This is a genomic window from Pseudanabaena sp. BC1403 (assembly GCF_002914585.1).
In the GTDB taxonomy this organism is placed as follows: domain Bacteria; phylum Cyanobacteriota; class Cyanobacteriia; order Pseudanabaenales; family Pseudanabaenaceae; genus Pseudanabaena.
In genome coordinates, this window is record NZ_PDDM01000008.1 from 1 (window position 1) to 57,671 (window position 57,671).

The 57,671-nt window shown below is 42.1% G+C and carries 41 protein-coding genes; 9 read left to right on the forward strand and 32 right to left on the reverse strand.

All coding sequences use genetic code 11. The features are described from left to right. Window positions 1-26 precede the first annotated feature (26 nt). The 11 genes from CQ839_RS09020 to CQ839_RS09070 form a co-directional block, all read right to left on the reverse strand. Window positions 27-1,331 (reverse strand): tetratricopeptide repeat protein, encoded by a 1,305-nt coding sequence (locus CQ839_RS09020; RefSeq protein ID WP_181016152.1) that lies wholly within the window; start codon window positions 1,329-1,331, stop codon window positions 27-29. A gap of 433 nt (window positions 1,332-1,764) precedes the next feature. Next, entirely contained in the window at window positions 1,765-2,664 is a 900-nt protein-coding gene (locus CQ839_RS09025) for an Rpn family recombination-promoting nuclease/putative transposase (protein ID WP_103667953.1), read from the reverse strand. Window positions 2,665-2,765: 101 nt separating this feature from the next. Beyond that, complete coding sequence (locus tag CQ839_RS09030) at window positions 2,766-5,531, reverse strand: tetratricopeptide repeat protein (RefSeq protein WP_146048713.1); 2,766 nt, start codon at window positions 5,529-5,531, stop codon at window positions 2,766-2,768. Between the two features lie 209 nt (window positions 5,532-5,740). Continuing rightward, window positions 5,741-8,746 (reverse strand): tetratricopeptide repeat protein, encoded by a 3,006-nt coding sequence (locus CQ839_RS09035; protein WP_146048714.1) that lies wholly within the window; start codon window positions 8,744-8,746, stop codon window positions 5,741-5,743. Window positions 8,747-9,068: 322 nt separating this feature from the next. Beyond that, window positions 9,069-11,303, reverse strand: a complete 2,235-nt coding sequence (locus CQ839_RS09040) for a PAS domain S-box protein (protein ID WP_103667956.1) — start codon at window positions 11,301-11,303, stop codon at window positions 9,069-9,071. A gap of 274 nt (window positions 11,304-11,577) precedes the next feature. Beyond that, on the reverse strand, window positions 11,578-12,954 hold the full coding sequence (locus tag CQ839_RS09045; protein ID WP_258040674.1) for a DEAD/DEAH box helicase: 1,377 nt from the start codon (window positions 12,952-12,954) through the stop codon (window positions 11,578-11,580). A gap of 415 nt (window positions 12,955-13,369) precedes the next feature. Then, a complete protein-coding gene (locus tag CQ839_RS09050) occupies window positions 13,370-15,457 on the reverse strand; it encodes an ATP-binding protein (RefSeq protein ID WP_103667957.1) in 2,088 nt (695 codons plus the stop codon). Between the two features lie 85 nt (window positions 15,458-15,542). Further along, window positions 15,543-16,292, reverse strand: a complete 750-nt coding sequence (locus tag CQ839_RS09055) for a DUF928 domain-containing protein (protein ID WP_103667958.1) — start codon at window positions 16,290-16,292, stop codon at window positions 15,543-15,545. Between the two features lie 458 nt (window positions 16,293-16,750). Beyond that, on the reverse strand, window positions 16,751-19,363 hold the full coding sequence (locus CQ839_RS09060) for a CHAT domain-containing protein (protein WP_181016153.1): 2,613 nt from the start codon (window positions 19,361-19,363) through the stop codon (window positions 16,751-16,753). A gap of 46 nt (window positions 19,364-19,409) precedes the next feature. Further along, complete coding sequence (locus tag CQ839_RS09065) at window positions 19,410-19,991, reverse strand: Uma2 family endonuclease (RefSeq protein ID WP_103667959.1); 582 nt, start codon at window positions 19,989-19,991, stop codon at window positions 19,410-19,412. A gap of 95 nt (window positions 19,992-20,086) precedes the next feature. Then, complete coding sequence (locus CQ839_RS09070) at window positions 20,087-23,902, reverse strand: filamentous hemagglutinin N-terminal domain-containing protein (protein ID WP_103667960.1); 3,816 nt, start codon at window positions 23,900-23,902, stop codon at window positions 20,087-20,089. Window positions 23,903-24,198: 296 nt separating this feature from the next. Here CQ839_RS09070 and CQ839_RS09075 point away from each other — a divergent pair, with 296 nt between their 5' ends. Next, entirely contained in the window at window positions 24,199-26,622 is a 2,424-nt protein-coding gene (locus CQ839_RS09075) for a CHASE2 domain-containing protein (protein WP_103667961.1), read from the forward strand. Window positions 26,623-26,900: 278 nt separating this feature from the next. On the opposite strand, the gene CQ839_RS09080 is transcribed toward CQ839_RS09075, so the two are convergent. Beyond that, on the reverse strand, window positions 26,901-27,455 hold the full coding sequence (locus CQ839_RS09080; protein ID WP_103667962.1) for an ankyrin repeat domain-containing protein: 555 nt from the start codon (window positions 27,453-27,455) through the stop codon (window positions 26,901-26,903). A 383-nt stretch (window positions 27,456-27,838) separates the two neighbouring features. Here CQ839_RS09080 and CQ839_RS09085 point away from each other — a divergent pair, with 383 nt between their 5' ends. Next, on the forward strand, window positions 27,839-29,308 hold the full coding sequence (locus CQ839_RS09085; RefSeq protein WP_103667963.1) for a BCD family MFS transporter: 1,470 nt from the start codon (window positions 27,839-27,841) through the stop codon (window positions 29,306-29,308). A 32-nt stretch (window positions 29,309-29,340) separates the two neighbouring features. Here CQ839_RS09085 and CQ839_RS09090 read toward each other — a convergent pair whose 3' ends face one another. The 8 genes from CQ839_RS09090 to CQ839_RS09120 all read right to left on the reverse strand — a co-directional run bounded on the left by CQ839_RS09090 (window position 29,341) and on the right by CQ839_RS09120 (window position 35,903). Then, entirely contained in the window at window positions 29,341-30,114 is a 774-nt protein-coding gene (locus CQ839_RS09090) for a hypothetical protein (protein ID WP_103668107.1), read from the reverse strand. A gap of 218 nt (window positions 30,115-30,332) precedes the next feature. Next, window positions 30,333-30,494 carry a hypothetical protein gene (locus CQ839_RS25090; RefSeq protein ID WP_181016154.1) on the reverse strand — a complete coding sequence of 54 codons (162 nt, stop codon included), beginning with the start codon at window positions 30,492-30,494 and terminating at the stop codon, window positions 30,333-30,335. A 33-nt stretch (window positions 30,495-30,527) separates the two neighbouring features. After that, window positions 30,528-31,580: an isochorismatase gene (locus tag CQ839_RS09095; protein ID WP_103667964.1), complete on the reverse strand. Its 1,053-nt coding sequence runs from the start codon at window positions 31,578-31,580 to the stop codon at window positions 30,528-30,530. Between the two features lie 23 nt (window positions 31,581-31,603). Further along, entirely contained in the window at window positions 31,604-32,020 is a 417-nt protein-coding gene (locus CQ839_RS09100; protein ID WP_103667965.1) for a type II toxin-antitoxin system VapC family toxin, read from the reverse strand. Continuing rightward, window positions 32,017-32,310: a hypothetical protein gene (locus tag CQ839_RS09105; protein WP_103667966.1), complete on the reverse strand. Its 294-nt coding sequence runs from the start codon at window positions 32,308-32,310 to the stop codon at window positions 32,017-32,019. The genes CQ839_RS09100 and CQ839_RS09105 overlap by 4 nt, the downstream gene beginning before the upstream one ends. Window positions 32,311-32,328: 18 nt before the next feature. Then, window positions 32,329-34,194: a hypothetical protein gene (locus CQ839_RS09110; RefSeq protein ID WP_103667967.1), complete on the reverse strand. Its 1,866-nt coding sequence runs from the start codon at window positions 34,192-34,194 to the stop codon at window positions 32,329-32,331. Beyond that, a complete protein-coding gene (locus CQ839_RS09115; protein ID WP_103667968.1) occupies window positions 34,163-34,945 on the reverse strand; it encodes an ADP-ribosylglycohydrolase family protein in 783 nt (260 codons plus the stop codon). The genes CQ839_RS09110 and CQ839_RS09115 overlap by 32 nt, the downstream gene beginning before the upstream one ends. Window positions 34,946-35,024: 79 nt before the next feature. Next, window positions 35,025-35,903 carry a protein phosphatase 2C domain-containing protein gene (locus CQ839_RS09120; protein ID WP_103667969.1) on the reverse strand — a complete coding sequence of 293 codons (879 nt, stop codon included), beginning with the start codon at window positions 35,901-35,903 and terminating at the stop codon, window positions 35,025-35,027. Between the two features lie 142 nt (window positions 35,904-36,045). On the opposite strand from CQ839_RS09120, the gene CQ839_RS09125 reads away from it, so the two are divergent. The 4 genes from CQ839_RS09125 to CQ839_RS09140 all read left to right on the forward strand — a co-directional run bounded on the left by CQ839_RS09125 (window position 36,046) and on the right by CQ839_RS09140 (window position 38,893). After that, the gene (locus CQ839_RS09125) at window positions 36,046-36,735 is read left to right on the forward strand and encodes an NUDIX domain-containing protein (protein WP_103667970.1); all 690 of its coding nucleotides are present in this window, start codon (window positions 36,046-36,048) and stop codon (window positions 36,733-36,735) included. Window positions 36,736-36,952: 217 nt separating this feature from the next. Next, the gene (locus CQ839_RS09130) at window positions 36,953-37,666 is read left to right on the forward strand and encodes a ribonuclease H-like domain-containing protein (protein WP_103667971.1); all 714 of its coding nucleotides are present in this window, start codon (window positions 36,953-36,955) and stop codon (window positions 37,664-37,666) included. Window positions 37,667-37,821: 155 nt separating this feature from the next. Next, entirely contained in the window at window positions 37,822-38,106 is a 285-nt protein-coding gene (locus CQ839_RS09135) for a BolA family transcriptional regulator (RefSeq protein WP_103667972.1), read from the forward strand. Between the two features lie 190 nt (window positions 38,107-38,296). Continuing rightward, the gene (locus CQ839_RS09140) at window positions 38,297-38,893 is read left to right on the forward strand and encodes a 1-acyl-sn-glycerol-3-phosphate acyltransferase (RefSeq protein ID WP_258040685.1); all 597 of its coding nucleotides are present in this window, start codon (window positions 38,297-38,299) and stop codon (window positions 38,891-38,893) included. Between the two features lie 28 nt (window positions 38,894-38,921). Here CQ839_RS09140 and CQ839_RS09145 read toward each other — a convergent pair whose 3' ends face one another. Continuing rightward, window positions 38,922-39,923 (reverse strand): photosynthesis system II assembly factor Ycf48, encoded by a 1,002-nt coding sequence (locus tag CQ839_RS09145; RefSeq protein WP_103667973.1) that lies wholly within the window; start codon window positions 39,921-39,923, stop codon window positions 38,922-38,924. Between the two features lie 48 nt (window positions 39,924-39,971). Further along, window positions 39,972-40,373, reverse strand: a complete 402-nt coding sequence (locus tag CQ839_RS09150) for a rubredoxin (protein WP_103667974.1) — start codon at window positions 40,371-40,373, stop codon at window positions 39,972-39,974. A 257-nt stretch (window positions 40,374-40,630) separates the two neighbouring features. On the opposite strand from CQ839_RS09150, the gene CQ839_RS09155 reads away from it, so the two are divergent. Continuing rightward, entirely contained in the window at window positions 40,631-40,954 is a 324-nt protein-coding gene (locus CQ839_RS09155; protein ID WP_103667975.1) for a hypothetical protein, read from the forward strand. Window positions 40,955-40,973: 19 nt separating this feature from the next. Here the strand turns inward: CQ839_RS09155 and CQ839_RS09160 are convergent, their stop codons facing one another. Together CQ839_RS09160 and CQ839_RS09165 are read right to left on the reverse strand one after the other, a co-directional pair. Then, entirely contained in the window at window positions 40,974-41,861 is an 888-nt protein-coding gene (locus CQ839_RS09160) for a CHAT domain-containing protein (protein WP_181016156.1), read from the reverse strand. A gap of 80 nt (window positions 41,862-41,941) precedes the next feature. After that, entirely contained in the window at window positions 41,942-43,618 is a 1,677-nt protein-coding gene (locus CQ839_RS09165; RefSeq protein ID WP_103667977.1) for a tetratricopeptide repeat protein, read from the reverse strand. Window positions 43,619-43,776: 158 nt separating this feature from the next. Here CQ839_RS09165 and CQ839_RS09170 point away from each other — a divergent pair, with 158 nt between their 5' ends. After that, window positions 43,777-44,775 (forward strand): formamidase, encoded by a 999-nt coding sequence (locus CQ839_RS09170; RefSeq protein ID WP_103667978.1) that lies wholly within the window; start codon window positions 43,777-43,779, stop codon window positions 44,773-44,775. A gap of 115 nt (window positions 44,776-44,890) precedes the next feature. Here CQ839_RS09170 and CQ839_RS09175 read toward each other — a convergent pair whose 3' ends face one another. From CQ839_RS09175 to CQ839_RS09190, 4 genes are all read right to left on the reverse strand, one after another. Then, complete coding sequence (locus CQ839_RS09175; RefSeq protein ID WP_103667979.1) at window positions 44,891-46,870, reverse strand: transglutaminase-like domain-containing protein; 1,980 nt, start codon at window positions 46,868-46,870, stop codon at window positions 44,891-44,893. Then, window positions 46,867-48,210: a DUF58 domain-containing protein gene (locus tag CQ839_RS09180; RefSeq protein WP_103667980.1), complete on the reverse strand. Its 1,344-nt coding sequence runs from the start codon at window positions 48,208-48,210 to the stop codon at window positions 46,867-46,869. Before CQ839_RS09180 ends, CQ839_RS09175 begins: the two co-directional genes overlap by 4 nt. 11 nt (window positions 48,211-48,221) lie before the next feature. After that, the gene (locus tag CQ839_RS09185) at window positions 48,222-49,163 is read right to left on the reverse strand and encodes a MoxR family ATPase (RefSeq protein ID WP_103667981.1); all 942 of its coding nucleotides are present in this window, start codon (window positions 49,161-49,163) and stop codon (window positions 48,222-48,224) included. Window positions 49,164-49,247: 84 nt separating this feature from the next. Continuing rightward, a complete protein-coding gene (locus CQ839_RS09190) occupies window positions 49,248-51,911 on the reverse strand; it encodes a tetratricopeptide repeat protein (protein WP_103667982.1) in 2,664 nt (887 codons plus the stop codon). 313 nt (window positions 51,912-52,224) lie between these two features. On the opposite strand from CQ839_RS09190, the gene CQ839_RS09195 reads away from it, so the two are divergent. Next, window positions 52,225-54,282: an NACHT domain-containing NTPase gene (locus CQ839_RS09195; protein WP_103667983.1), complete on the forward strand. Its 2,058-nt coding sequence runs from the start codon at window positions 52,225-52,227 to the stop codon at window positions 54,280-54,282. Window positions 54,283-54,404: 122 nt separating this feature from the next. Here the strand turns inward: CQ839_RS09195 and CQ839_RS09200 are convergent, their stop codons facing one another. From CQ839_RS09200 to CQ839_RS09215, 4 genes are all read right to left on the reverse strand, one after another. After that, entirely contained in the window at window positions 54,405-54,965 is a 561-nt protein-coding gene (locus CQ839_RS09200; protein ID WP_103667984.1) for a Uma2 family endonuclease, read from the reverse strand. Between the two features lie 20 nt (window positions 54,966-54,985). Beyond that, on the reverse strand, window positions 54,986-55,873 hold the full coding sequence (locus CQ839_RS09205; RefSeq protein WP_103667985.1) for an Rpn family recombination-promoting nuclease/putative transposase: 888 nt from the start codon (window positions 55,871-55,873) through the stop codon (window positions 54,986-54,988). A gap of 132 nt (window positions 55,874-56,005) precedes the next feature. Next, window positions 56,006-56,716, reverse strand: coding sequence for a Uma2 family endonuclease (locus tag CQ839_RS09210; protein ID WP_103667986.1), 711 nt, complete (start codon window positions 56,714-56,716; stop codon window positions 56,006-56,008). Between the two features lie 50 nt (window positions 56,717-56,766). Then, the gene (locus CQ839_RS09215) at window positions 56,767-57,312 is read right to left on the reverse strand and encodes an NYN domain-containing protein (protein ID WP_103667987.1); all 546 of its coding nucleotides are present in this window, start codon (window positions 57,310-57,312) and stop codon (window positions 56,767-56,769) included. Window positions 57,313-57,671 lie beyond the last annotated feature (359 nt).

Genomic DNA, 57,671 nt, shown 5'->3' on the forward strand with positions numbered 1-57,671 from the left:
AAGCGAATATGCTGCCATATTTTATTTCAATTTGGTGATGCTTCTAGTTTACTCTTCTTGTGGCGGGTTTGATCGGAATTTGCTGTAGGAAGTTGCTGGATTTGATTGGCAAGTTCACTATTAAGATCCTTGCTATTGTCAAAGCTAACCGCCAACAGCTTATTGCTAATCGCTTTCTCTGGTTCTAAAATCTTCACTCCTTGCGCCGATCTATCACTACCTTTGATGTTTTTGAGATAGTCTTCGAGTTCTTGGACTTTAAGGAGATCAAGGACTTGCAGCGCTTCCATGATGCGATCTTGCTTAATCAGGAGGTCAGCAAGATGTTTGTAGCTGCTAGAGATAGTTCCTAAATAGGATTGTTGAATGTCTTTATCGAGTTTGCGGATATCTTTGCGAATCGCTTCACGGACGTTGATCGACTGCTTGTAAAAGAGAATGGCGAGTTCGGATTGCTTAAGGTTTTTAAAAGAATCTCCTAGATTATTGAGCGAAACTCCTTCACCTTGACGGTTTTTGATTTCCTGTGCGATCGCTAAATATTGCAGATGGAAATCGATCGCTTTGTCATACTTGCCAAGGGAATCGTAAGAGGCTCCGATATTTCCCAGCGCTATTCCCTCTCCTTGTCGGTCTTTGATTTCTCGTGCGATCGCTAAATATTGCAGATGGAAATCGATCGCTTTGTCATACTTGCCAAGGGAATCGTAAGCAATTCCCAGATTTGCTAGTGCTATTCCCTCTCCTCGTCGGTCTTTGTTCTCTCGAAAGATTGATAAAGATAGTAGATGGAACTCGATTGCTTTGTCATATTTGCCGAGGGAATGGTAAGCTATTCCCAGATTTCCCAGAGATCTTCCCTCACCGAGACGGTCTTTAGTTTCCCGCTTGATCGCTAAGCTTTGTAGATAGAACTCCATCGCTTTGTCATATTTGCCGAGAAGAAGGTAAGTGCTAGCCAGATTTGCCAGTGTAATGCCCTCACCGTGTCTGTCTTTGATTTCCCGTGCGATTATTAATCTTTGCAGATAGGAATCGAGCGCTTTGCCATATTGCCCTAAATCGGAGTATGCAAGTCCTAATCCGTTATGAGCACGAGCCTCACATTCGCGATCTTTTATTTCGCGACAAATATCAAGTGACATAAGAGTAAACTCTATTGCCTTTTGATATTGACTGTCCCGTATCGCTCTAATGCCTAAGTTATACCGCCAATCTGCTTCTGATGCGCGGGCTTCAGTTGTTTGTGCTTGGACGCTTTTACTCATCACGATCTGCCCTTGACCGCAAACCAAAAAAGTCAACACCGCTATACAGATCGCCTTATTCATCGCCCACATCCTCACATTTACATCAAAACCAGCAGTAGCACACCAGCCAGCATAAAGCGATATCCCCCAAAACAGGTATTCGTTACAAAAAACACAACCAAATATTCACAATCATCTATTCCCCATAGTTCAGATCCCGACTTTTTCTGCACATTCACCAATTAGTTTTGCTAATCACAAAAAAAGTCGGGGATCTATGCCCTGCAACAAAGAAACACAAAATCTCGTAGGGGCGAAGCATTACCGCCACCATTTATACATTTCGCCACAACCTCCAAACGGTAATGCTTCGCCCACCCCCCACAACGCAGCCACAATTTATCTGTGCATAGCCAACAAGAGGGTCAAGTATTTGCAGATCGAGGTTTTTGCGAAGAGTTTAAAAATTGCCGCGCAAATACTTGACCCCTAAAAATTTTTTCCTTTTGCCTTTCTACTTTTTACTTGTCAACCACGCCTCCAAATCCACAACCTTCTCAAAATCCAACACCGCCTCCGCCAACTCCTCCAACTGCTCCGCCGATAGCTTGTCTAAGCGCTTCACCACTTTCACAGTCACCTTACCAAACTTTCGCGTCAACAACTTTACAGCAAACTGCTTTAGCCCCTGCTGCCGACCCAAAATTTGACCGCGCTGTGTCCCGATCTTTTCACCCTCAAGCTTACCCTCAAGCTTGCCTTCAAGCTTACCTTCAAGCTTGCCCTCAAGCTTTGCCTCACGATATACCCTTGTTTTTTTTAGATCACCTAACGTAAACATTGCCTCAACCTCCTCTCGACTCATTTGGGGAAACTTGTACAGCAAAACTGTCTCAATAAATTCTATCATCCTCTCGCGATCGCCTTGCCCCACCTGCCCAGCTAACCTTTGAGCTAAAGCTACCGCTTCTCTCTTCGGCGCAACAATCAACCTCACAAGTCCCAAAGTCAATGACTCATTCTCTGGCAACTCATCCAGATAGATTTGCACAATATGCCCACCTGCAAATATTGTCCTAAATTGTTTCGGAATTTCTGGCTCAATACTCCGCTTCGCAAAAATAGCGACGGCTTGCCAATCATGTTCTGGCTTGTATTGACTCAAATAGAGAAATATTTCTCCAATAAATTCCCAATAAAATTCGGCACGTTTTTGAAATTGCACCTCCACAAACCAAATATTTTTATCCAACGCTTCAGGCATAAAAATACCATCAAAGCGAAAGGCTTTCTCCTTGATTTCCAAAGAAGTAAAGCAATATCCTGATGCTGTTTCGGGTGGTAATCCCACCAATTCAAACAACAAGCTATCAAAGGTTTGAAATAGCTGAAAGAAGATCGTGTCAGTTCGCATTGGATTATTTTAGCGAATTTCATACGCAGGAGGGCAAGAATAACGCCACCATTTACGCAGATCATAGCGATCGCCAATTCTTTGCCCTACAACGCAGGTACTTACAAACCATTACCGATCGCAAAAAATGCTGACCAATAATTGGGATGGTTGTATTTCGGTGATTTGATTAGAGCAACTTGAGCTCTATGTAAAGCTTCAGTGGATGTGACATCGCCTTTTTTGAGTTCGCGATAAAAAGCTTCCATTAGAGCTTGAGTGCCTTCATCATTGACTGACCAAAGTGAGGCGATCGCATTTTTTGCACCAGCTTTCTGGACTTGATAGCCAAATCCTAAAATTTCCACACCATCGCCAAGCTTGCCAACTCCAGTCTGACAAGCACTCAAGATAATCAAATCGATATTTGGTATCTGCCAATCAGCGATTTCGCCAAGACGGATTTTGTCACCGTTGCCGAAAATGATGAAGGAGTTATCAGGTGAACCAGTATTAAACTCAGCATGGGTAGCAAGATGGAGAATGTTGTGATTTTTGAATTTAGACTCGATCGCTTGGCGGCTAAAACCGTCTTCGGAGAGAGTTACTGAGTTTGGGAAAGAACTTGCGATCGCTTGAACTTCAGTAAGTGTGGCAGGTAATGCATTTTGTCCAAACTTTTTCGTGCCTGTGTTGCCTCCAAAGGCTCCCGCGAGAATATTGGGTTGATTTTTTGGCTGTGGAGAAAAGTCGGAGAGACTGTAGGCGATCAGGTTACTAACTTTATATTTTTCTGCAAGCCATTGTTTGCCGTCATAGAGAGCGGAAAGGGGAACATAGCGTAATATGCCATCAGGAGCATAAAGAATTGTCTCCGCTTTGGCTGTAATCAGTTCGCCTTCAATCGGTTTAATCAGTACATCATAGAGAGCTTTAGAAGCATCCTTGACATCCTCAGAACCAGCATCAAGCAACCCAGATCTATATTCAGTGATCAATGATTCAAGCTTAGACTTGGAGATCTTAATGGTGCGACTGATGGGGAGACTGTTGGGCGCGAAGAAAATTATTTCGAGTCTGTCACCTAAAATCAATGGATAGAGTAATACTGTTCCCTGTGGAATTTGTTTGAGATAGTCTGGGACTTTATTGATCTCTGACTTAGGAAGTTGCTGGATTTGATTGGCAAGTTCACTATTAAGATCCTTGCTATTGTCAAAGCTAACCGCTAACAGCTTATTGCTAATCGCTTTCTCTGGTTCTAAAATCTTCACTCCTTGCGCCGATCTGTCACTACCTTTGATGTTTTTGAGATAGTCTTCGAGTTCTTGGACTTTGAGGAGATCGAGAACTTGCAGAGTTTCCATGATGCGACCTTGATTGAGCAGTAATCCAGCAAGTCTTTTATAGCTGGTAGAGACAGTTTCTAAATAAGATCTTTGTTCGTCTTTGGTGAGTTTGCGAATATTTTTGCGAATTGATTCAGTAACATTAATTGACTGTTTGTAAAATAGAATTGCGAGTTCAGGTTGACTGAGTTGGGAAAAGGTAAACCCAAGATTGTTAAGTGAAATCCCTTCTCCACTAAGATTTTTGATTTCTCTCGTGATCGCTAAACCGAGCAATTGGAACTCGATTGCTTTGTCATATTTGCCGAGGGAAGAGTAAGCACTCCCCAGATTTCCCAACGACTGTCCCTCACCCTGACGGTCTTTGATTTCCCTTGCGATTTCTAAACTTTGCAATTGGGAATCAATTGCTTTGTCATATTTTCCGAGATTTCGGTATGCGTTTCCCAGACTTCCCAGAGTCTGTCCCTCACCGCGACGATCTTTGATTTCCCGCGTGATCGCTAAGTCTTGCAGATAGAACTCAATCGCTTTGTCATATTTTCCGAGGGAAGAGTACGCGATCCCTAGATTTCCGAGGGAAACTCCCTCGCCGCGACGGTCTTTGATTTCCCGCGCAAACGATAGGTATTGCTGATATAATTTGATCGCTTTGTCATATTTGCCGAGAGAATAGTAAGCATTTCCTAGATTTCCTAGCGACTGTCCTTCCCCTCGACGATCTTTGATTTCTCGCGAGACTGCTAGTACCTGCTGTAGGTAATTGATTGCCTTGTCATATTTGCCGAGGTTTCGGTAAATACTTCCTAAATTTCCCAGAGAATTTCCCACACCTTGACGGTCTTTGATTTCCTGCGCGATCGCTAAGCTTTGCAGGTGGAACTCGATCGCTTTGTCATATTTGCCAATGTTGCGGTAAGCATTGCCCAAATTTCCCAGCGACTGTCCCTCACCACGACGGTCTTTGATTTCCTGCGCGATCGCTAAGTCTTGCAGGTAAAACTCGATCGCTTTTTCATATTTGCCAAGGGAATCGTAAGCATTGCCCAAATTTCCCAGTGACTGTCCCTCACCACGACGGTCTTTGATTTCACGGGTGATCGCTAATCTTTGCAAATGGAAATTGATCGCCTCGTCATATTTGCCGAGGGACTCGTAAGCGATTCCCAGATTTCCCAGCGCATTTCCCTCTCCGCGACGATCTTTGATTTCACGGGCGATAGCTAATCTTTGCAGATGGAAATCGATTGCTTTGTCATATTTGCCGAGGGACTCGTAAGCGATTCCCAGATTTCCCAGCGCTGCGCCCTCACCCTGACGGCTTTTGATTTCCCGATAGATAGTCAATGCTTGCTGCCATGACTGAAAAGCCGCCTCAAACTGGCTAGTTTGAAATTGCTGATTTCCTTGCTGTAATAGTTGATCTGCTTCTCCTTTGCTCGCCTGTGTTGTTTCTGCTTGGATGCTTTCACTCGTCACTATTTGCACTTGCCCACAAGCCAAAAAAGTCAACATCGCGATCGCAATCACCTTATTCACAGCCAAAATCCTCACATTTACATCAAAACCCGCAGGGACCTATTAGCTAGCGTATAACGATATTTCTCGAAACAGGTACTCGTTACAAAAAACACAACCAAAAAACACCAAAACCTATTAGGAGCATAGTATTACTGCCCCCATTAACGGATATCACTAAGATTAGCGAAGAAAAAGGAAAAAAATTTCCTTTTTCCTTTTTCCTTTTTTTACAGCCCATTACCGATCGCAAAAAATGCCGACCAATAATTGGGATGGTTATATTTTGGTGATTTAATCAGAGCAACTTGAGCCCTATGTAAAGCCTCAGTGGATGTGACATCACCTTTTTTGAGTTCATTATAAAAAGCTTCCATTAGAGCTTGAGTGCCTTCATCATTGACTGCCCAAAGTGAGGCGATCGCATTTTTTGCACCAGCTTTCTGGACTTGATAGCCAAATCCTAAAATTTCCACACCATCGCCAAGCTTGCCAACGCCAGTCTGACAGGCACTCAAGATAATCAAATCGATATTTGGTATCTGCCAATCAGCGATTTCGCCAAGACGGATTTTGTCACCGTTGCCGAAAATGATGAAGGAGTTATCAGGTGAACCAGTATTAAACTCAGCATGGGTAGCAAGATGGAGAATGTTGTGATTTTTGAATTTAGACTCGATCGCTTGGCGGCTAAAACCGTCTTCGGAGAGAGTTACTGAGTTTGGGAAAGAACTTGCGATCGCTTTGACTTCAGTAAGTGTGGCAGGTAATGCATTTTGTCCAAACTTTTTCGTGCCTGTATTGCCTCCAAATGCTCCCGCGAGAATATTGGGTTGATTTTTTGGCTGTGGAGAAAAGTTGGAGAGACTGTAGGCGATCAGGTTACTAACTTTATATTTTTCTGCAAGCCATTGTTTGCCGTCATAGAGAGCGGACAGGGGAACATAGCGTAATATGCCATCAGGAGCATAAAGAATCGTTTCCGCTTTGGCTGTAATCAGTTCGCCTTCAATCGGTTTAATCAGCACATCATAGAGAGATTTTGAAGCCTCCTTGACATCCTCAGATCCAGCATCAAGCAGTCCTGCTCTATAATCAGAGATCAATGATTCGAGCTTAGTTTTGGAGATTTTGACAGTGCGACTGATGGGAAGACTGTTGGGAGAGAAGAAAATTATTTCTAGTTGATCACCTAAAATCAATGGATAAAGTAATACTGTTCCCTGTGGAATTTGCTTGAGATAGTCAGGGACTTTGTTAATTTCTGATTTGGGAAGTTGTTGGATCTGTCCTGCAAGATTCCGATTAAGCTCAGCACCTTTTTCATGGCTAATCGAAACTAGCTGAGAGCTGATTGCTTTCTCTGGTTCTAAAATCCTCACACCTTGCGTAGTTCTATCGCTACCTTTGACATTTTTAAGATAGTCTTCGAGTTCTTGGACTTTGAGGAGATCGAGGACTTGGAGAGCTTCCATGACTCGACCTTGATTGAGCAATAAGCCAGACAGCTTTTTATAGCTACTAGAGACAGTTCCCAAATAGGATCTTTGATCTTCCTTATTGAGCTTACGAATATCCTTGCGGATCGCTTCGCGCACATTGATTGACAGTTTGTAATAAAGAATTGCAAGTTCAGTTTGCTTTGATTCAGAAAATACTTGTCCAATGCTTCCGAGAGCATAACCTTCGAGACTGCGATCGCCAATCTCTTTGGAGATTATTAATGCTTGCTGAAAAGAATTCATCGCTTCTTGACTACGCTTGAGAGCATTATATGCATACCCTAGGGTATGCTGCCCATGCATTTCACCACTGCGATCTTTGATTTCCCTTGCAATCGCTAAATATTGCAGGTTGTACTCAATCGCTTTGTCATATTTGCCGAGTTCGTAGTAAGGAGCACCCATATTCCCTAGCGCTGCTCCTTCACTGTGTCTGTCTTTGATCTCTCTGGCGATCGCTAGACTTTGGAGTTGGTACTCAATTGCTTTGTCATATTTACCAGAAGAATGGTAAGAATTGCCCAGATTCCCCAATATTCCACCTTCTCCACGTCGATCTTTGATTTCCTTGGCGATCGCTAAACTTTGGAGTTGGTACTCAATCGCTTTGCCATAGTTCCCAAGGTGTCGGTAAGCGATACCCAGATTTGCGAGCGATGCTCCCTCACCGCGCCGATCTTTGATTTCTCGCTTGATTTCTAAGCTTTGGAGTTGGTAATCAATTGCTTTGTCATACCTACCAAGAGAAACGTACGTGATTCCTAAATTTCCGAGTACCTCTCCTTCACCCTTTCGATCTTTAATTTCCCTTACGATCGCTAAGTATTGCAGTTGATAATCAATGGCTTGGTCATATTTACCAAGATTTTTGTAGGTGACACCCAAATTTCCTAGCGCTACTCCCTCGCCGCGCCGATCTTTGATTTCTCTGGTGATTGCTAAGTATTGCTGAAAGTACTCAATCGCTTGGTCATATTTGCCGAAAGCATTGTAAGTAGCACCCAGATTACCCAGTGACTGTGCCTCACTTAGTCGATTTTTGACTTCCCTTGTGATCGCTAAGGTTTGCTGTTGATAATCAATCGCCTTGTCATATTTGCCGAGCGCATAGTACGCTGCTCCCAAATTCCCCAGAGCTTTTCCTTCTCCAAGGCGATCTTTGACTGCTCTAGTAATATCTAAAGCTAGCAATTGGGTCTCAATCGCCTTGTCATATTGACCAAGATTTTGGTAAACGATGCCCAAATTTCCTAGAGTTGCACCCTCGATCTGTCGATCTTTAAGTTCTCTAGCGATCGCTAAGCATTGGACAAAATACTCAGCAGCTTTTTCTGATTTACCCAAAGAAAGGTACGCATTTCCTAGATTGCCAAAGGAATTTGCCTGACCTTGACGATCTCCCATCACTTTGGCAAGTTCGACGCTTTGCAATTGATACTCGATCGCTTTTTCGTATTTGCCAAGAGCAAGGTAGGCGAGACCCAGATTTCCTAAGGCTGCTTGCTCCCTCGGACGAGATTGGATTTCCCGATAGATGGTCAATGCTTGCTGCCATGACTGAAAAGCCGCATCAAACTGGCTAAGTTGAAATTGCTGATTTCCTTGATTAAATAGAAGATCTCCTTCATTTTGGCGTGCTTGGTTTGTCTGAGCTTGGACACTTTCGCTCATCATTATTTGCACTTGCCCACAAGCCAAAAAAGTCAACATCGCGATCGCAATCACCTTATTCACAGCCAAAATCCTCACATTTACATCAAAATTAGCAATCTCCTACTAGACAACATAAAGCTACATCCTGCAAAACAATTGGTCGTTACAAAAAATGTAACTATAGCAATGTAATACCAAAAGACAAAATGGCTACGCCATTTTGTCTTTTTAAAACCCTTACTGGGTTTGGTTTTTAATTCACAGAAGTGTTGTCACACTTTTGTGAATTGGTATAAAACCAGAAGATGAGTGGCGGCGCTTCGCGCCGCCACTCATCTTCTGGTAAGCAAACCTTGGTTTGCTATAACAAGTACGAATCACAAAAATCCCCAATTCCCTGCATCTACAGGTCATTACCATTTAAAAGAGCGCCTTGTAAATCACTACCATCAAGAATTGAACCTGTTGTATTCGCATCTCGCAAATCTGCGCCCCGCAGATCAGCACCACGCAAATCCACCTGTTGTAAATCCGCAAATTGGAAGTTTACACCCCGCAGATCAGCACCACGCAAATTTGCAGATTGGAAATTTGCATAGCTACAATTGCTGCCATTGAGCACCACACCACTGAAATCAGCGTGCCGTAAATCAGCCTCTACCAAATAAGCCCCACGCAAATTCAAACCCGCAAAATTGCGTTGACCGATTTTGTATTGATTGAGCAGCGTATTAGCATTAAGGGTCACAAAATTGGCAATCGCCTCAGTGCCAGAGTGAATGAGCGATGCTCTCTCGACTTGCTCAATTTGAAGATTATGATCTGTTTTAAGAGAACTGCGATCGCCTACATCATCAATAATCCGTAATATCCCAACAATTTTGCCATGAGGATCATGAACGAGAACAGTTGATACACTCACATTAGTCCAACTGCCATCACGAAGTTGAAAAGTCATCGGGAAACTATTAATCTGTCTACCTGCTAGGGTATCGAGGATTACTGCTTGTAGTTCCAATGCTTGAGACTCAGGAATACTTGGTACAGGATGACCGACAATAGTGGAAGTATTCCAAGCAAATAGTTTTTCTGCCGCAGCATTCCACAATAAAACTTTTCCTTCAGGGCTGACAATATCAATCGCCACAGGCACAGCCTTGATCACTGCTCGCAATAGTTCATTTGTCCTTTGTAGACTAGATTCAGCTTCACCTCTTTCACTAATGTCGATACATACTCCATCAGCAAATATCGCTTCCGAATCGGTACGATAATAACGGGCAATATTCTGTACCCATTTCACTTCACCAGAGATCGTAATAACGCGAAATTCATGACGGAAAGTGGCAAGATTATCAAAACCAGCTCTAATGAGAGCTTTAAATTGATCAACATCTTCAGGATGGATTAGATCCAATACTTGGTATGGAGAAGAGATTGCATATCTTGGCGAGAGACCGACTAGATCGATTAGACCATCGCTGATAAAAGCAATAGAAATTTTTCCTTCAGAATTGGTAGCTAAACGATAGAGGGTCGCAGGCATACTTGATGCGATCGCTGCTAGTCTAAGTTCGCTATCTTGCAACGCTGTTTCTGTGCGCTTACGCTCTGTAATATCACGGGAATTGATTACTAAGCCCTGAACATTTACATCCTGTAAAAGATTGCAGCAAACTGATTCTAAATAAACCCAATTTCCATTGATATGCCGATGACGCATCACTATCGGTGTTGATACGGACAAAGCATCAACAGATTGAGTTAGAAAATTTTGAAAAATTGGTAGGTCTTCAGAATGAATAAAGCTAATAAACTTACTGCCTATCACATCTTCAGGCATATAGCCTAAAGTTCTAAAGATCGCGGGACTACAATAGTTAATAGTAGTGTCGATATCCAGAATATTTACGATATCTGAAGAATGCTGCATCATAGCTCGCAATTTGGCTTCATTATGGGCAAGATTGCGAGAAATACGTCTCTGTTCTTCTCTTTCTACACGAACTTGACGATCCATCAGGTTGAGTTTGGCGTTCATTTCGGCAACTCTAATCTCTAAACGCTGATGAGACTGTTGCAATTTATCAGCTTCTTGTTTTCGTTGGGTAATATCTTGAATCCACCACCTTAGTCCAGTTACCCGCCCATCTAAGGGGGCGCGAATACTAATAATTGTAAAACTTGCATCAAAAGGTTGTCCTGTAGGAAACTGCATTCGCAAGTCCAAACTCTTGATATTTTGTCCTCTTTGTAGCTGACCTAATAATCTTTGAAATTGATCTTTGTAGGAGGGATAAACAAAGTTTTCTAAGTTTTTTCCGATCGGTAGCGAACCAAACATGAGCGTAGATGCTCGGTTAGCTTCTGAGATATCGCCATTGGCATCGGTAACAAAGTAGCCATCAGGAGCAAAGTCAAAAAGCTCACGATATCGCTCTAATTCTCCTGAAAGCGATTGCTGATAAACTTCTAGTTCTATTAAGCTAGCTCGCAAAACATTTGTAGCATCTTCTAGATTTAGATTTCTTGTCTCGATTTCGATAGAAGATGATGTAGGTGATTCTGCAATATGTTTAAGCTCTTGCAGTTGCTGAATCGAGGTTGCGATCAATTCGAGACAAAGGCGCATTCCCATAAAGCATCCATGTTTTAATCATTCTTACGAAGACTTATATAGTATAACAATGAAAGTGAAATGGGCGCAAAGCGCCCTCCTTTTCAGTAATTTTATGGTGAAACCGATTTTGTTTTTTTTAGTTCCTACAGTGCTAAAAAAAACAAAATCGGTTTTTATAATAAAAATTCCAGATCCTTTTCACTTTTTGTTTTTGTATAGCAAGTCAAGAAACCCAAAAGATAAGAGGCGGCGCTTCGCGCCACCTCTTATCTTTTGGGTCTTGACTTGCTATCTAACGATTACGGCTCTGATGCGAGTCTCCGTATTCAGTTTTCACATTTTGAGCGGGAGATTTTAGGATGACTCTACCAGATTGATTTTTGGGCTGTGGTTTTGCCGATGATTTGCTAGGAGATGGTAAAGATGTGGAATTCCCACTCGAAGAATGTCGATCGCTATTTCCACCACGTCGAGGCTGATGCTTAGATTGCCGTCCCACTTGGATTGGCTCAGGCTTAGCACGAGGATCAGGCTCGAAACCAGCAATGATTTCTTGGGGCAGCGATCGCTTGATTAATTTCTCAATATCTGACAAGAACTTACGCTCATCCACGCATACCAGTGAGATTGCCTCACCTGTTGAGCCAGCGCGTCCAGTGCGTCCGATCCGATGTACATAATCTTCGGGGACATTCGGTAACTCGTAGTTAACTACATGGGGCAGCTCACTAATATCTAGGCCTCGCGCCGCGATATCTGTGGCTACCAATACTTGCAAACTGCCATCTTTAAACTTACCGAGGGCGCGAGTACGGGCTGCTTGGCTCTTGTTGCCATGAATTGCCATCGCCACAATGTCATCTTGATGTAGTTGTTTGACTAGGCGATCAGCACCATGCTTGGTACGGGTAAATACCAATACCTGATACCAGCTATTAGTCTTGATCAGATGGGTGAGCAATTCTCGCTTGCGATCGCGATCTACAGGGAAAATTCTCTGAGTCACAAGATCCGCAGTCGCATTCTGAGCAGCAACTTCGACTAATACGGGCTGATTGAGTAAAGTACTGGCAAAGGATTTGATCTCATTGGAAAAAGTTGCCGAAAACAAGAGATTTTGACGTTCTTTTGGTAATAGGGTAAGAATTCGCCGAATATCACGAATAAAGCCCATGTCCAACATGCGATCGGCTTCATCTAATACCAAGATTTCTACCTTGGATAGATCCAATCTGCCCTGTTGCACATGATCTAGCAACCGTCCAGGAGTTGCCACCAAAATCTCTACGCCACCTCTGAGTCGGTTGATTTGGGGATTAATGTTAACGCCGCCATAGATCACCATTGATTGCAGAGGTAAATGTCTGCCATACATGCGTACGCTTTCTTCGACTTGAGCGGCGAGTTCACGGGTGGGTGTGAGGATCAGCGCGCGAATTGGGATTTTTCCCGTTGGCGATCGCTTTACGACTTTATTAGATAGTAAATGTAAAATCGGTAATGTAAATCCTGCGGTTTTGCCAGTACCTGTTTGAGCACCAGCTAATAAATCTTGGCCTGAAAGAACAACGGGGATCGCCCGTGACTGAATCGGTGTAGGCTCAGTATAGCCGCGTGCAGTGACAGCACGAACGATTTGATCGGACAAACCAAGGGCTGAAAAAGACATAGAACTCCAAATTGTGTGTCGGTTTTTTTATCGGTCTGTCGCTGTTAATGTTGCCATTTTTATTCGTGCCAATTCATTCATACCAATTCTTAGAGGGTTGCGACATTTCTAAGAATCTAAAACCTTACCCAGAGGGATTTTAAAGCTTCAAATATGGCTAAGCCATTTTTGAAATTGGTGTCAGATGGAGCAGAGACAGGATGATTTAACGAGTTTGCAGTATCAATAACTGGGAGCAGATACTGTAGGTTTAGATTCTAGCAGAGGTTGGCGATTTATAGTGAAATCGATGATTGGGGCAGCAATTCTCATTATGAACCCGATTTTGGTGTTTCAAGCGCCAAAGGCGCTTGAAACACCATTTTTTATATTTTCAGCGCCACTGGCGCTGAAAATATAAAAAATGGGTTTGGGCTCAGTAAGTCTCCAGCAGTTTTTTGAGGTAATTTAAAATATTACGAAGTTGAAAGCCTCTTGCCAATTCTAGGATTTCCCTAGTAAATGCTTTTAGTCCATAGTTGGACTTTTCTAAATCCTTTACACGCTTTTGTAGAGATTCTAAATCGACTTTCTCAGCTAGTTCTATTAGCTCTAAAATGATTTGTCGAGAAGGTAGCAAGATGTTATTTGCGATCGCTTGATTTGCTAAAGATGATTGAGGAGAAGCCTCAGAGGGAGTAAAATAACAGTACTCCCATTCTAACGCCAAATTTGCTTGAATGATATCCGTTAACTGTTTCATGGCAATGGGTTTAGCCAGAAGATCATCGCAACCAGCTTCGATACATTTCTGGCGATCTCCTTCAAGTATCTCTTCCGATAACATAATTATGACAATGTCCTTAAGCATAGGAGTCTGTCGGATCTTACGAAGAATATCCCAACTAGCATCATTTAAATTTTTCAAGCCTAGTAGAAGTAAGTCAGGACTATGTGCTGATATTTTATCAAAGCTATCAATACCGCCTTCGGCTGCGATGATATCAAAGTCAATTTTAGAGAGCATATCTACTACTAAGTCTCTGGTTAATTGTTCTGAATCCGCCACGACGACTTTACGTTTTTTGCCCTTATAACCGATGATTTCAACATTTTGTTGGATTTGATCTGTCGTTTTCGGATTTACGTAAGTAGGTAAATCAATTTCGATCCAGAAAGTACTACCTTGCCCCAGAATACTTGTTACATTTAACTCTCCTCCCATCACCTCGATGAGGCGCTTGCTAATTGTCAACCCCAAGCCAGTTCCTGATTGCATTTTGACAGGATCGCCGACTTGTTCAAATGATTGAAATATTTTGGGTACATCCTCTGGTGCGATCCCTACACCACTATCAATGACATCAAAACGAATTTTGCCGTTACTAGGGCTTTGCACAGTCAGAGTCACAATTCCTTTGTCTGTAAACTTAATCGCATTACCAACTAGATTAAACAAAACTTGGCGCAGCCGTCTGGCATCACCATAAACAAGCTTAGGAATTTGTCCAATTATCTTATAGATAATCTCTATGCCTTGACTGTCTGCCTGAGCCCTAAATGTATCGATTAGACCCTTGAGAAGTTCATCTAAATGGAACATGTCACGATCAATCGCTAATTTCCCAGCTTCAATTTTGGACAGATCGAGAATGTCATTAATCAATGTCAGCAAATGCTCACCGCTACGCTGGATAACATTTAATCCATCTTTATGTTTAACTGGGTCATCGCTCAGTTTTAGAAGTTGAGCATAACCAAGAATTCCATTAAGAGGAGTTCTTAACTCATGACTCATGTTGGTAAGAAACTGGCTTTTAGCTTTGTTAGCACTATCTGCGGCTTCTTTGGCAATTTCGAGCTCAATGGTACGCTCTTGTACAATCTTTTCTAAATTCTGATTAAATTGATAGAGTTGTTTATTTGAGATAGCCAACTTTTGACGGCTTTCTGCAAGATTTACAATGCTGCTGTATGCTCTGAGACTAGAAATTAGCGCTGTAAATAATTTCTGCTCGGTCAGATCAGTTTTGGCCTTGTAGTCATTGATGTCATAGTTCAAAATCACTGAAGACTCAGGAAAATCCCCTGGCTGGCCTGTACGGAGGATAATCCGTACAAGTTGATTTTGCAAAACTTCACGGATATATTTGATAGCCTGTAAGCCCGCATCATTGGTTTCCATGATCACATCTTGCAATATCACAGCGATATTAGGATTTTGCGCGATAATTTTGCTTTCTTCAGCACCAGAGAAGGCAGAGATTATCTCTAATTTTTTACCTGCAAACTTAAATCCTTCTAGGGCAAGTTTGGTAATTGCATGGACAGAATCATCATCATCACAGATCAAGATCTGCCATTTTGCTCTGCTCAGTAATGACGTAAATTCAAATATTTCTTGAGATTCGTTATTGCAATCTTCTAGAATAGAAAAATTCTTTTTCTCCGCATCAGCAAAGGGACTGTCCTCATCCTCTTCTATAAAAATTAGCTCGTCGGAATCTTTGGAATCTATAGGCATTTTTCTATTTCATGAATGATTTGATGGTGATGATAAGGATGGTCGGCACGAAGCGCTGCTAATCCTTATCCAATCATTTGGTGGATTAGTTTGTGAGAGGTGTATGTGCTATGGATTCTAAGCTGGAGGATGTGAGCAAATTTAGCCAACTAGTCTTTAGTTCAGGGCTATTGGGCTGAGCCAGAAGTAAATTTGCAAGATCTGCGATCGCTTCATGCCAAATCCCAAACTTTGCATATAGAGATACCCGTTCGATCACGGTCGCTTTCTCTAATTTGCTGAGCAAAGTTGATTCAGGTATGATACGGCGGATGATCCCTTCGGAGAAAATATCTTCAGGATCGCCAGTTTCGCAGATGACGGAGACCAGCCATTTGTAATCTTTTCCAACTTCTAGGGGATTTTTGTCAAATTGAACATTGACGATGCTGGGTGTAGTAGTGAGAGCGACAGTCTTGCGGGCGATACCCTTGCCTTGCTGATTTTCAAGGGTGAACTCCACCGCGATCGCAGAGGTTTTGGGGATGTATGCAAAAAATGTCGGATTTGCTGAAACTGTAAGCCCAAATTTGTTTGGCGGGAGTAGGGGTGTAAGCTGTTGTTCTAAAGATTTTTTAGTTTTGTCCTCTCTAGGTTGAATATCTCGATTTTTCAGGCACAGCCCATCATTGCTCCGCCTTCCACCGCCAATGGTTGTTTTTGGGGCTGGGCTACTTGTAGGGGGCTCAAATGTTAGGGCGTGAGCATCTTCTGAAAAAATGGAAAATGTGTTGATTTCCCAGAGTATTGCGATCGCAAGGAGAACAACGTATCGATGAAAATATTTAGTTAGCATAGCCTTATACCTAGAAACAGTGACTGATAGATGAAAATTTTACTAGTGGTCTACAGTAGAAGCAGTGTAATGAAAAGGCTTAATTCATATTATGTACTGATGTACTATGTTATGTAGAACAAAAATGGTTTTGGTGTCTAAATGTCATATTCAAATAGGGTTTAGAGCCAAAATTGCTGCATTTGTTGTATTAGGAGTGGCTTGGTTCCAAATCAATAACACATAGCTTTCCATAATATTAAGTTAAGTAATATTTTACTCATTTTTTCCGAGGATAGCTGTTGATCGATTGTAATACCAATTCACAAAAGTATGACGAGACTTTTGTGAATTAAAAGCAAAACCCATTAAGGATTTTAAATCACAAAATGACTTAGCCATTTTGTGATTTGGTATAAAATATAAAAAATATCAGAAATCAGAAAGAATGAGCTTTGTTCATTCTTTCTGATTTCTGATTACAGCCAATTTCCAACTAAAACGAATGGAGCCCAATAGAAGGGGTGAGTAAACTGAGGATTTTTTAGAAGGCTTAGTTGCGCTTTTCGTAGAGCCTTGGCCTTGGTTGTGTCGAGAGTTGCTAGTTCTTTATAAAAGTCTTCCATAAATGTCGCTGTGGCATTATCCTCAACTGACCACAAACTAGCGATCGTGCTCCGTGCGCCCGAGCGCACAGCCATTCCTGCTAATCCTAATGTGGCTCGATTATCTCCCTTTGCGGTTTTGCAAGCACTGAGTACTAATAACTCGATGGGAATTTGGCTGTCTTGTTCCCTAGATTGCAGCAATTCTCCTAATTGTTTAACTCCAAGCCGATTATTCCACGTTAAGATAAAAGTTTTTTCGGCATCAGAACTAAATTCACCATGAGTAGCTAAATGAACTACTCTATAGGAGCTTTTACTAATTTGTTTTTGAATAGACTCACTGATAAACGCTTCATTGAGTAATGGTGTTTGAGCTGACACCAGCAAAGCAATTTGCTGAAGCTCTCTTTCAACATTTGGTAAGGCATTAAAATTTTGGGTTTCCTTACTCAACCCTCCGACAAATACAGTTAGTTGTTGGCGCTTTAGTGGGCGAGGATCAATGAGTTGTAACCCAGGCGTGATTGCCAGATTATATTTTTCCATCAAGTACTGTTGCCCATCATAAAGGACTGACATGGGCAAATTTCTCAGAGAACCATCCAGAACAAATGCTAAGGTCTTAATTTTATTCACAGCTAATATAGATTCTGTTTCTTTACCGATTAATATGTTGTAAATTTTTTCTGACGCTGCTTGAATATCGGTCTCAAGCGATGTTCGACGTAGCGATCGCCTTAATTTGCTCAAGAGACTTTCTAGTTTATCTTGAGGTATTTTGGTTGTACGGTGAAGCAAGGAACGGTTTGGCAGTGAAATAATAACTTCTAGACTCTCAGGCAAAATGATCGGGTAGATAACAGCAGCTTGTGAATCGACTTCATCAACTTGGGTAGCCAGCCCTGTAAGACAAGCTTCTTTGAAAAAGTTATCCAATTCGGCAAGTTGTAAAGATTCGATTACTTTGCGAGCGTCTCTGAGATTTTCTTGACTAACTTGTTTGCCATGTTCTGGAGTAAGGAGTAAGGCGACAAGCTGACGGTAGACTGGTTCGACCCTATCACGAAAGGAAAACTGAATATCCGCATTGCTAGAGACAAGATCGCCTCGAATTGAATCAAGTGTATTTACAGCTTCGCTATAGGCGATGATCGCCTTGGCATTTTCGCCTTGAGATTTAAGTACTCGTCCGAGTTGCCACTGCCAGCGATAGGCAATATCTGAGGCATTATTGGTTTGGGAGAGAATGAGCGCTTTCTCGGTAAGAATTTGGGCTTCTGAAAACTGTTGAGTTTGTTCATAGAGGTTGCCCAGATATCCGATCGCATAGGATTCGGCTCTCGGATCTCCCATCTCTTTTGCTTGTTGAGCAGCTGTGGCGAGGAACTGGGCGGAGGTTTGGCGATCGCTTGATGTGGGATTAAGCTTAACTAGACTTTGAGCAAAGCTTACTTTTGCGTATACTGAGGCTCGGCTCGGTGGGAGGCTTGATAGTTGCGATCGCAGATCTGTTAATAATAGTTGTGCCGATTCAGGCTGTTTCGCTTCAATCTGAAGCCGCAGTTGATTTAATTTTGCTTGGACTTTTTGGATCGGAGTGGTAGCGGTACTAGCTACTTGCTGATAGTAACTGATCGCTTCGGCGGGTTGTTGTGCGCTATAGGTGGTATTTCCTAAACTCAGGAGAGCGTCGGCAATAATCGAAGGGGCATTGAGTTTTTTAGCGATCGCCAGACTTTCTTGCAATGCCAGTTTGGAACCTCGGAGATCACCACACAGCCGCAAGGTTTCACCGAGATTGAGCAGAATAGCCGCCTTGAGTGAGGAGTCGGGACGTTCTTTGAGTTCTAATTGGACTTGCTGAAGAATATCTTTAGCTTTGGGATATAAACCTAGTGATCGCATGGATTGACTCTGATTAATCTTGCTACGAATGGCTCCGTCTTTTTCTCCTGACTGCTCGTAGGTTGCTGTCGCTTTTTGCCAAGTTGTTAATGATTCTTGAGCCTTGCCCTGTGCGAGTTGGATGTTGCCTTGAATATTCAGAGCCTGTGCTAGTAAGTTGAGTTGTTGCGGCTCGGATTGGAGGATTTCTATGCTAAGTGCGATCGTCTGATCGGATTCTTTCCATTGACCAAGTTGTTGATATGCTAAGGCAAGATTTTGCAAAACTACAGCGTGATTGAGGCGATCGCCTTGTTTTGCATAAATATCAGAAGCTTGTTGCCAAGTTGCGATCGCATTAACATATTGACTTGATTGGAAATACTGTTTGCCTCTCTGGACAAGAGTTGCAGGGTTATCACTTCCAGATTGAGTAAGAACTATTTCAGTTGAGGCTTTTGGAGGATGATTAGCAATACTAGGTTGAGCATTCCATCCTAAGATCAGAGCAAGTATAGTTGCTAAAATTCCAAGGCTGACATAGCGAAGGAATTTACTGTTTTTGGGTTTTAGATTCGAGATGGATTCCCACAAAAACATGAATATTTCCTGTGATATTTATTTAGGATTAGATTTAGGATTGGATTTACGCTGACCAGATATTTTCTAAACTCAGCACAAATCCGATTAAAACTTCTTCCCCAGACAAACTTGGTGGAGCTTCGAGAATCTCGACGGATTTACCCAGACGATAAATAGCAACGCGCTTACTTTCAGGATCGATCAGCCAACCCAAACGACAGCCGTTGTCTTGGTATTCCTGCATTTTTGCTAAGCCTTTAATCCATGAATCAGTTGGCGATAATAGTTCGATTACAAAATCTGGACATAATGGCAAAAATCTCTTGCGCTGTTCAGGTGTCATCGCATTCCACTTAGCGATCGGTATCCATGCAGCATCAGGAGAGCGATCAGAACCTTTAGGAAGGGCAAATCCAGTTGATGAGTCAAATGCTTTCCCTAGGGTACTTTGGCGATTCCAAAGTGTTAAATCAGTTGTAATATCAGAATTCCAAGCACCTGTTTCACCACCAGTGGGGGACATAATTACGAGTTCTCCATGAGGGTTTCGTTCTAGTTTAAGTTCTGGGTTTGCCGCGCATAATTCATAAAACTGCTCTCTGGTCAGTTTCATAATTGGATCGAGATTGACTGTATAGGCGGTCATAGATTTCACTCCGAGAAGCAATATTCATATTTTAGCACTCAAACCCAAACCAATAAATTTTTGGAAAGTGTCGCCAAGAGACACTTTCCAAAAATTTATTGGTTCGCACAAGCAAGCTGAGGAATGGCGGGACTGAGTGGATTAGAAGCAGCAACTAACTGCAATCTGCCATTATTATCTCTAGCGACCGCATTTGCCTCGACAATAAATTGTGGAGATTCGTTCTTTACTTCTTGTTTCTGCTCTATCGTTGAGATTTGATTTATTCTACTTGGTACGAGTTCAGCCAGTTCTACCAGAGATTGAGTAATGGATATCTCATCACTAGGACTCTTTGGCAAGCCACCTCTACCCGCGATCGTAAAGCGATTCTCGCGATTGGATAATTTTCCTCCTACCGCACAGCTTTGACTAATCTGTTTCGACGAATCAACAAGATTGAGCGGTAAAGAAGTTAAGCCACGACCTGGATCGATATCAGGAGTGGTAACGATAACATTTCCTTGCACACCAAACTGAGAACTAGCTGCAATGTCACTAAAACCTGTTAATTGAGGACGAAACTCTAGTCCATAAATGCCATTAGTGGTGATATCAACTTTGCCACCATTGCCAGTAAATGCATTAGCAAAAATATCGCTATTTTCGCCTTTCACTCCAACGATAAAACCTGCTTTGATGTTGATATTGCCACCATTGCCTCCTGCATTTGCTGTACCTGCGGTGGTGGTGATATTGCTGCCGTAGCGTAAAAGCAATATAGATGGAACATTTAAATTTATATTGCCTCCATTGGTGCTAGCAGTTGAGGCGGTGATAGAGGAACCATTCAAAAGGGAGAGGTAATTGGCAAATATAGTGATGTTGCCACCCAGTCCTGAGCCAAGACTACCGACAGCGATTGTCGCTCCATCTTGAAGGGTGACATACTGCGGATCGATCGCAATATTGCCGCCATCTCCTGTAGAACCTAATGTGGTATTGGCAAATAAGCCAGTACCCGCTGTAAAGAGGATCGAGTTTCCTGCAATCAGTCCAATGTTGCCAGCTTTTCCACTGCTACTAGTTTGAGCAATAATTTGACTATTGTCTTTGAAGGTGATGCTCTCTCCTGCGACAACATTGATATTTCCAGCGTTACCGAGGCTATTGGTATTACTAAGGACTTGGCTGTTATTTTGGAAGGCGATCGCCGCAGGACTAGTGATCAAAATATTTCCAGCAGGGGCAATTCCTTGGGTCGTACTCACGATCAGGGTATTGTCAAAGGTGAGATTGCCTAACCCTTTAATCATTACGTCTCCCGAACGCCCATTTTGTCCAGATCCAAAAATAGTGGTGATGAAAGTGTTGGGATCGTTGATATCATAGGCGCGCTTAGGGAAATTTACGGTCTTACTCGTAATGATTTGAAGGTCTGCAATTTTCAAATCACCTAGACCATTAATGTTTACTGCTCCTGCTTGCCCAAAGGCTGATGAGGTAAAGAGGGCAAGATTACTGATTTGATTTTTTGCAGTTAAATTGATCTCACCACCATTGCCACTATTTGAGCCTGCCGCAGAAATAGAGAACGACAATATATAACTAGCTAAAGCACTGGTAATACTGCCATTGGGGGCAGATATAGAAACCGATCCGCCATTCTGGGAACCAGCAGATGAGGCTAACGAGTACGCTGACAATGTCGAATTGTTTAATGAGATATTGCCAGTGCCAGAGTATAAAGCAATTGCGCCTCCATTCCGAGAATTTGCGGATCTCGCGAATGAATACGAATACAATGTCAAATCGTTCAGCATAATGTTGCCTAACGAGTTAGCTAGAGAGATTTTCCCTCCATTTCCAGAATGATTTAATTTTGAGGATGAGTAAGAAGCTGTAGATGAGTTCAATGGAGCATTGATTAGTGAAATGTTGCCAGCATGAGAAGCCAAAGAAAATGATCCTCCATTACCAGAGGAACCAGAGCCTGAGTATGTACCAGCATCTAAATAAGTGCCAACATCCCCAAAGAAACTCCTAACATCTTTAACCGTAATATTGCCAGAATAAGTAGCAAAAGAGATGTCTCCAGCATTTCCTGAATTACCTAATGCCAAGGAAACAGAGGGTGATTTCCAGATCGGACGGGTGATCGTAATATTGCCTGAGTAAGAAGAGAGAGAAACTGATCCTGCATTCGCTGAGTTGCCAAAGTATACGAATGAAGACGATTCAAAGTACATGTTATCTAGTATGATATCGCCCGAATAAGAAGAAAATGAAATCGCTCCGCCATTCCCAGTATTGCCAAAGAGGGTAAAAGAGTCAGTGTATAATTCAGAATTCATCGTAATCTTGCCAGAATAAGAAGAAATCGCGACCGATCCTCCATTTCCTGCATTGCCAAATCCAGGCTCTGCGTAAGCGATTAAGTTTGAATTCAGCGCAATATCTCCTCGACCATAGACGCGAATATCTCCCGCGTTAGCTCCTACAACATTTGTGCCAGTATTAATTTCTTGAGTGGAAATTTTGCCTTGTAAGGAATTAGGAGTGAACTGGTTAGTTAATAGCACCAATCCACTTGGCTGACTCACGCGAATATTCCCATTCACCGTAATATCGGCTCTAGTAGGAGGATCTACATAGGTGGGAACAGGTGCGATCGCACCTGACACTGTTGGACTAGCAGGTAACCCACCCAACTGTGCCCAATCCACACCTGCTCTTATATCCAAAGTTGCCTTAGTACTTCCATCAATCGTAATTGGAGTCTGCACTGGCACAATATCCTGAACTGAGCCACTACTATTCTTAATTGCCTGATAGTCAGTCAAACTAAATGTTGCTAAATCCGCATAACGCTTAGTGGAATTAAATAGAGTCGTATTGTTGGGATTAATCGTAGTACTAACAGTTCCTCTATTATTAATCGTGACATTCCCCATCGCCACGCTTCCCGCCGCTAAAATATGCAGAGATGCTCCTGTATAGTTACCTAAAGTCACATTACCATTAGCCAAAATTACTGGATCATTAGGACTGATCAAATTACCGATAGTTCTATTCAACTTTTCGATATTTAAGTTCCCCCCAGCATAAAAATGGGCATCACCAATCACAGGATTTTGCGATCGCAACACCATATTCCTATCTGACCGAAACCTACTACTAGGATGATTTAAAGCGAAAATATCAACCAATTGATTTCCTTGCACAAGCAAATCTCTAGCAGATGCTGCCACGAATGGACTAGTCTTAGTATCGCGAATCGTCACCGTATCTTGTGCTTGCAAAATCAGATCTCGACCTGCTTTTAATTGCCCTTGCAAGTCCAATTTGTCCGCATTTAAAACTAAATCTTTTCCCGTGAAGAGATTAGCCCGATTGCTAATAGTTGCGCCTGTATTACTTGTGCCATATTGCAATCCCATTGTAATGTTCGTCGTCAGCAATGGCGGAGCTTGGGGTGTGGTGGCACTGAACTCGCTGCCATCGGAGAACTTGAAACTATTAGCTGTACTCCCAACAAAAGTTCCACCAATATCTAGCTTCGCATTTGCCCCAAACATAATCCCGTTAGGATTGAGCAAAAATAAATTCGCATTGCCATTGGCTTTAAGAATCCCGTCAATATTGGAGACAGAGTTTCCCGTTACCCTCGTCAAAATATTCTGAACATTCGGCGCATTATTAAAATAGGCAGTATTATTTGTCGAAACTGAGAAGTCTTGAAAACTATGATAAAGGTTAACGCCTCTTGCTGTGCCACCATCAATTGTATGGATCAATCCATTGTTTATAACTGTGGAGTCTATAGGTAAAGTATTGTCTGGGAGGATCTGTGCTGTTGCTGAAAGTGTTGCTGTGAGATAGCTGAGAGCAAATACACCTGTCAAACTGATATAACGAGGAGTAAGTTTCATGTTTTCAATTTCTCTTAAAGCCAATTCATAAAGATCAAATTTGCAAATGAAACAGGTTTAAGCATTAGTAAAATATCGAACCTGTAATGATCTGATATCAATATAATACCGATTTGTAGAGATAATAGACAAAGAGTTTGAGAACTCACGCAAAACAACGAGATTAGGTGCAATTTATGAATTGCTCCTACAATAAAATGATGCTTTCAGGACATTTTTTGCGTAACTCATAACATTGCAAGAAAATAGGATGTATATACTTTTCGATAGTTGCTAATCCATTTTAAAATTTACATATGTGGATAAACCTAAAAAAGATAATTTGGAAATTGCGTGGAGTTTTGATTGTTGTCCCCGCGACAACAGGGATTTTGTTGGGAATGCGCTTTGTGGGGATTTTTCAACCATTAGAACTTGCTGTATATGACTTGTTCTTTCAATGGCGACCGTCAGAATCCATTGACGAACGCATCGTGATTGTCGCAATCAATGAATCCGACATCCAGAAGTTTGGTTCTCCTATTTCCGACGAAACCCTTGCCAAGCTCTTAAACTTAATTAGGAAACAGCAACCCAGAGTAATCGGGCTAGATATCTATCGAGATCTGCCAGTCCCCAAGCAATATGGTTCTGAATATCAACAACTAGTAAACATATTTACATCGACACCAAACCTAATCGGCATTCGCAAGGTGATCATTAATCAAGATGGTAGTGATGTAGCTGCTTCTCCTATTCTAGAGAAGCTGAATCAAGTAGCTGCCAACGATTTTCTTCCCGATGGCGACGGGAAGATTCGCCGTATCCTACTGTCACTTAAAGACAAACATGGTAAAACTATTACTAGTTTGAGTGCCGCATTAGCCCTCGAATATCTTAAAAAAGAGAATGTTAGCCTCGAAGTTGTTAATCCCAAAACACAGCAATATAAATTAGGAAAAGCAATATTTTCTCCCATCACTGAAAATGATGGAGGCTATGTTCGGCAAGGACTGGGAGGTTATCAAATATTATCAAATTTCCGCAATTTTCAGGATAACTTTTACACGGTTTCCCTAAGTGATGTACTTAATGGAAATATTTCTCAGGATATATTTCGCGATCGCCTTGTTCTCATCGGAATTACCGCAGAAAGTAACACTGACTACTTTATTACCCCATACAACAGCACAACATTAGGTAATTCTTTCCCCGTAACAAGTGGCGTAATTCTTCATGCTAATATTGCCAGTCAATTACTCGCTAACGCCCTTGACGGCCGACCCATCATACAAGTTTGGGCAAAATTAACCGAATCCTTGTGGATTGTGATGTGGGCAGCTATCGGTGGTCTATTGTGCAACAGTAGACGAGACAAAAGAATGCTGACATCATCAAAACTTGCATTTCGTCTACCTTGGAAAATCTTGACGATTTTTGGATTAGGCGGAGGGTTACTTACTGTAAGCTATATCGCATTTTTGTGGGGTTGGTGGTTGCCTGTAGTTCCTACTTTATTAGCTCTATTTAGTTCAGCGATCGCTGTCACAGGTTATACAACACTCAGCGCTGGTGAAACTCGCAAAAGGGCTATTCTTTCTGTTATTCCTGATTTGATGTTTCATGTCAGTGTGGATGGTATCTATCTTGGTCAGGTTAACTATGAAAATGAGATCGATTTGCTGTATCCCGATTTTGAGAATATTGGGAAGCATGTTTCCCAAATTCTACCGCCCGAAGCTAGCGATCGCCAACTTTTCTATATGCATCAGGCCATAATCACGGGGGAAATGCAAATTTATGAGCAGCAAATATGTGTAAATGGCAATTGCCAAGATGAGGAGGTACGTATAGTAGTTAGCGGAGCCAACGAAGTATTATTTATGGTTCGCAATATTAGCGATCGCAAACGCGCAGAAGCCGCAATTTATCAAAAAAATGTCGAATTAGCCAGCACCTTAGATGAGCTAACCGCTACACAGAAGCAACTATTAGAGTCAGAAAAGTATGCTGCGCTTGGCAGTATGGTGGCAGGTATCGCCCATGAGGTGAATACCCCTGTTGGCAATAGTTTAATGGCGGCTTCCGTTCTTGATAATGCGACAAATAAGTTTAAGGAATCTTTTGATCGCGGGGAACTGAAGAAATCTAGCTTACAAGCATATTTAGAAAAATCCAAAAGCAGTAGCGAAATTCTATTGGCTAACTTACAACGTGCTGCCGAACTCATCCAAAACTTTAAGCAAGTTGCAATTGATCAAACCAGTCTGGAACAGCGTAGCTTTCAAGTCAAAGACTATATCGAAAGAACTCTGATTAGCTTAGCCCCGCAGATCCAAAATACTCAACATCAAATTGAAGTCCTTGGCGATAATGCGATCACCATACAAAGTTATCCAGGTGCATTTTCGCAAATTATCACAAATTTAGTGCTAAATTCCCTTACCCATGCCTATCAAGATATAGAAGAATCTGGACAGTTGAAATTTGAAATTACTCAGCAAGCTGACAAAGTTCTAATTATGTACTCTGATGATGGCAAGGGTATTCAACCTGATGATTTAGACAAAATTTTTGAGCCTTTTTTTACGACAGCGAGAGCAAGAGGTGGCAGCGGTCTAGGGCTGCATATTATCTATAATCTTGTAACGCAAAATCTTAAGGGAACCATTCTCTGTGAAAGTGCAGTTGGTAAGGGTACAAAGTTTTTGATCACCTTACCAATTAACTTAGAGTTATAGCAGCAATGTAATACCAAAACCAAAGTGGCGCAGCCATCTTTGTGTTTTTAAAACCCTTACTGGGTTTGTTTTTAAATTCACGAAAGTGTTGCCACACTTTTGTGAATTGGTATAAATAGGTAAGGATGGGCGGCGCAAAGCGCCGCCCATCCTTACCTATTTAGCACTATCTGCAATTCTTCGTTATTCAGCAAGAGATTTATCATTTTGGAGAGACTTCTTGTTCCACAAATAGAATCAGCTATTCTCAATGGATGACTCAAAGCGCCATCCATTTTTTAGTTGCTTGCAATACTTCGCAAAATTGCGACAGTCTCTTGATGATTGCCATCCCACGCCCACATGATTGCTGTCCAGCCATTGCGATCCTGTGCGTTTAGTCTTGCCCCTGAGGCAATTAGCGATCGCACGATTTCGCCATAGCCTTGACCTGCTGCCCACATGAGTGGAGTCCAACCATACTTATTGCGCGTATTCGGATTTGCCCCTGAAACTAATAAAACCCTTACAACATCAGTATGTCCATTCATCGCTGCCCATAACAAAGGTGTCCAGCCATACTCATCGCGAACATTGACATCGGTTGCTTGAGAAATTAGCGATCGCACCTCCTTGATATTGCCATTTTGAGCAGCTATGAGTAATTGTGAATTAAGATTTTGCTTAGTTTTTTCTTGGTTAATTTGCTTGATTTGGCTATTAATTGGCTTGATAGACTCAGGGCTTTGCGATAAATCATTTGCATAGACAGCATTCGCATAGACATTGGTGCTAAAGCTAAGAACGAGGCTACAGGCTAATAAAAAGTTTGAGCTTCTTAAAAAAATATTCATAGATCTACTCGCATCTCAAGTTAATTATCTTGGTTCATTTTTTTGTGGCGCTTCGCGCCACAAAAAAATGAACCAAGATTGATTTAGAGTCTATGAACTTGTTTTGCGATCGGCTAGCGCAATTCTGCGGAAGTTTATAAAGAAAAGACAGCACTTCGGAGCTTAAGATCCCCGACTTTTTGTATTGCTTACAAAATTGCTCTCTGCTTGCACAGAAAAAATTGAGGATCTAGACTTTTGCAGTTTTCTTTCGCTTGCCTAAATATAAAGACATCACTTTGTGCAGTCTTTTATTTAAACCTTTACAGTGTGGGGCTTTCTGCTCTTAGTGCTAAAGTGAATAATAATATTTTTATTGATTTTTAAAATTTCAATTGCCAACGATGAATAATCAAGTGGATACTGCAAATTTAGACGAACTGCCGCCTAAACTGCCACTGCTCCAGATGTTTCGGATCGGTTTATTTCAAATGGGCTTAGGGATCATGTCTTTGCTAATCGCTGGGCTGCTTAACCGCCTAATGATCAACGAATTGACAATTCCTGCTACCCTCGCCGCAGGATTTATTGCCATGCCTCTGTTTGTGTCACCGACACGAGTCTGGTTTGGGCAAACATCGGATGCTAAAACCATATTTGGAACCCATCGCTCAGGATATGTCTGGATTGGAGCGGTGGTATTTGCAATCATTGCCTTTTTGCTCACACAGGTAATGTGGAAGTTAGGACTTAGCGTTCATGAGATTGGCTGGACTGGTATCACCTATGCATGGGCAGTTTTACTTGGTGCAATGTTCGCTATTTATGGAATGGCAATCAGTTTTAGTTCCACTCCCTTTGCGGCAATGTTAGTGGATATATCCGATGAAGAGGATCGCTCAAAATTAGTTGGGATCGTCTGGTCGATGCTCATGGTGGGTATCGTCATTGGCGCGATCGCAGTTTCGAGACTTCTACCCTGTACAGGTGCGCCACCTAGCGAGGTGTCTATTTATGCAAATAGCGATCGCCTTGTCCAGCTCCAAAAATCAATTAATACCGTATTCATGATCATTCCTGTTGCCGTAGTTGGACTATCATTTTTTGCAACCTATGGTATTGAGCGAAAATATTCCCGATACAAATTGCGCGTTGCTCAAAATCATATTCTCAATGGAACTACTGCCACAGAAGATAAACTTAATCTCGGTCGGGCTTTGCGCGTATTAACTGCCAGTAAACAAACTGGTTTATTCTTCTCATTCTTACTGATGATGACCATCGGCATTTTCATGCAAGATGCGATTATGGAGCCATTTGGCGGCGCAGTATTTGGGATGAGCATTTGTGCAACTACCCAGCTTAATGCAGCGTTTGGAACAGGTACACTCATTGGTTTAAGCTCTTCAGGATTTTTAATTGTGCCGCGCCTTGGCAAAGAAAATTCGACAAAATTAGGTTGTTACTTAGTTGCAGCTAGCTGTGCTTTGCTATTGATTGCAGGCTTTACCCAAAAAACTGTTGTCTTGCAAGTAGCTCTCGCTCTATTTGGATTTGCTTCAGGAATTACAACTTCAGGCGCATTAAGTCTCATGCTTGACCTCACAGCCGCCGAAACCGCAGGAACATTTATCGGTGCTTGGGGATTATCTCAGGCGATCGCTAGAGGTGTCGCCACGCTCTCAGGCGGCATCGTGCTTGATATTGGCAAGAAAATCTTTAGTACCTCGATCTACGCCTATAGTTTTGTGTTTGTCTGTGAAGCTGCCGTGATGATTATTGCTGTAAGCTTACTCAGTCGCGTGAATGTGCAGGAATTTCGCACTGATGCAAAACAGGCGATCGCAGCTGTATTCACCAACGAAATTGACTAGCAGTTTTTTCAGCGCCTACGGCGCTGAAAAAACTAAGCTCCAAATCCGCCTAAAGAATTGAAATTAGCAGCACTCTGACTCACACGCATCGCCGATTGTGAGAAGACTTGAAAAGCCTTACGAATTTCGCCATCACTATTTGCAGGTGTGAGAATCCATTCATCACGGATGCCCATATCCTGAAATACTTTCCGAAAATCCGTAGAGCCATCATCAATACCCATTGCCGCGATAATGTGATTTTCCATTCGCAACATATCTTTTGCGATCGCAGCCACATCCTTTGCCCCGTGACGCATCGAATGGCAATCGTCACCGTCAGTAATAATCAGTGTCACCGTCCGCACTGGCACACCATTATCAGAGAATTCCTGCGACTTAGCCAATACGGTTCCTAATAGCACCACAGTTTGATCGTAAAGTGGCGTACCTTGATTGGGAGTGTAATTTTTTGTATCCATACGAATTGCCTGTGCGATCGGGCAGTAGGGATAAAGAACAGTGCCGTTGAGATAGCGATTGTGAATGAGGATATTATCCTGTTGCTGTGAAGAGGTGAGCGCATCAAGTACAGAGTTATGTCCACCGCGCACAGCCTGAGCATTTCCTGAGTACTGGATCGACCCAGAGTCATCAGGCATAATCGTCACAAGTACAACTTCGCTGGACATCACATCATCAACATGGATGCCAAGTCCCGCTTGGATTTGTGCACCAAGGTCATAAACTGTAAGTGCCTGCAAAGATTCATTGGAAAGGGTTCCGTCATCTGAAGCAGATTGGAATAGATCGTTGATGTTGGTCATTTTATTTGGTGATTGGTGATTGGTGATTGGTGATTGACTTGTAGGGGTTGAGCATTTGCGCCACAATTTCTAACTTGCCACAGAAACCTCGATCCGCAAATGCTCAACCCTCTATGCTTCCAAAGACAAATTGTCCCTGCGTTGTGAGATTTTGGGCAAAGCATTCCCAAATCTAAAGGATCTCAAAATTTATAAATTATGGTGGGAATGCTTTGCTCCTACATCGATAATAACCGTTCCAGAAAATTTTTCTTGGGTTGAATAGAATCCCAATATTCTCTTAGCAAGCGTTCAATCAATTCAGAACTGGTTGTATTCTCTTGGGCAAGAATTGTCACTAGACATTTCTCTGTGTCACTGTCAAGATTTATGCTCATCATGGCTTTTTCTCTCCAAAGCAAAGTGTAATTGTTTTACGTAAGTTCAAGATCTGCCCAAGTTTCCATTGCATCAGTGGATTTAACTAGATGCATACCTGCATCAGCAAAGCGCTGAAAGGCTGCATCAGCTTGATCGCTGTAGTCCACAACATTGGGAACAACCACGGGCGAAGTGCAATCTTCGAGTAGATAGACCTTCTTGGCTAATTTTGGATCGTGAGCTAAAATCTCGCTCAGCAGATCTTGAATTGTCCAAGCTACACAATGGCTCTTGGCTTGACCTGCAATAATCACCGCATCGAATTCCAGTAACCTTTGTAGAAAACGGGTGTTCTTCTGTGCGATCGGTCTGCCATCGGCTCCATCCATTACTTCAGGACGCAAGACAGAATAGTTCTCAGTGAGAGGATTACCGCCTTTAATCTCAAAATTAGTCTGGCTATGACGCGCAATATTATGGAAAAACATTGCCTCCTCGACCGCAGAAACTAGCGCATGACCAATACCGCCGAGCATAGAGTGATAAGCCCAAACCGTAAGAGGAAACTTGCCTTCATCGCTAAGCTTCTGGACATAATGCAAGGCGTGGCGCTGAATTGCCATATAATTGCCTTTAGCAAGACTATATGCGATCGCAGGATTTACTTTCCACTTACCCTTTTGAACATCTTCTAACGTAATCGATGTAGCATTGGGAATCGGATGTTCGCCTGCGTCATTCACCCAGAAGATGGGATGGAAGATTTGCATGGCGGTGTGAGTATCCATCGTGGGTGCAATTTCACTAATGTGGTGCAAATTGCGATAGATAAATTCACACAGCCGCACATTGTCCTCGATCGCACCAGTGCCAGATCGTCCGCCCACAAACAACTCATGATCGGCGATACAGAAGGTATTCTGCACATCGATCGCCATCAGACAAATTTTCCTGCGATCCTTAGCGGCGGGAGCGATGCCATGTTGTTTTGCCCATGCTTCGGCTTGGTTAGCGCGATCTTGATAAGGAACGCGCCATACCGATCCGACTTTGTGGCGATCAAAGAATGCAGGAATAGGGAGTTGAGTAACAATTTGAGTAGTCATGGGATTTCTCCAGTTTAAAAACTTTAGGCAAGAACATTTACAAAAGGCTGATTGCGATAACGTCGATATACTTGAAAGTCTTTGTCAAAAGTCGCGATCGCAGGAATATCTAGTCTCTCGGAAACAGCAACTAGTGATAAATCGGCAAAATCAGGCTTGCGATCTGCATATTTTTTGTTCAATTCAATAATTCGCCGTAAATCATCATTGGTCAAGGTTTCGTGAATATACACTCCATTTAGAACTTCATCCAAAAATTCATTTTGAACGCGATAGTCATAATCGAGTAGCCACATGGTTTCTGTGATACAGCTTGTGGGGGTGATCAGCTCACTGGTACATTCAGCGAGAAATCTACACATGATATCGTGATAAACATCTTGCTCACTGTAGTAGGCAACCAAGGCACAACTATCAATAAGAATAGAAGTGTGATTCATAGTTGATCCTGAATCCTCTGATACTTTTCTTGCATTTTTTGAGCAATAATTGCCTTTCTCACATCTCGATCCGATAGATCAGATCGCCCTTGCAAAAAATGTCGAGGCTCACCACGCCGTCTTTCTGCTTCCTGCAATTTTTCCATAACCGTTTTAGGCTTACTGGGCTGTTGTAAGCGATCGCTAATTAATTGCTTGATTAACTCTTCTGGCGTTGTCTGTTGCTGCGAAGAAAGTTGATTAAGCTCGCGGATCATTTCTTCATCTAAGCTCAGTTGAATTGTTTGCATCTTCTTTTCTCCTAACTTCTAAGCTAATTGTAACTGTAAAATCTTCTGAGCATGAATCACGTAGATTCCCTGTGAACCGACGATAAGGGAACAGCCGCTATCGACATAGGGTTCAGTTTCGGGGAAAGATTTGGTAATCATAATCTGCCCGTTTTGAACTTCAACTCTGACGATACCTTCATCGGTGGGAACAAATAGCCAATTGGCGATCGCACTGCATCCATGAAAATTATCTAGCCATGTAATATCACCTTTTTGAGCGACAAGCGTAGCAACTAATTCACCAGTATCTCGCAGTACGGAAACTCGATGGATGATTTTGCCTTGCTCTTGAGTAGCTGTAAAGAACCAGCAAAGGCGATCGCTAAAGACACAATTTGCATCAATTAGTTCTCCTCGAATTGGCGGAAGCTGCACGCGATCGCAGATGCCTGCACGCTTAGCATCAAAGGTGAAAGCTACACTGAGACTACCTGCGCGATAAAATCCAAAGCCAAAGGTTTCGCCAATCCAGAATTGAGTTTGTCCTTCAAGAATATCACCGATATATTCATTGCCAAGTTTGCCATCGCGTAATAGTTGACCATTGCCGATCCAATAACGAGAGAAAGAGTTTGCGCAAATCAGATCGGCGGCGATCGCATTCGGAGGCTGTCCTTGAGTGAGGGTAATCGCTTTTCCTTGTCCATTACCTTTTTTAGTAACAATTGTGGACTTACCAAAAATCGCGAATTGAATATTTGCATCAAGTTCACCTGACAGTAACACAGCATTATCGTCTCGTTTAAACTCATTGCGATCGTGATAAAGATAGTAGAGCGAGTTGTTTTGCAAAACCGCCTGCAAGATCACGCCTTCAGTTTGAAAAATCTGAACAACCTTGCAAGTTATCGTTCCTAGACTCTTCTCCACCACAGCAACAGCGATTGTGGGAGTACAAATTGGGCAAGAAGTTCTTAAATGTTCAATTCCACATTGATTACACCTTGTCCAACGCATTGATTCTAGTAGTGGTTTGGGGAAGTCTCCGCGCCAATCTTTTTCAAAGCAGTTGTGGAAATGATGTAACAAATCATCTGAAAGAACTTTATAAGGAATTGCAGGTTTGGGATAGCGCACATCACGATGGAAAACAGTGATGCGCTGCAATGGTCTAGCATTATGGGGAATCATCGCGCTTTGAGCTTTGGGCTTGTAAACACCGCCATAGGGATCGACATAGAGGAGGCTCTGCATCAACATCACTGTGAAAGCATACCAATCAGAATTAGGATTGTGCGTATTAATCAAGATTGGTTGATTTGCGTTGCGATCGCACAAGATCGGATCGACAAATCTCGCTGTGAAAACTTGACAGGGAAACTGTCCAAACTGGAATGAATCTGCATCAATAAGATTGACTTGATTTTGAGAAACTAGCAAATTCAAATCATTGAAATCGCCAATCGTCACATTTGCTTGATGGACTTGGAGAACCGTGTTATGGAGATCTCGGAATAGGTTTGTGACAAATTGCTGCGAGATGCCATTGGTGCTGCGATAATTGCGATCGCTATACTTCAACAAGGTCACCGTGTTTTGTAAAAATGGCATCGTATAGCCAAGAATGTTTGTGCCTTGCTTATCCGTTGCAAGAGTTTCAGGTTTGATAACTCTTGTTGGAAGATTTTGAGGGAAAACACGCAATTTTTGCTGATGTAATGCGAGTCTTGCTGTTGCAGCCTGTTGTTCTTGAGGCAGTAGCTCATAATCAGGATGATTGGCGGGTTTAAACAGCTTGAGAACCTTGCCATTACCAATATCATAAATATCCGCTTCGCCACCTTTCCCGATCGCAGATTTAGGATTTAGTTTAACCCGCTTCTGATTGAGATAGACTTCCATAAAATTTCTCCACAACTTCTCGCATATTGGAATCGAGATAACTCAATGCTTTTTTAGAGATATCTTTTGGAACACCGCCATAAAAGGCTTCGGCAATACCACCAGTAATACAGGCAAGCGTATCGCTATCACCACCTAAAGAAATTGCATTCCTGATCGCATCTTCAAAATCCTTCGATTCCAAAAAAGCGATAATCGCCTCTGGTACTGTTTCTTGACATGACTCATTAAAAACATAGGTTGGACGTATTTCATCCACAGTTCGATTTAAGTCATAGTCAAAGGATTGTGCGATCGCCGCTTTGATCTGCTCTTTGCTCTGACCTTTGCGAGCCATAAAGATCGCTACTGCCGTCGCTTGTGCACCTTTGATTCCTTCTGGATGATTATGCGTAACTTCAGCCGATCGCTTAGCTTCATTCATCACCGCTTCTAAATCGTTATAGGCAAATCCTACCGCGCTAACTCGCATTGCTGAGCCATTACCCCAGCTATTGTACGGTTCCATGCTCTCAGAGCTAATCCATTGTCTGAAGCGACCACCATAACCTCTACCTGTATATTTGCGGGCATAGTTCTTGATGTATTCGTTGTAGTTACCATTGTTCATTAAACAATCAGCAACCGCTATAGTTAATACTGTATCATCGGTGAATTTACAGTCTTCGCCAAAGAGAGGGAAGTCTTTGGAGCGATGATTATTAAATTCATAAATCGAACCAACGATATCGCCAACAATTGCACCTAACATGATTTTTACCTCCACATTTATATCTTCTAGCGATTAGCTTTTTAGCAAGACACAATCACCAATCACCAATCACTAATTACTAACAGCTAAAAGCTAATCGCTTTCTAATCACCACCAAAGTTGTGTCGTCAGATAAAACTCCAGATCGCTTAATTAATTCGTGCTTTTGCCAATCAGGCTTAACTTCCTCTCGATTTAGCATGGATAATTTACGCCTGATAGCATCAGGATTTTTGAAATAACGATCTTCTTGCCAAAATCGATCAACTTCTTCAACCGCAATCAAATCATCAATTCCATCAGTAGCGATCAAAACTGATTCTACTTCTGCTGTGGGTAGCTGATCGCGAATCTCAAACTCAATAGCGTCAGATCGATATAACCCATAAGCAAGATAGGGAGGTGCGTTATCAGGATAGGCAGGAATTTGAATGAGTTTGCCATTGACTGCGATCGCACCATCACCCATTGAGAAAGTAACCGTTTCGCTAGGAGTAATAACTAAGCCCACAATTGTAAATAATAGATAATTATTCACAAATTCCATAACTGATTCTTGAGAGTCATTGGCGATCGTGACAAAATCTTTCAATTTTTGTAACAAGTTTATTTTGAGAACATTCCAAAAGTCAGGATCAGATATTGCCAAACCTTGATGGAGTAAATCCGCGATCGCGTCAGTTACCATCCGCGAACCAAGTTTTGCTCCAACTTCGCTATGTTTACCACTACCGCAGCCGTCACAAACTACAGCCGTTACAAAGTTATCCCACAGAACAATCCGCAGAGCATCCTGATTATTCTTACTAGCAAGAACATGGTTGCGCCCAATAATTGATCCGCAGGCATATTCAAACTGATTTGACAAATTTTGCCCTTGATTTTGCCCTTGATTTTGTATCTCTGAGGCAGAAACTTGCAGCGATCGCATATCAGGGACTTCAACTTGCTCTTGCATGACGATATAGTGTATAAACTACACAAACCAATATAGTGTTATTTTTACACTATGTCAAGAGTAAAAATAATTACGAATTACGAATTACGAGTTGATAATTCGTAATTCGTAATTCGTAATTTCTAAATCTCCAATTACAAAAATGTACAACTACGAATATCCTCGCCCTGCCCTCACCGTTGATTGCATTGTATTTGGACTTGATGCTCAGCAAGAACTCAAAGTCATGCTGATTCAGCGGGATATTCCACCATTTCAGGGGCAATGGGCGATCCCAGGGGGATTTGTACGTATGGAAGAAACCCTTGAAGAGGCGGCTTTACGAGAATTACAAGAGGAAACAGGCATTCATCATATTTTCTTAGAGCAGCTTTATACCTTTGGTGGTTTGGGGCGAGATCCCCGCGATCGCACAGTTACCGTTGCTTATTACGCCCTCATAAATTTGGTCGAGCAAAAAATTCAAGCTTCTACAGATGCCCGTGCGGCTGAATGGTTTGCAATTTCTAACATTCCTCAGCTCGCTTTTGACCACGATCAGATCTTGCAAATAGCGATCGCAAGGTTACGTAGCAAAATTCGTTATGAGCCGATCGGTTTTGAGCTATTACCTCAAAACTTTAGCTTGTCACAACTCCAAAAACTTTACGAAACTGTACTAGATCGATCTCTAGACAAACGTAATTTTCGCAAAAAAATTCTCGGTATGGAGTTACTCATCGATACGGGTAAAGTAGAGCACAATGTAGCCCATCGAGCCGCCAAGCTATATCAATTTGACGAGAATAAATACTTACAACTAAAGCAAAAGGGATTTAATTTTGAAATCTAACCCCAAAAAGTAGATGGCGGCGCAAAGCGCCGCCATCTACTTTTTGAATTTTATGTCCTAGCAAGCATGGCGACAGCTATGAAGATACGATCGCTAAATTAGTGATCTCAAACTGAGTATTACAGTTAGGATGGATAGGTACAGCATGTAGCCAATCCAACTAATTAATTAATAGATTTGCTAAACCTTTTCCTTGCCCACCTCTAAGCCCAACTTTATGTATAAAAAGGAACTCAAGCTTCCAAGTCGATATATAAATAACTTCTACGATGGCTCAATCTATGATCTTGTTTTTTTAGACTTAGAATGGTGTCGCGATTTTCATAAAGATGGATTAGTACAAAAAATATTTGGTTATACGCTTACTCGTATTTTAGAAGATAGCAATGAGCAATATATAAAAATCCAATTTATTGAATCAAGTACGCAAGAAAAGAAGATAATTCAAGACATTTTAAATGACTTACATAGCTTGCAGGGCAAGTACTTTGTTGGTTATGGTCTATCAACTAGCGATATGTTTTGCTTACGACAAAGAATTGATGCCCTAGATTTTATCCCTAATGTAGATAATATCAAAATCCTAGATTTACAAAGAATTATTCAAAGAACAGATCTCAACCAAGGATTGAATAATTTATTTGCTTATTTAGAAATTCCTATTTATAAAAGAATTAAGGGATACTACGTTTTTCGGAATGGAATTAAGGTGTTACGTAAAGAAAGAGGATACGAAACAATTCTTAATGAAATCTATGAATATTGTTTAGAAGATGCCGAAAATTATTTTCATATTATTAGTAATTGGCAAACTCAATTTCCCCTAGTCGATCGCCATAAACACCAGATAATCAACCTAAAAATCGATCCACGATCAGAGCAGCGCATTAGGTCTAGAAGGGGTGCTGCATTACAAAGACCTTCCAGTTAGCCCAAAAACATAAGAGACGGCGCGTAGCGCCGCCTCTTATGTTTTTAGGTTTTGAAACTAAAGCTTGCTTTAGTTTTTATTTCAGCGCGAAGCGCTGTATTAGAGCTTGCAAAACGATATAGTAATTTAGGTCAAAACATTGCCATAGCAAAAACATGGATGCAACCGCAACTATCAAAACTATTTTGCAAGAAAAAATCGGTGCAACAATTGTCGAAATTGAAGATCGTAGTGATTTGCATAAGCATCACCAAGGTCGCATGAATGCCCCAGTCGGTAGTGGTCATTATGATGCGATCGTTGTTGCTGCTAGTTTTGCTGGGAAAACGATGATGCAGCAGCATCGCATGGTCTATGCCGCCCTATCTGATCAGATGCAAACCACGATTCATGCCCTATCGCTCAAAACTTATACACCCGAACAATGGCAACAAATTTAAGTTAAGTAGCAGAATTAGCTCTATTTTTGCTGATCAACTTAAATTTGCTCGTCATAGAAATGTTGTAGGAACTTGTTAAATGGAACACAATAAAAGCTCTGAGATCAAACAAACTGATGCAAATACTGGTACAAATACTGGTGCTATTAACAGTTCAAAAGATAAAGGTGGCAATCCTTTCTTATATAAAATGTTCAAATGGCTGGTAGTTAGACCGCTGTTGTATTTGTTTTATCAAGAGCGAATTTATGGGACTGAGAATGTGCCACTCACAGGCAATCTCATCGTCGTTAGTAATCATGCTAGTGACTTCGATCCTCTAATTGTTGGTAGTTGCATGGGTCGTCCTGTCGCATTTATGGCGAAAGAGGAATTATTTGAAATACCTGTGCTCAAACAAGCAATTCTTGCCTTTGGAGCTTATCCAGTCAAACGTGGAGCAGGCGATCGCGCTGCAATTCGAGCTGCGATCTCTTCTATTGAGGAAGGTTGGGCAACGGGTATTTTTTTGCAAGGCACGCGTACATTGGATGGAAGAGTGACAGAACCAAAGTTGGGGGCGGCAATGATTGCGGCAAAAACTCAAGCTCCATTTTTGCCAATTAGTATTTGGGGAACAGAAACAATTTTACCGAAGGGGGCAAAATTTCCAAAGTTATTTCAGCCTGTCACGGTCAGGATCGGGGAGTTAATTCCACCACCTGATGCTAGCGATCGCACCACACTCGAAGCATATACACAAAAATGCGCGGATGCGATTAACGCACTCCACGCATTAGGAAGATAGAAAAAAGCCTCGCAATGCGAGGCTTTTTTTAATCTGGAGAATAGGCAAGTAATGTGCCATTTTGTCCAATCACAAAACCGCGATCGCTCGAAAAGAAATAAATCTGATAGAGATTAGCGCCGACGTTTGCCGCAGACATATCACGTTTCCAAGTTTTGCCACCATCTTCACTATGGAGCAATCTTGAACTACCACCTGAGATCCAGACGTTATTTTCATCTTGATAAACAAGATCCAGCAGCCCAAATCCACCGCCTTCTCTAGGAGTTTGCTTTTTCTCCCATGTATCAAATTCACCAACTTCACTAAACTGGACTTGTCCGCCACGATTCAGCATCCACAGGCGATTATCGGGGGTATAGCCCATATTCTGCACACGGCGAGAGCTATTCCGATTGTGTTGAATCCAAGTTATATCACCTGGTTGCCATGTGGAATAAAAGTTGCCATTTGCTGAGATCGCCACATAACGACCATCTTCACTACGGCTGAGGTTGCGAGCATTGCCAACGGCTTGAGTAACTAATGCTTTCCAATTTTGTCCAGCATCTTCTGTTGCATAGATTGCCCCCAAGTCTGTGACCATCTCAGCAGAGTTTTTGCCAGAAGCTACGATCGCAAAGGGATCGCCAGGAAGCTTGGAGCTAAGCCCAATCCGCGACCAAGATTTGCCGCTATCAGTGGTATGCAGCAATAGTGCAGGTTGCCCTGTAATCCAGCCTTCAGACCCTGAGAAGCTAACCGATGAAAAGCGATAAATGCTATCACCCAGATCAAGTTTGCGCTCTTCCCAAGTGTTGCCGCCATCGATGGATTCGAGCAAAGTTGCATCTGTACCAACTAGCCAGCCATGATTAGGCTCAGATTTGTCAAACCATAAATCAAGGGGGGTAATTGCAACTGGCAAATCAACTTTGTGCCAGTTCCCATGATTTGCAGAGGCACTAGGTATATTGCCAAATAATGTTAGGCAAATAAGCAATAAACAAATCGAAAAGGAGCTAAGAAAGCGTTTTATGCTTTTTTTCATAAAAAATAATGATGGTTGTAATGCTAAATAAAATTGCTAATGAATAGATTAATCTAAGGCATATAGACTGATAAAGAATGCTACTGCTAAGGCTAAAGAGCCGAATATAAGTAGATTTTTTTGACCTGGGGTAAGAACATTAACACCAAATCCATAGCCGAGGTTTTCGGTAAAGCCTGAGGGTTTGGAGGCAATACCAATATCTGCGAAGGCTTTTTTCTTGGTATTGCAGACGGGACAACGCCAGTCATCACTTATGGTTTCAAAGGCCGTACCACTAGGGATATTGCGTTTAGGATCGCCGATGGATGGTTCATATATATAGCCACATACGCCACATTCATGGCGGTGTAATTCTTCCTCAGCTTCAGTGGCTTCAACTATTGTGATATTTATTACGGGTTTAGTTTCTGATTCAGAGGTTTCCGTATTTATTGATTCGGGTTCCATGTGTTTGATCGTTTTGAATATGGTTAAGCGATCGCTTGTTAATTCTGTTACAAATTATTACATCTTTTTGACAGGCTTGCCTAGTTGCGAAAATCACACGAGTTGTCTAAAAATGAAACTTGATCTGAGATCTTAAAATCCCATAAAGTAAGTCATCTCAAATTTATCCGTCCATCATGCCAACTGTAGAACAAGCGATCGCCTGTGTTAGAGTTTGCCAGAAGATCTTGAGCGTCTAAAAAAAGCGCAGTAAACTTATGACTCAACCACCACTCCCCCAACCCCAACTCGATCGCACTCCAATCACCTCCGATCAATACCTTGAATACACACCCGAAAAACTAGAACTATGGAGTGGATTCTATGGTTATGGTGGACAAGACTTAACAGGCTTTTATCTCGGCATCTTGGCAAACATGGGACTTCGCGAAGCCGTGCGTCATGTACCGATGTCTATATGGCTAGAAGCAATTCAAGAAGTCGCTTTGCAAAATCCTAAACTCGATGATGCAATGCGCGATCGGCTCAACCGAGGCTTAGCCGATTTGCAAGCAGTTGATCGGTATTTGCAGGAAGTGTAAATACAATACTTCGAGTAATTCATAAACCATTGCCGATCGCAAAAAATGCCGACCAATAATAGGGATGATTAAACTCTTTTGACCGAATTAGTGAAACCTGCGCTCGGCGTAATGCTTCTGCAATAGTCACATCACCCTTTTGTAACTCGCTATAAAAAGCAGTCATCAGCAACTGTGTACCATTGTCATCAACTTTCCACAGAGATGCGATCGCTACTCTCGCTCCTGCTGCTTGCATCTGATATCCCAAACCGAGAATCTCTACGCCACTACCTAGCTTAGATCCTAGCCCCGATTGACAGGCACTCAAAACGACCAGATCGACATTATTTAATGTCCAGTTGCGAATATCACTGATTGTCGCCTTATCGCCATTGCCAAATAGAATAAATGATTCTTCAGGCTTACCGACTGAGAGATGACCATGAGTAGCTAAGTGCAGAATTGAATAAGAGTTTGCTTTGGATTCAGTAATGTTTTTGGTGAAATCAGATTCGAGCAGGCTTGTGGTATTCGCAAAGCGATCAGAGATTTTTTGGACTTCTACTAGAGTTGCAGGCAATCCATTAAATCCTGCTCGCTGAACATCACTCTTACCACCAAAAGCTCCAGCTAAAATCCTTGGCTTTGCGATCGGTTTTGGATTAAATTTGGTAAGTGATTGGGCAGTGATACTGTTGGTACGATATTTCTCTGCCAGCCACTTTTTCCCATCATAAAGAGCAGACAAAGGAATATAGCGCAACTTGGAATCAGGGGCATAGATGATCGTATCAATTTTGAGTTGTTCTAACTCGCTCTCAAAAGGTTTGATTAACCATGTATAAAATTTTTGTGCAGGCTCTTTCACATCATCAGAGCTTGCATCTCGCAATCCAGTTATAAAGTCAATAATTTCTTTATTCAATTCTTCTCGCTTTATACCAAAACACAAAGTGGCTGCGCCACTTTGTGTTTTTAAAACCCTTACAGGGTTTGGTTTTTAATTCACAGAAGTGTTGTCACACTTTTGTGAATTGGTATTAGTTTAATAGTGCGGCGGATTGGTGGTGTTTTTGCAGTAATCAAGATTAATTCAAGACGATCTGCAAGAACAAGAGGATAGAGCATCACTGCGTTAGGACTCTGGGTAAGAATATCTTTGCGCAGAGCTTGGAGATTTGCAGGATCGATGGTTTGTTTTTCAGTACGGCGCAGTTCTTCAATCAGTTTTTGAACTTCAGAATTATTCAAAAAAGCATTAAATTGCTTCTTTTGATTTTGTTCTGATTGGACGAGTTGGCTAAGACGTTGTCTTTCTGAAGCCGATAATTTGTTGTCGCGATCTTTTTGTTGAAGGTTATTGAGTTCGATCGCTAAAGCAATGATCGTCTGTTCAGGCGTTTGGAGGCTTAAGCCTTTTTCAGTTTCATCATTACCGCGCACTGTGCGAAGATAATCACTGAGTTCTTGGACTTTGAGCAGATCTAAAACCTGCTGAGCTTCAAAAATCCGATCTTGCTTGAGAAGTAAGTCAGCAAGTTGACGATAGCTACCTTCGACAGTGGCTAGATAGGACTTTTGCACTTCCTTCGGTAATTGGCGAATATCTTTACGAATTGATTCATGAACGTTGACAGCCTGCTTATAAAAGAGAATTGCCAGTTCGGTTTGCTTAAGATTGCTAAAGGCAAATCCCAAATGTTCGAGCGAATATCCTTCGCTGTAGCGATCGCCAATTTGTTTAGATATAGCCAAAGATTGCTGCAAGAAATCTATGGATTCTGTATGTTTTTCGAGGCTACCATAGGCATAGCCCAAACCATTGAGAGCATATACTACCCCATTGAGATCGCCAATTTTTTTGAAGGTTTCTAAAGACTGTTCGTAGAAACCTATGGCTTTTTGATATTGCTCTAAACTGCTGTAAGTGCTGCCTAGAGTGTAGAACGAATTTCCCTGCCCCTTAAGATCGCCGATTCGTTTTCTGATTACCAGAGATTGCTCATTCAATTCAATTGATTTTGCATACTGCTCTAAACTGTCATAAATATATCCCAATCCATTCAGCGAATATGCTTCTCCAACGCGATCGCCAATTTGCCTTCTGATGACTAGAGACTGCTCATAGAAACCAAGTGTTTTTTGGTACAGCCCTAAGCTTTCATGGACATCAGCAAGTCCATTGAGTGCATCTGCTTCTCCAACGCGATTGCCAACCTGCTTAAAGACTATCAAGGATTGTTGGTGGAAGTCTATTGATTTCTGATATTGTCCAAGATTATCGTAAGCTTCTCCCAATCCATTTAAAGAAGTTGCCTCAACAGTGCGATCGCTGATTTCTTTAGAGATTCCTAAAGCTTGCTGATAAGAACTAATTGCTTTTTGATATTGTCCCCAACTGTTATAGTTTCTACCCAGCCCGCTCAATGCAAATGCTTCCCCCTCACGATCTTTTATAGCTCGATAGAGCTCTAATGCTTTTTGAAATGACTGCAAAGACTCACGATATTGACTTTTGTCAACCTGCTGATTCCCTAATTCGAGCAGCTTTTCTGCTTCTGTTTCAGAGCTTTTTTCGGTCTGTGCTTGCACAATCATCTGGAGGGAATCTGGTGGCATCACTAGACCAAATAGTACAAATGCCATCATACCCAACACTAGAAAATATGTCTTTGTACCCATTACCTTACTTTAGACAATTTGAATGTCATCATAAATAATGATGACGATAGCATCCGATATCATCAATGACTATAGCCATATCTATCAAAAAATACTCTTTTTCTTCTGTGTACCATTAATAATAAATCACATAAATTCAAAAATCTTGGGAAATATTCATGAGTGGACTTGGCGGCTTAAACAAAACCCCTAATGGAGTAGTCCTAGGGATGGTGCAACTTCAACTACCAACGGTTGTTACCCCACAAGACTTAGCAGCCCAAACCAAACGTATTTGTGAGATGGTAGCCAAAGCAAGGCGAAATATGCCAACTATGGACTTAGTGGTATTTCCTGAATACTCTTTACATGGTTTGTCAATGGATACAAATCCAGACATTATGTGTAAATTAGACGGGGTAGAGGTTGCAGCTTTTAAAAAAGCTTGTATTGATAATAATATTTGGGGATGCTTTTCCCTAATGGAATACAATCCTCAAGGTAATCCCTACAACAGTGGCATTATCATTGATAATCTGGGTGAATTGAAGCTCTACTATCGCAAACTACATCCTTGGGTTCCTGTTGAACCTTGGGAGCCAGGTGATGTGGGCATTCCAGTTTGTGAAGGGCCAAACGGTAGCACTCTCGCTCTAATTATTTGTCACGATGGCATGTTTCCAGAAATGGCTAGAGAATGTGCTTATAAAGGTGCTGAAATTATGATTCGCACAGCAGGATATACGGCTCCAATTCGTCATTCTTGGCAGATTACTAATCAAGCAAATGCTTTTTGCAACCTCATGGTGACAGCTTCGGTCTGTATGTGTGGATCTGATGGGAGTTTTGACTCTATGGGCGAAGGAATGATCGTTAACTTCGATGGTGAACCTTTGGTAATGGGTAGTCATCGTCCTGATGAAATTATCACCGCCGAAGTCCGTCCTGATCTTGTCCGAGAAGCCCGCAAATACTGGAGCGTAGAAAATAATATTTACCAATTTGGGCATCGTGGCTATGTTGCAGTCAAGGGAGGGGCTCAAGATTGCCCTTATACGTATATGCAGGATATGGTCAAAGGCAAGTATTGTCTGCCTTGGGAAGAAGAGGTTGTCTATAAGGATGGAACTTCATGTGGATTCCCCTCGCCTGAACGTGTATACAATCCAATTCCGTAATATAGCAATGTAATACCAGAAGACAAAATGGCTACGCCATTTTGTCTTTTTAAAGCCCTTACAGGAACCTTTAATTTTGGGGTAAGGGCAATCCCCCGTGGTTGCCTTGCTTCGCTTAAGAAGAATAGCGCTCTAGCCAACCTTGAATTGCATTTTTAAGCTGTTCTCTTTCTTCAAAGCTAATTCCTAAAGGATCAAAGCGATCGCGATAATAAAGAGCGATAATCGATAATAACTCATCAAATGAATTCTGATCGAGATTAATCCTCTCAATCCATAGTGTCAAAGGCTCAGCAGGATTACGAAAGAAGCCACGAGCGTTTAAAGCTTGCTCGATCGCAGCGAAATCAGAATTAGTCACCTTTTGCTTAGCGGATTTCACTACTTTAGGCGATCGCCTTCTCGATGTTATCCGTCGGCTCTGTCCTTTACCCTTAAACAAAAGCCATCCTACCAAAGCCAATAAAATTACCCACCACCAACGTTTGAGAAGATCGCTAGTTTGTAATAGCTGCCCTAAACCCGATATTTTAAACCCTAAAAAAGCCCAAAAATCTGCAATAGATTCCCATAGCGAAGCCGCAGGTTTATCCAAAGTCGTCCAATCTGGGGGTGTAGTATCAAACTCCTGCCAAGATCCATTTATATAGGCTAAAGTCCATGCATGGGCATCTCGTCCCCGAGCCACATACTGACCTTCTAACGCACTATATTCGCTCACAGAAAAGCCCACAGCATAGCGACTGGGAATTCCCACTTTCCTTAATAGAAGTGCCGCCGCCGTAGCGAAATATTCACAATGCCCAATCCTCTGCTTCAATAAAAAAGTTGATATTGCTGTGGAGCGATTATCCTTAGCGATCACATTGTTGAGAGAATATTGAAAATTGCGATTGAAGAATTGCAATACTTTCCGCAATATTTCTTTGGGTGGTTCGCCCTTAAGCCCAATCTCATCCACAATGCGATCGAGGGCAATTTTTTCGCTCTCAGGCACATCTAAATCATCATTTGACGGTGGGCTATCTACATTAATCCCTGTCCGAAATTTAGCTTGATAGTCAATTGCCTTTGCCGAGCCTTGGATTTCAATCGTGCCAAATTGGTTCTTTTGCAACTTCTCAGCAGAGAGTTGGCTAATTTGAAATGTGGACTGTGGCATTTTCAAGAACAGCTTGCCATTGCGAATCGTATCGCTAATTGTCAGTGAAGTATAGGGAGCGTCAGTTTTAGTGAATTGCCAAGTCAAGCGATCGGCTTCAGGTTGAATTGGTGTAAATTGAGATTTCGCCGCAAGCCAAGTAGATGAATTGTAGCGATTGTAGGTAGATTCTCGCAGCCGAATTGGGATGTGTTGTTTGTCGATCGCTACTCGAAACAGAATGTCATTGGATAGCTTGATCAGACCAATATCACCGATCGCTGTATCTTTTTCGACAGGATCGGAAGCGTTACGGGTCAAGTCACCTGATAACCATTGAATAACTGTTTTTTCTAGATTACCTTGCAAATTACGCAATCCGATCTGCGTCACAAATCCAGCGCTACCAGCTACAAGCAAAATACAAAGACAAATTCCAATCGAAAAGCTTCTTTTTCGTATCAGCCATAAGACTCCAGCACTCAGCCCAAACATTCCTAGATAAAAGCTAATATCGCGATTACTGGATACACTCGCCGCCAAAATTGCGATCGCGAAGTAAGGAACGGTCAGGTTTATTTGCAGGCGATCGCGGGATTCTGAAGACTTGGGACGATCCCTAAAGGAAGAAAATGTGTGAAAGTCAATGACATCGGTATTGGAATAAATTTGCGCCAATAATAGAATCGATAAAATTGCAGGCAGCCATTGCAGCAGTGTATAAACAAAATAAACCGATTGGCTAGAAACGAGGAGATAAATCGTTAATCCCACAAAGCCAACCGAGCAAAAAGTCGCAATCTGTCGAAAGTCTAGTGTTGTCAAATCCCAACGAGTCGGAATCCAGTATGCTGCTAGCACCAGCACAGCGATCGGAATTGCGAAAATCCAGAAGCCTGTTTGCCATCCCCAAAATAGAACCGCCGCAATGATTAGAGGGTTTGGTATTTTCATCGTTGGAGTAACTCCGCTTGAATATTGCCCAAAGTGAGAATGCGAAAATCAGTAAGGCGATCGCTTGCAAGTTCATCTATCTTAAATTGATTTGCATCATTAGCAACAATCAAAACCAATGTAAAAATCTGCATTGACTGAAGATAGCGAATTAGATTTTTGCGTTCTTCATCCCAAGTTAAAAAGACGCAGATACAGCCACTCAATAGGGAGATTCGTTCAACAATGCTAGGAACGATCGCCTCAAAGGATTTATCTTGGCAGGGACGCACTGAGGCAATTATTTCCAGCATTCGGTCGGTGTGGCTTAGCCCTCGCCCAAAGGTAAAACAATAGGATTCAGTGCCCACAAACATCAGATCGAGGAGAGATTCTTGGGTTTGGACTTCATAGGCAAAGGAGGCAGCCACTGCGATCGCCTCTTCAAAAATTTCGCTATATATCTCTGGCTGAAATGTATCCAAAATCAAGGCGTAGCGGACAAAAAACTCATCCTGTTCTTCTTTGACAATTGGTTTGCCTGTCTTTGCCCAGCTTTTCCAATGGATGCTACGGAGCGAATCCCCTGCGCGATAATCCCGTAAAGCGCGAAACTCTTCGGAGTCACCCACTGAGGATGATAGCGCCACACCTCCCGATTGATAGCGTCGAGAACCTGCGATTTGCATTGGTGGTAGCTGATAGAGTTTCGGTAAGATCGAGATGGTTTGTGGTAGACCAAGGGTTTTACAAGCGTGGAATAGACCAAAGGGGCTAGGTCTAGCTATGGTCAGTCCTGCTAAGCGGATAAGTCCTCTTTGGGTGGGAAGAATTTCATATACGACTTCAATTTGGCTGTTGGGTTGCAAGCTTGGTAAGTCGATCGCTTTGGCGATCGCACCCAGATTTCTAGCGATCGCCCATTGCCAACGAAAATATCCCACAGCGCGATCGAAGGCATTACGTTTTGATTCATTTGGCTCTGCGATCGCTAGAAATTCGCTCAAACTCGGACGTGGATCGGCAAATTCTTCCCATAGCTTCAGGGCTGTTTGAGATTTTGGAGTTTGATTATGGATGGTAATGCGATATTTGAGAGGCATTCCTACGCTAGCAAATCTCGGTAGATGGCGCGTGGCACTATATCGCAAGCGAAAAACTAAGCTGAATCCAATCTCGATCGCAACAAGGCAAAGCAGAAAGGAAAATATCTGATACGCCATGCCCTGAGTGTAATCACCAAATACTCCTGACAGAAATAGGCAGAGCAGGATGACTCTTCCCGTTATGGTGATCCTTTTGGATAGCCGCCTTTGGATTGCTGAGCTAAAATGGAAAACCTTGTAAAACCATTGTTTCATTGTCAGTTCACTCAAGCGGGAATTGGAATAGATTTAATGATTTCCTGAACGACATTTTCAGCGGTTTTTCCCGCAAATCGCGATCGCGGTTCCATCACTAATCGATGGGCGATCGCAGCAACCGCTAGTTCTTGAATATGTTCGGGTGTAACAAACTCATAGCCATCAAATAAAGCTAATGCCTGTGCGACTTTCATTAAGGATAGAGAGGCTCTGGGGCTTGCGCCTAACTGCACGTCTTCAGAGGTGCGCGTAGCATTGACGATATCGACAACATAGCGTTGGAGTTCGGGGCTGACGCGCACTTGCTTGACTTGATACATTAAGGCTGCGATCGCTTCGAGGTCAACGCAGGGCGAAATATTGTCGATGGGATGTTGTTGGATTTGAGCAGATAGCAATTCCACTTCTTCTTCGGGCTGGATATAACCCAAACTAAATTGCAACGCAAAGCGATCCATTTGGGCTTCGGGTAATGGATAAGTGCCGCGAGATTCCACTGGGTTTTGGGTTGCCAATACAAAAAACAAGTCTTGCAGTTTTTTGATTTTGCCATCGACACTTACTTGCGACTCTGCCATTGCTTCTAATAGCGCTGATTGGGTGCGAGGCGAGGCGCGATTGATCTCATCTGCAAGAACGATATTCGCAAAGATTGGGCCTTCATGCCAATGAAATACGCGATCGTTGGGGTCAAAAATCGAAATCCCCAGAATGTCCGATGGTAAAAGGTCGGGGGTAAATTGAATCCGCTTAAACTTGGCACTAACCGAAAATGCTAAAGCTTTAGCTAGGGTGGTTTTGCCCGAACCAGGGTAGTCTTCTAGTAGCACATGTCCACCACTAGCAAAGGCTGCTAACAATTTGCGAATTGCGGCGGATTGTCCTTTGATGACGGTTTGGATATTGTCATAAATCTTTTGGTAAACTTTTCGACCATCGATGACATTCATGGGTGCGCGTCCATGTTGAGAATGTCATCAGTATATATGTTTGCTCTCCTTTCGGATGCTGCGCGATCGCAACCTCGATTTCAGTTACAAACCATTACCGATCGCAAAAAATGCTGCCCAATAATTTGGATGGTTGTATTTTGGAGATTTGATTAGCGAAACTTGCGCTCTGCGTAATGCTTCTGCCGCCGTAATATCGCCTTTTTGGAGTTCGCTATAAAATGCAGTCATGAGTGAACTTGTCCCCACATCATCAACTTTCCAGAGCGAGGCGATCGCATTTTTTGCACCAGCTTTTTGGACTTGATAGCCAAATCCCAAAATCTCTACCCCATCACCAAGCGTGCCTGTTCCCGTCTGACAAGCGCTGAGGATGATTAGCTCGACATTTGGCATGTCCCAATCGCTAATCTCATTTAAACTAATTTTGTCACCATTACCAAAAATAATAAACGAGGTGTTAGGTGCGCCAACATTAAACTCAGCATGGGTTGCTAAATGGAGAATATTATGTTTTTTGAATTGAGATTCAAAGGCTTGACGACTAAATTTTTCTTCTTGGAGAGTAGTTGAGTTTTGAAAAGAATTTGCGATCACTTGCACTTCCTTAATTGTGGCAGGCAATCCTATCTGCCCAAATTTCCTCTCAGTTGTTTTGCCCCCAAAGGCTCCAGCAAGTATCCTCGGCTGAGATTTCGATTTAGGAGAAAAATTACTGAGGCTATAGGCGATCAGATTACTAATCCGATATTTCTCAATTAACCAATGTTTGCCATCTTCTGGATTTTCATCATACAAAGCTCCAAGAGGAACATAGCGCAATAGCCCATCGGGAGCATAGAGAATCGTCTCAGCTTTTGCTTGCTTAAGATCCGCTTCAATGGGTTTAATCAAGACATTATAGAGCTTTGTCGCCGCCTCCCTAAAATCCTCAGAATCACGATCCAGCAATTCCGATTTGAAGTCTTGAATTAAAATTTTGAGATCATCCTGTTTAATATTTACTGTACGGCTAATCAGTGGACTATTCTGAGAAAAAAGCACCAATTCAAGCCGATCTTCAAGAATGAGCGGATAGAATAAGACCGTGCCTTGAGGGATTTTTTTGAGATAATCTGGAACTTGATTAAGCTCTGACTTGGGAATCTGTTGAATCTGATTTGCAAGTTGGCGATTTAGCTCAGGCATCCGCTCAAAATCAATCACTGCAACATCACGAATAAAAGCCTGCTCTGACTCTAACAACCTTATGCCTTGAGATGTGCGATCAGTTCCCTTAATGTTTTTGAGATACTCTTCAAGCTCTTGGACTTTGAGCAAATCTATAACTTGTAATGCTTCCATAACACGCCCTTGTTTTAGCAAAAGGTCGGCAAGACGACGATAAGATTTCTCGATAGTTGATAGATATGATTTCTGATATTCTTTGCCCAGTCCCCTGATATTTTTGCGAATCGACTCTCGAACATTGATCGATCGCTTATAAAAAAGAATTGCCAGATCAGGCTGACCTTGTTGCAAGAATATATAGCCAAGATTGTTAAATGATCGTCCTTGACCAGCGAGGTTACCGATTTGGGTGGAAATGGCTAAGGCTTGCTGATAATAATCAAGCGTTTTTTGAACTTGACCAAGTGAATTGTAGGCAATTCCGAGACTGTTGAGAGAGAGGCTTTCACCATCGCGATCGCCTATTTGTTTGGTGATTTCTAGAGCTTTTTGATAGTTCTCGATCGCTCCTTGAATATCTCCTAGTAACCGATAAGAACCACCGAGGTTGTTAAGCGTCCGTCCTTCAGTATTACGGTTACCAATTTCACGAGAAATTACTAAGGCTTGCTGAAAATAGCCGATCGCCTTGGGATATTGTTTGAGGCTATTGTGCACAATCCCAAGATTATTCAGTGCATCAGCTTCACCACTACGAGCGCCAACTTGCTTTTTCAGGGATAATGATTGCTGGTAATGATCGATCGCCTTTTGGTATTGCCCAAGCGAATCGTATGCACCGCCAAGGGTATTCAAGGCATCGGCTTCGCCATTGAGATCGCCAATTTCTTTTTTGATGGCTAGAGCTTGCTGATATTGCTCAATTGCAGTTTGATACTTCCCAATTCCATCGTAGGCAATACCGCTAGCAATATACAAATCTGATTCCCCATCGCGATCATTGATTTGCTTCAAGATGGGCAAACACTTCTGATAGTATTCAATGGCTTTGGCGTACTGTCCGAGCAGATTATAGGCGTTGCCGAGATTGCCTAAAGAACGACCTTCCCCATAGAGATCGCCAATTTGCTGTTTGATTTCTAAAGCTTGTGTATGATATTCGATCGCCTTGGTGTACTGTCCCATTGCATAGTAGACATTACCCAGATTCCCTAGTGAATTTCCTTGATTATTGCGATCGCCAATTTTTTGAGCGATCGCTAGGGATTGCTGGTGATATTCAATCGCTTCTGGATATTTCCCCAGTGAACTATATGCATTTCCAATATTGTTTAACGCATTTCCTTCCCCCTTAAGATTTTTAATTTCGCGATAGATTTGTCGCGACTTCTCAAATACTTGTAATGCTTCGCGAAATTGACTGACTTTATTTAACTGATTTCCTCTCTCTAAAAGCCGATCTGCTTCTGCTTTGCGTGCTTGTGTTGTTTGCGCTTGGATACTTTCACTTGTCACTATTTGCACTTGCACACAAGCTAAAAAAGTCAACATTGCGATGCCAATAGCCCTATTCTTCATAGCTGAAATCCTCACACTTTACCTGCTATCTAAGATAAGTTTAAGCAGTACAAAGATAAAGCCAGTTACAAAATTGGTAACGGTCACACTAATTTTCGATCAAGAGAATTCATGCATTTTTTAAAAGTTTTGCAATCTCATCAGTATATATAAATCTACTTTCATCTTCTGCGCGATCGCAACCTCGATTTCAGTTACAAACCATTACCGATTCGCAAAGAAAGCCGACCAGTATTTGGGCAGACAGCAAATTTTAATTTACAAGATACTTTAAATCCTCTAGGATCTGGCTACTGCAATTACTCTAAATCTTATGACTGGCTTTGAACCACTTATTACACCTCTAGTTGCGATCGCGCTCGAAGTACTGAAAGACAGTGGTAAGAAGGAAGGCGAAAATATTTTTGCAAGCTGGATGAAGCGAGATGTTGGTAAGGATTTACAGGATGTCGTATTTAAAGCGATGGGTAAATATATCGAGAGTTACACTAAACGACATGGCAAACTCAAAGTATTGGGAATGAAAGATCCTGTTGAGTTAGATGAGATATTTACAACAGTTCAGTTATTGGGAGAGGATGAGATTCAGCAGTTTGCGACTATTGATGATTTGGAAAAGCTTTACCGTGAAGCTGGTCAGAGATTACTGCGATATCGCTCTAAAGAAAGGCAAGATGGGATTACTGTTGCCAGTAAAAAGCAATTTCTAATGGTGTTGGGCGCGCCAGGGGCAGGTAAATCTACTTTTCTTCGCAAAATTGGTTTGGAATCTTTTAAAGGAAAAAAGGGCAACTTTAAGCATCAAGCCATTCCAGTTTTACTAGAACTTAAGAAATTCACTGAGAGCAAAATCGATCTCAAGGCGTTGATTGAGGCGGAGTTTACTACCTGTGGATTTCCTAAGCCCAAAGAATTTACAGAAAGTGCTTTAGATAAGGGAAAATTGCTAGTTTTGCTAGATGGTCTGGATGAAGTACCTTCAGCGAATGTCAACTCTGTCATTGATGCAATTCAAGATTTTGTAGATCGCTACGACAAAAATCGCTACATTGCCTCTTGTCGTACTGCCGCCTATCGCTATAATTTCAAGCGTTTTAGTGATGTGATTTTGTCGGAGTTTGATGATGGACAGATTCAGCAGTTTATCAATAATTGGTTTCGCTCCGAAGAAGACAAACAGGCGGGAACGGCGGCGCTTTGTTGGGAATTGCTAGAACGTGATGAAAATAAAGCGGCAAAGGAACTTGCCCATAGTCCGATTTTGCTAACTTTTCTCTGCCTGACCTATGACAAGTCACAAACCTTTGCTAATAATCGCAGTGGTCTATACAAGAAGGCTTTGCGGATTCTCTTGGAGGAATGGGCTGCTGAGAAGCGAATTATGCGACAGGCGATCTATGAGGGTTTGAGCGTAGAGCTAGAGGAAGTGTTACTTTCAGAAATTGCCTGTGAGGGTTTTGCGGCAGATCGCTTATTTATTCCTCAGTCTCAATTGGTTGAGCGAATTAAGGAGTTTCTATCAAGTAATCTAAATGCGCCTAAACAACTTAGTGGCGAACAAGTTTTAGATGCGATCGCTATTCAACAAGGTATCTTGGTGGAAAGAGTTGAGGATGTGTATTCTTTTTCGCACCTGACTTTGCAGGAATATCTAACGGCAAGATATATCCACACTCATGGTCAAATTTCGCAGATGGTGGAGAAATATCTGACTGATAAACGATGGAGAGAAGTATTTCTATTGACTTCAGGATTGATGGTGGATAGAGGTTCTGATGAACTGCTTCTAGAGATGCACAAAGCCGCAAAACAGTATGCACGTCATCCCAAGGTGAAAGCATTACTGCAATGGGCAGATCAAGTTATAGCAAGTTCATCAGGTATTCTTAAACCTGCGGCTAAACGAGCAGCAGCCATAGTATTTATTAATAGTAGAGATAGTTCTTCCGAGCTTTTGCACCAAACTATGTGCATTTATAGAGGCATAGACAGAGGTGAAGCTAGAGAAAATGCGAGAGCAATTACGAGTGTAATTGCTAGTGGTGTTAGCGCCATTATCAGCCCAGTTATTATCGCCGCTAGCAATAGAGCTAGAGACGAGTTAGAGCAATTAGGCATTGTTACAACAAGATTAGGATTCTCCCAATTTTTAATTGACTTAGAATCTGTCAGATATTATCTAAACAGTACAGATATCACCCGAATTGAAACTCAAAAATTTATTGTCAACGATACAGAAGAATTACAAGCTCTAAACAAATATCTCTATAGCATCGATCTACTCCTCAAATGCAAGCAAGAAGCAGCTAGGCTCTCCCATACAACGTGGTATGAGATTGAAGTAGAACTTTTGCTACCACCAGATGATTAAGAAAAACATCAATTACACAAACCCATAAATTCTATCCGTAGGGCGCAGCATTACCGCCACCATTTATGCATATCAACGCGATCGCAAAATGGTAATGCGATCGCCAAAACGAGCAAATGTAGCTACTCAAAACTTAGCCAATCAAAAATCTGGGAAACCGTTAAACTTAAATCAATTCCACTGAGGACAGGTACAGTTTGAGAACCTTCCAAAATTTGAATACGATGCTCAGGTAACACTACCAAAATATTTTCATCTTCAGGATCGAGCAACCAACCTAACTCCGTGCCATGGTCTACACAATGCAACAAATTAGCTATCACTTTATTTTGTCTCTGATCGGGAGAAAGTATCTCGATCGCCCAATCAGGATATATTTCAAAACGGTTAGCCACTCGTCCTGATGATTTGCGAGGAATTCTCTCCCAACGAAATACGGAAACATCAGGAACGATTGAGGCTCCTCCAAAAGTACAGCGTAATTCCGAAAAAGCATAGGCAATCTTTGGAGTTTCAACAACTTGGTTAATGTTTGTACATAACTTAACTTGTAACCGACTGTGTTCTCCTTGCGGCATAAATTTTTGAGTAACTTGTCCGTTAATAAATTCTGAGGCGGGTTTAGTCTCAGGTATTTCTAGAAATGTTTCTAAGCTATAGGGTTTTGCTGCTGTGATGACCATATATTTTTCCCTTCGCCTTTTTACTTTCTACTTTTTAACCATGCATCCAAATCCGCCACCTTCTCAAAATCCAACACCGCCTCCACTAACTCTTCCAAATGCTCCGCCGATAGCTTATCCAACCGCTTCAAAGTTTTCAGAGCCACCTTACCCAACTTCCGCGTCAACAGCCGCACCACAACCTGTCTCATCCCCAAAACCTGACCGCGCTGCGTCCCAATTTTTTCACCCTCAAGCTTGCCTTCAAGCTTACCCTCAAGCTTGCCTTCAAGCTTGCCTTCAAGCTTTGCCTCCCGATAAACCCTTGTTTTCTTGAGATCACCTAATGTAAACATCGCTTCAACCTCCTCTCGACTCATTTGGGGAAACTTGTACAGCAAAACTGTCTCAATAAATTCTATCATCCTTTCTCTATCCGCCTGCCCCACTCGATCGGCTAACCTTTGCGCTAAAGCTATGGTTTCCCTCTTTGGCGCAACGATTAGCCTCACAAGTCCCAAATTCAGTGACTCATTCTCTGGCAATTCATCCAGATAGATCCGAACAATATGCCCACTCGCAAATAGCACCCTAAATTGCTTTGGTATTTCAGGTTCAATACTACGTTTCGCAAAAATTGCGACCGCTTGCCAATCATGCTCTGGCTTGTACTGGCTCAAATATAGAAATATCTCACCGATAAATTCCCAATAAAATTCGGCACGTTTTTGAAACTGTACTTCCACAAACCAAATATTTTTATCCAACGATTCTGGAATAAAAATGCCATCAAAGCGAAAGGCTTTTTCCTTGATTTCCACAGAAGTAAAGCGATATCCTGCTGCTGTTTCGGGCGGCAATCCTACCAATTCAAACAACAAGCTATCAAAAGTCTGAAATAGCTGAAAGAAGATCGTATCAGTACGCATCAGCCTATATTAGCGAATTTTATACGTAGGATGACTGCCATCATTTACACAAATCCCCCCAATCATCAAATGGTAATGCTTCGCCCAAACCTCACAACGCAGAGACAATTTATCTATGGGAGCGAAAAGGGTTTAGCATTTATCCTCACTGTCAGGATCGATACCCAAGGCTCGTAACCTCTCCGCAAGACGATTAGCTCGTCGCTCAGCCAAATTAGCTCGTTGCTCAGCCAAATTAGCTCGTTGCTCTAGCTCTAATGAACTCAAAAAACGCTGACCATTAGGACGATATAACACCAATTCTTGTCCATCCCGCCACTCAAAACGCACCTGAAGCAAAGGACTCACCCATTCAGACTTTATTTCAATAGGAACAAATCTATCCCTAATCCTTTGCCATCCCGACAACACTAGATCATCAGGATCGTAAACGTAATATTCCTCAATCCCATAGGCTTCATAGAAATTAAACTTGTCTTCTAAAGACTCTAATCCACGCCGATCTTTGTTGCTTGGCGACAAAATCTCAAAGGCAACCTGTGGCGCAATATTCTCTTCTTCCCATTGCTTATATGACCCTCTTCTTCCCTTCGGTCTTCCAAATACGACCATCACATCAGGAGCCATGCGCTTTAGAATATAGCGCACAGGATACCAGAGCAAATCTCCTGCAATAAATACATTCGGATCATTAGCAAAGATAATCTCTAGATTTTCCTTAATCATCACAATCCAGCGATACTGCTCAGTATTGTCTGACATGGGATTACCGTCACTATCGGGATAGTCAATTTCAGGAATTTCTGGCGCGATCGCTTCAGGAGTTAAAGATTGCGGAGTCATAAATTTGCCCTCACAGAAACCAGAGCGTGATTGGTTTATCTTAGCGAAACTTAATTCAAACTATTCCGCCACTTAGCTAACTGAGCCTTGGTCTGACTATCAATGCGATTTCCCAATAGATTATTAGTATTCGCTTTTTGATTCTTTTGGCGACTTTGAACCGATCGCATCGTAGCTTCCACTTCCTGTTCTAGCGCTGGTGCTGATAGCCACTCCGCCCCAAACCCAACTGCGGTTAACTGCTGAGCGCGATCGGAAGTCACCACAATAATTCTTTTTAAATGCCGTAGCGGATCGCGGCGGTACTTGCCACATTGACGCTCGATGTAAGTATCCGCAGTTTCGTTGTGATCGGTGAAATATAGTTTCAAGTTTTTGGTAATCTTTTCAGATTTTGCGGGGGTTGCTTGTACATAAGCATCAAATACTAATGTGGTCTTATAGCCGTGATAAGCACTAAAGTTCACCATCGTCTCGGTTAAATGCGATCGCGCAATGTCAAACCCTTGCAGATCTCGAATCTCCTGCAAGTGCTTCCAAAACCCAATTACGTTATAGCCGTCCACCAACATAACTGGTGGATGTTCCGAAGACATAGTATTAGACCGCTAGTTAGAATTACTTATTTCAATTCTGACATTAGACTTTACAAATGTTGCATTTGTCACCGATCAAATATCACATGGTTTTAATCTCTCTAACTTTAACGTCAGTTCGACGAAAGCGAAAAATGGGAAGAACCGCTAAGCGGTTCTTCCCATTTTTCGCCATTTGTGTCGTACGAAGCACGACGCAAATGGCGATATCGAACTCACATTAACTTTAGGGGTATAGCAATGCAAGAACCCAAAAGATGAATGGCGGCGCGAAGCGCCGCATCACTAATTCTTGGTTGGGAATATCCTCAATCATTTATGAGATTAAATAGTTTGAGAGAGTGCAACTCTTTGAGTCG

What these genes read in the sequence shown, in the direction of transcription:
- CQ839_RS09020 (WP_181016152.1), bottom strand. Translation starts at nt 1,331, where the DNA reads ATGAATAAGGCGATCTGTATAGCGGTGTTGACTTTTTTGGTTTGCGGT.
- CQ839_RS09025 (WP_103667953.1), bottom strand. Translation starts at nt 2,664, where the DNA reads ATGCGAACTGACACGATCTTCTTTCAGCTATTTCAAACCTTTGATAGC.
- CQ839_RS09040 (WP_103667956.1), bottom strand. Translation starts at nt 11,303, where the DNA reads ATGGGAATGCGCCTTTGTCTCGAATTGATCGCAACCTCGATTCAGCAA.
- CQ839_RS09045 (WP_258040674.1), bottom strand. Translation starts at nt 12,954, where the DNA reads ATGTCTTTTTCAGCCCTTGGTTTGTCCGATCAAATCGTTCGTGCTGTC.
- CQ839_RS09050 (WP_103667957.1), bottom strand. Translation starts at nt 15,457, where the DNA reads ATGCCTATAGATTCCAAAGATTCCGACGAGCTAATTTTTATAGAAGAG.
- CQ839_RS09055 (WP_103667958.1), bottom strand. Translation starts at nt 16,292, where the DNA reads ATGCTAACTAAATATTTTCATCGATACGTTGTTCTCCTTGCGATCGCA.
- CQ839_RS09060 (WP_181016153.1), bottom strand. Translation starts at nt 19,363, where the DNA reads ATGTTTTTGTGGGAATCCATCTCGAATCTAAAACCCAAAAACAGTAAA.
- CQ839_RS09065 (WP_103667959.1), bottom strand. Translation starts at nt 19,991, where the DNA reads ATGACCGCCTATACAGTCAATCTCGATCCAATTATGAAACTGACCAGA.
- CQ839_RS09070 (WP_103667960.1), bottom strand. Translation starts at nt 23,902, where the DNA reads ATGAAACTTACTCCTCGTTATATCAGTTTGACAGGTGTATTTGCTCTC.
- CQ839_RS09075 (WP_103667961.1), top strand. Translation starts at nt 24,199, where the DNA reads ATGTGGATAAACCTAAAAAAGATAATTTGGAAATTGCGTGGAGTTTTG.
- CQ839_RS09080 (WP_103667962.1), bottom strand. Translation starts at nt 27,455, where the DNA reads ATGAATATTTTTTTAAGAAGCTCAAACTTTTTATTAGCCTGTAGCCTC.
- CQ839_RS09085 (WP_103667963.1), top strand. Translation starts at nt 27,839, where the DNA reads ATGAATAATCAAGTGGATACTGCAAATTTAGACGAACTGCCGCCTAAA.
- CQ839_RS09090 (WP_103668107.1), bottom strand. Translation starts at nt 30,114, where the DNA reads ATGACCAACATCAACGATCTATTCCAATCTGCTTCAGATGACGGAACC.
- CQ839_RS25090 (WP_181016154.1), bottom strand. Translation starts at nt 30,494, where the DNA reads ATGATGAGCATAAATCTTGACAGTGACACAGAGAAATGTCTAGTGACA.
- CQ839_RS09095 (WP_103667964.1), bottom strand. Translation starts at nt 31,580, where the DNA reads ATGACTACTCAAATTGTTACTCAACTCCCTATTCCTGCATTCTTTGAT.
- CQ839_RS09100 (WP_103667965.1), bottom strand. Translation starts at nt 32,020, where the DNA reads ATGAATCACACTTCTATTCTTATTGATAGTTGTGCCTTGGTTGCCTAC.
- CQ839_RS09105 (WP_103667966.1), bottom strand. Translation starts at nt 32,310, where the DNA reads ATGCAAACAATTCAACTGAGCTTAGATGAAGAAATGATCCGCGAGCTT.
- CQ839_RS09110 (WP_103667967.1), bottom strand. Translation starts at nt 34,194, where the DNA reads ATGGAAGTCTATCTCAATCAGAAGCGGGTTAAACTAAATCCTAAATCT.
- CQ839_RS09115 (WP_103667968.1), bottom strand. Translation starts at nt 34,945, where the DNA reads ATGTTAGGTGCAATTGTTGGCGATATCGTTGGTTCGATTTATGAATTT.
- CQ839_RS09120 (WP_103667969.1), bottom strand. Translation starts at nt 35,903, where the DNA reads ATGCAAGAGCAAGTTGAAGTCCCTGATATGCGATCGCTGCAAGTTTCT.
- CQ839_RS09125 (WP_103667970.1), top strand. Translation starts at nt 36,046, where the DNA reads ATGTACAACTACGAATATCCTCGCCCTGCCCTCACCGTTGATTGCATT.
- CQ839_RS09130 (WP_103667971.1), top strand. Translation starts at nt 36,953, where the DNA reads ATGTATAAAAAGGAACTCAAGCTTCCAAGTCGATATATAAATAACTTC.
- CQ839_RS09135 (WP_103667972.1), top strand. Translation starts at nt 37,822, where the DNA reads ATGGATGCAACCGCAACTATCAAAACTATTTTGCAAGAAAAAATCGGT.
- CQ839_RS09140 (WP_258040685.1), top strand. Translation starts at nt 38,297, where the DNA reads ATGTTCAAATGGCTGGTAGTTAGACCGCTGTTGTATTTGTTTTATCAA.
- CQ839_RS09145 (WP_103667973.1), bottom strand. Translation starts at nt 39,923, where the DNA reads ATGAAAAAAAGCATAAAACGCTTTCTTAGCTCCTTTTCGATTTGTTTA.
- CQ839_RS09150 (WP_103667974.1), bottom strand. Translation starts at nt 40,373, where the DNA reads ATGGAACCCGAATCAATAAATACGGAAACCTCTGAATCAGAAACTAAA.
- CQ839_RS09155 (WP_103667975.1), top strand. Translation starts at nt 40,631, where the DNA reads ATGACTCAACCACCACTCCCCCAACCCCAACTCGATCGCACTCCAATC.
- CQ839_RS09165 (WP_103667977.1), bottom strand. Translation starts at nt 43,618, where the DNA reads ATGGGTACAAAGACATATTTTCTAGTGTTGGGTATGATGGCATTTGTA.
- CQ839_RS09170 (WP_103667978.1), top strand. Translation starts at nt 43,777, where the DNA reads ATGAGTGGACTTGGCGGCTTAAACAAAACCCCTAATGGAGTAGTCCTA.
- CQ839_RS09175 (WP_103667979.1), bottom strand. Translation starts at nt 46,870, where the DNA reads ATGAAAATACCAAACCCTCTAATCATTGCGGCGGTTCTATTTTGGGGA.
- CQ839_RS09180 (WP_103667980.1), bottom strand. Translation starts at nt 48,210, where the DNA reads ATGAAACAATGGTTTTACAAGGTTTTCCATTTTAGCTCAGCAATCCAA.
- CQ839_RS09185 (WP_103667981.1), bottom strand. Translation starts at nt 49,163, where the DNA reads ATGAATGTCATCGATGGTCGAAAAGTTTACCAAAAGATTTATGACAAT.
- CQ839_RS09190 (WP_103667982.1), bottom strand. Translation starts at nt 51,911, where the DNA reads ATGAAGAATAGGGCTATTGGCATCGCAATGTTGACTTTTTTAGCTTGT.
- CQ839_RS09195 (WP_103667983.1), top strand. Translation starts at nt 52,225, where the DNA reads ATGACTGGCTTTGAACCACTTATTACACCTCTAGTTGCGATCGCGCTC.
- CQ839_RS09200 (WP_103667984.1), bottom strand. Translation starts at nt 54,965, where the DNA reads ATGGTCATCACAGCAGCAAAACCCTATAGCTTAGAAACATTTCTAGAA.
- CQ839_RS09205 (WP_103667985.1), bottom strand. Translation starts at nt 55,873, where the DNA reads ATGCGTACTGATACGATCTTCTTTCAGCTATTTCAGACTTTTGATAGC.
- CQ839_RS09210 (WP_103667986.1), bottom strand. Translation starts at nt 56,716, where the DNA reads ATGACTCCGCAATCTTTAACTCCTGAAGCGATCGCGCCAGAAATTCCT.
- CQ839_RS09215 (WP_103667987.1), bottom strand. Translation starts at nt 57,312, where the DNA reads ATGTCTTCGGAACATCCACCAGTTATGTTGGTGGACGGCTATAACGTA.